Here is a 41,284-nt window from a genome sequence, read left to right on the forward strand (position 1 = left end):
TTCGCGATCTCCCACAGTCCGTCCGGAACAATCCAACTCCATGTGCCCCGCCCCATACCGACGTCAACGAGGCCTCACCACGTAGGACACGGTCTAAGACGTCGTCTCAGTTGGTGGTTCGGCGGTAGCAGATGAGGGTGCAGGCTATGCCGACGAAGGCAAGGAAGTAGTCGGCTGTGCGTTCGTAGCGGCGATGCAAGCGGCGACAGCCGTTGAGCCAGGACATAGTGCGTTCAATCACCCAGCGATGTCTGCCCAGGTGGCAGGACGGCTCAATGCTGCGGCGGGCGATGCGCGGGACGATCTGCCTGCGCCGCAACCCGTTACGCAGATGATCGAAGTCGTAGCCCTTGTCCGCATGGAGCTTCGCCGGCCGGCGCCGTCTGGGTCGGTAGCGTTAAGGGCCCCCTTTGACCGCACAGACACTAACCGAGTCGATCGCGCACCGTGACCAGTCCAACTCGCCGTTCGCGCCGAGCCGGTCGAGCACGACACGGTGCAGCTTTGCCCACACCCGAGCCTTGGACCAGTACGTGAAGCGGCGGTGGACCGTCTGCCAGGAGGCACCAAAGACCGGCGGCAGTTGCCGCCAGGGGGCAGCCTGAGGCTGCGACGAAGAGGATCGCGGCCAAGACGGCACGGTCGTCGGCCCGCCGACGGCCACCGCCCTGTGGTCGAACCGGCGCCTCGGGGCGACCAGTTGGAACAGACGCTACAAGTGATCAGGTACGAGTCCGTCGACTATCCCCATGCCTGTGCAACGAATGACTGGCCATCAGGCCACCGTGGGGCTGGTCCGTTCCTGGTTGAGGTAGCGCCGGAAGCCCTGCGCCAGGGGCTTGAAGCCGCAGGCCTCGTAAAAGGTGTGCACGTACTCGTCGTCGGCTGCCAGCAACTGAGCCTTATAGCAGTCAGCCACTTCGCCCAGCTGTACAGCGGCCTCCATCAGCCGATGCCCGATGCCTCGGCGCTGAACAGAGCTGGCAACCACGACGTTCTCCACGAACAGAATCGCCCGACCGCCTCGAGTGAGGTTTGGGAGAACCAAGCAATCCGCAGTACCGACAACAACGCTGTCGGCCTCGGCTACCAGCACCGTGCGGCCCTGCTGCCTGCATATACCCGCCCAGATCCCATCAGCGGACTGCTGGGGCAGGGGTGCGTCATCAGGGTTCAACTCGCCATATAGAGCCAACAGTGATGACAAGTCCGCTTCGATCGCCGAGCGCACGATGATGTTCATGCACCGGAGCCTAGAACGAGCAAAGCTGCTGAACTCAGGCAGGTAGGACACCAATCAAGACGATGTCTAGGCACTGTTTCTCGGATCTCCTGACGCCAACACTCCACCCGCGTCAGGAGATCCGAGAAACAGTGCCTAGGACTGCTCGGCGTCAGAACGAACGGCATGGGACCTCGGCGACGGCGCGACCCTCGACCTGGCCGAGCAGTCCGCCGGCGCCCAGCGCGTCGACGAACCCGGTGTGCCACCGGTCGCGCACCAGCTGCCACTTGCCCGTCTCCGGTTCTTGTGCCCACGTGGCGGACAGTGGGCCAGTCACCGTCGCTTCTATCCAGCTCTGGCTCCGGGCGTGATGGGCTACCCGACCCCCTCAGCTCCTCAGCAAGCCAGCATCTTCTGAATGGCCTGACGCGTCACGCCGAGCTCCCGGGCGATGTCGACTCGTGACACGCCTTGAAGGTGCGCGCAAGCGGGCCCGCCCCCTGCCCGGCGGGCCCGTTTGGCGTTTCATTGGCCGGTCCCTGAAGTTCAGCCCCTGCCGCAGGTCAAGAGGCTGTCGAGCAAGGCGGCTACACGCTCGACCTGTGGACCCACCCAATGGACGGCAAGCGTCGCGACTGCGCTTCGCCGTCGAGGACAGCGACGGCCGCCCCGTGACCGCCTTCAAGCGCGACCACGGCAAGGAGCTGCATCTGATCGTCGCCTCACGCGACCTCACCTTCCACCGCCACCTGCACCCGGTGCGCGACGCCGAGGGCACGTGGTCAACGCCCGTGGAACTGCCCGCGGGCGGTTACGGCGTCTTCGCCTACTTCACTCAGCCTGCGCGACGGCGACGTGGCCTACCTGCACGTCCACCCCGACGGCGAGCCCGGCGACGGGCACCACCGAGCCCGGCCCCGAGGTCTCCTTCACGGCGACGGCGCCCAACGCGGGGGCGCACCGTTTGTTCCTCGACTTCCGACACAACGGCAAGGTCCGCACCGCACAGTTCACGGTACACACCACAGGCGAGCGAGCCGACACGACGCCGGACGAACAGGGCAGCGACACTCACGCACACCCTGAACGCAGAGCGGCCCTGGGCCGGCCGAGCTGGACCAGGAGGTCTGTCCGCTACCACCCGCTTCCGCGTGCGGGAGGAGCAGCACACAAGAACAGAGTCCCCATCAGTGAACTGATGAGGAATCATGAACGGTGGAGATGGGTTCGGTTATGCCGTGAGAACGCCGCGGTTGTAGCGACAGGTCCACGCGACGACGGCCATGACGGCCGCTGTGATGACGGCCGTAACTGCGACCGAGTTGGTCCCGTCGAAGAGACCACCGAACCCGGCCACCCCCAGAGCCGCACCCACCGCGAGGCTGGTCTCCTGGAGAGCCGCGGCGCGTGCGACATCTTTGGATGCGACGCTCCCCAGCAGGTACACGTCTCCGGCCGCGAACGCGATCCCCACCCCCAGGCCGATCAAGAAGCCGGCCAGCCACAGGCCGGAAAAGGCAGCCGCCGCAAGGCCGAGAGCACACGCAGCCAAGCTGATATGAAATACGCGCACAGGGGAAAATCGAGTGTGCAATTTATTGAGAACGAATCCTCCGAGCGATACCCACAAGGCCAATACTGAAACCGGCAGGAGGGATGCAAGCGAATCGGCCTCTACGCTGAAGAGAAAGATTGATCCGGTGTAGCACCCCGAGGCGAAGGTGAACGCAAACGCACAGACACCCACGCGCGAGAAGCTGAGCATGCGCACATCGACGAGCGGGTCGCGGGAGCGGCGTTGACGCAGAAAAAATACCGCCAGGATGGCACATCCGGCAGCAGTCGCCAGGAATCGCACCAGCATCCCGCCATGGCTTTGCAGGCCTCCCACGAACAGCCCGAACCCAAGGAAGGCCAGGACCGAGGACACGACATCGATATTCGTCGACGAGGCCTGTCCCAGGTCGATACCGCGCAAAAGCAGCCACGCGAACGATCCGCACAACAGGGCTACTGCAGCCGGCAACCAGAACAGCAGGGCGTAGGCGCCGGCATCAACGAACGCTCGGCCGACCAGGGGGCCTGAGCCGGCCCCGATGCTGAACGAAAGAATCCACAGGGAGTAGCCCAGTGCGCGCTCCGCGGAGTGCGGCAGGCCGCCAACGGCCGAGGCAACGCTGGAAATGATCAACGCGTAGCCGAAGCCCTGCGCAAACCGAGCCGCTGTCCATGTCTCCGGCGAATCCAATAATGCAGGACTGGCACCTGCGGTTGCGAACACGAGAAGCCCGATCGCCAACGTCACGCCAGGGCCGATCCGTGCACCCAGACGAGACCCGAGGACAACACTCGCGGCGAGCGAGATCGAATATCCGTCAACAAACCACAAGCGCCATGAATCGGTCAGCACCGGCAGGTCATAGGCGTTGGAGTTGAACAGCGTCGAGTCCACGCCGCCGAGGAACACGGGAATGAAGAGGAGCGGGAAGAGAATCTTCTTGGGCACAGTGGACCGCGCTGGGGCAAGGACAGTCTCGGACATGGTGGACCTCGTCTCAGTTGGCGTTCCGCAGCGATTAACTGGAACCATCTAAGATGGTTCTAGCAGGCGTGCGCGCAAGGCGCAACCAGCTGAGGCGGTTCCGGCGATGCTGTGCGCCTCCCTTGGGGCACTTGCACCCCATGGGGTAACCATCTATGCTGGTTCCATGGCTGTCATGCATTTCCCTGAGTTCCGGCCCGGCAGGGTGCTGGCTACTAGCTTCACGGCGACCCTGACGGAGCGTTACGGCGAGGCGCTGGAGCGCATCCCCGTGCCATCCCGACTCATGGATTGGTTGGCGGGCAATGGGCTCGTGGTCGACTCCTGCACCGAGTACCAGCTCGACCGCGCTCGGGAACTGCGGGAATCAATTCACGCGGCTGCTACCGCCGTTGCGAACCAGGATTCACTTCCCCCTTTGGCCGTCCACATCATCAATGACTGCAGCGCGCACGGTATGGCCTCGCCGATCCTGACGTCCGAGGGCAGCCGCGAGTGGCGACTGCGTTCTGCTTCTGTCGAGGATGCGCTGAGCGTGATCGCCGCTGACGCGGTCAGCATCATCGCGGGAGAACGGGACGGGAGGATGGCCCTGTGTGCATCACCAACGTGCCGAGCCGCGTTCTTCGACACCAGCCGATCCCGCACACGCAGATGGTGCGACATGAACACGTGCGGGAATCGTGAGAAAAAGACTCGCTTCCTCGCCAACAAGCGCAAGAACTCAAGCCCTGCCAGCTGACCACCATCCCTGACACATCGACGCCCTGCGCCTCTCACCCACCGAGTCCGGCCGACTCGTGTTGAGGAAGAGCTGACGGGGGAGGGCGGGGTGCGGGCCGTGACAGCAGAGGGCCTTCAGGACGACGCGAGTACCCGACCGGAGTTCGCCGTATTGGGGTCTGGAAGTCCGCATCGGCGGCGAACTCCTGCCCCTCAACGGTGCGTTGCCGCAACGCGTCCTCGTGACGCTGCTCCTGGAAGCCGGGCGCGTCGTGCCCATCTCCCGCCTGGTGGCAGCCGCATGGCAGGAAGAACCGCCGGACAGCGCCGAGCACCAGGTGCGCAAGACGGTGGCCAAGCTGCGCAGCCGCTTTCCGCACGGCCACCGCATCATCGTCACCGACGGGTCAGGATACCGAGCAGTCGTCGGCTCCGAAGAACTCGATCTGCTGCGCTTCCAGAAACTGTTGAGCCAGGCGAGGGAGTCACTGGAGGCGAGAGAGAAGGAGCAGGCGGTCGCGCAGTTCCGGGAGGCGCTGGTGCTGTGGCGAGGGTCGGTGCTTGCCGGAGCCGGTGGCCGTGTGGTCGGCGCCGCTTCAACTGTGCTGGAGGAGCAGCGGCTTACCGCCGTGAGCATCTCTACGGTCTGCTCCTCGACGCGGGCGAGGCCGGCGGGACCACGGGCGAGCTGCGTGCCCTGGTCGCCGAGCATCCGCTGCGCGAGACGCTGCGTAGCCGGCGCATTCTCGCCCTCTATCACTCCGGCCAACAGGCCGCCGCGCTGGATGAGTTCATCTACAAACGACATCGCCGCTGGTCAGCCGATGGAACCTGGCAGATGCTGCTGTCCCGCATTCAGACAGCCGAGGATGCCGGGGGCGGCATCGACTGGGAGGTGTCGGTGGACTCGACAGCCGTGCGAGCCCACCAGCACGCCGCCGGCGCGAGGAAAACGCCCCCGGCCGCCGTTCCTCAAAGGGGGGCCGGGCGGGGGACGAACCGGGTCGACCGGTACTGCGGAGACTGGCCGACCGTCTGGAGGAGGTGGTCAGATCGGCGAGTGTCCGGGACGTTCCCGCGGCGAGTTCACCACCAAGATCCACCTTGTCGCCGACGGACGATGCCGACCCCTCGCCTTCGTCCTGACGCCTGGACACTACGGTGACGGGCCCCAGCCCCAGCGGGTGCTGGAGCAAGTCTCGGTGCCGCGAGCCAGGGTCGGCCGGCCTCGCACCCGGCCCGACCCTGTCCTTGCGGACAAGGCCTACACGTCTCGGATGAACCGCCGCTACCTGCGACGACGCGGAATCGGGCACACGATCCCCGAACGTTTCGACCAGCACGGACACCGCAAGGACCGAGGTTCCAGAGGCGGGCGACCCACCGGTTTCGACAGTGAGCGCTACAAGAAGCGCAACACCGTCGAACGCACCATCAACCGTCTCAAAGGCTTCCGCGCCGTCGCCACCCGCTACGAGAAACGCGCCTACATCTACCTCGGTACCGTCACACTCGCAGCCCTCGCCATCTGGCTCCGAACGTGATCCGAGAAACAGGGCCTAAGTGAGCCCGGTCTGTGCCTTGCTGAACAGCACACCCTCGGAATAGAAGAACACCGCGCTGCTGCTTCCGTCAGCGCCGTAGCACGTCCAGGTGAGGGGATAGCCCTCGGCGGGCCTTTCGCTGTCCCGCTGGCAGGTGCTGGCGTAGGTGAACAAGGTCTTCTCGCTGCTGCCGGCCTTGATCTTCTCGTATTCGGCGAGGGTCAGCGGGTCGGTGGTTGAGGTGCTGCCCTGGTAGGCGCCGGCGATCACGAGAAGGCCGAGTATGCAGCCGCCGGCTATCGCGCTCTTCTTCACGGGTGGGGTTGTCCTTTTGCGGGTGGGGCGGGAAAGCGGCGGGCCTGGGCTGGGGGGCTCCCTCAGAGGTGAGGGGCGGCGGGTACGACGTCGTCGGTGAAGGCGAGGGAGCGAGCGCAGCCGTGGGCGGGGGCGGACACGGTCACGGGCTGCTCGGGCACGGCGGCACCTTTCTGCGGGCGGGGGCGGCGGACGAGCCGGCAGGGGGAGTCTATGTGGCGTGTTCACGCGGATGCATGGGGACGCTCGCCCCTGAGCATCGAGGCCCCCCCAAACCCGTACGGAGAAGCGTCCGCCGGACGCCGGCTTCTTCGCGGTGCCGTCGGCCATGCCGAACTGGGCCTGGAAGCCGTTGCGTCGGAGGACGGCGCCGTCCGCGCCGCAATGACCGGTTCTCGCCTGTCCGGTAACGGCCTGCACTGCAAGGCTCATGGCTCGCAGTAGCACCCATACCGCATAAATGCCCTTTTATGGGAAGGAATCCTCATGCGTGCCAGACTCACCACGGCTGCCGTGGCGCTCGCGCTCGCCCTGGGTGGCATCACCCTTGCCCCTGCAGCCCAGGCAGCGACGGCACACCGGCCCTCCGTGGCACCGATTGCCAGGGCGGCAGCCGCCGACTTCAACGTGGGGGGGTTTCTGGACCATCTACCAGAGCAACTCGGCCAACGCGACGCTCTCTGTGACTCAGGACGCCTTGGGAAACCTCACCGGCACAGCCAGGACGGGAAGTTCGACGACGGGCACCATCGAGCAGGGGTTCGTGGACGGCAGCTCCATATATTTCGTCATCGCCTGGAGTGATGGTGCAAGGGGCCGCTACATCGGCTCCCGCGGCTCCGACGGCCGCCTCAGCGGAGTCAGCACCGACCTGGCGCATCCCACCAGTCAGGCGACGTGGTACACCACCTGGACGTTCTGACCTGACGTTCGCGGGAGCCTATACGCAGCAGGCCCCGGGACGTGGTTCCGGGGCCTGCTGCGAGAGGTAAGGCGTCAGGGGGACGGGGACGGGGACGGGGACGGGGGCGGGGAACGGGGACGGGAGACGGGAGACGGGAGACGGGAGACGGGAGACGGGAGACGGCTCGTTCGTTTCAGGTCGTCTGCGTGGCCAGCCTGCGCAGGGTCCGCGCGGCAGGCGATCCGGGGTCGGCCGTGATCAGGACGACCTCCTGGTCGTCCTCGGGCACGAGCAGGACGTCGCAGTTCAACCGCAGCGCACCGGCCTCCGGGTGGTCCAGGGTCTTGGTGCGGTGCCCGGGTGCGTGGACTGGACGCGCCTGCCAGATCTGCCGGAACTCCTCACTGCCGGCGTGCAGTTCGGCCAGTAGGGCGGCCAGCTGCGGGTCATGCGGGTAGCGGTCCGCGGCCCGGCGCAGCCGCGCCACCACGATGTGCCCGAATTCCTCGGCGCTGGAGCTCTCGGGCATCCGCTCCTGACCCAGGAAGCGGCGTCGGGCCAGGTTTGTCGTTCCGCCTCCGAGGTCGGCGTGGAGCAGCGCCCGGGCCAGCGGGTTGCAGGCGATGACGTCGTACGCCGCGTCAGTGACGAGGGCACCGGTCTCCGGCAGCCGCTCCAGCATCCGGGTCACGTGCGGGCGTACCTGCCGCACGGCGCTGATGCCGGGCGGCGCACCCGAACCCGCCAGGCGGAACAGGTGGCTGCGCTCGGCCGGTTTGAGCCGCAGTGCGCGGGCCAGCGCGTCCAGGATCCGGGCCGAGGGCCGCGGCCCCCGGGCCTGCTCCAGCCGCGTGTAGTAGTCGACTGACATGTGCGCGAGCTCCGCCACCTCTTCACGGCGCAGACCCGGTGTGCGGCGGGCGGTGCCGGTCTCCGCCAGGCCGATCTCGTGCGGACGCAGGGCGGCCCGGCGGTCCCGCAGGTAGTGGGCCAGCTCCTGCCGCGCCATGTCCCCTCCTCCCCCTGCCCGGTAGGTACAGGTCCTCCCTCTGCCTGGTACAGGCTGTCCCTGGCAGGGCATCCACGATCAGGGAAGCGTGGTGGCCATGAACGAACACACAGCTCTGGTCACCGGTGCCAACAAGGGCATCGGCAAGCATATCGCCCGGCTGCTCGCCGCCGAGGGCTTCACCGTGTACGTCGGCTCCCGCGACCCGGGGCGCGGCCAGCGGGCCGTCGAGGAGATCGGCGCCGGGGCCCGCCTGCTGGTCCTCGACGTGACAGACCCCGGCGGCATCGCACGGGTCGCGGCTCAGGTGGACCGCCTGGACGTGCTGGTCAACAACGCCGGCATCTCACCCTCACTCGCCCCGCCGGCCGATACCGGTATCGAGGAGTACCGGCGCACATACGAGACCAACGTGTTCGGGGTGGTGGCGGTGACCAATGCCTTCCTGCCCGCCCTGCGCCGGTCCCCGCGCCCGCGCATCGTCAACATCTCGAGTGGCACCGCGTCGCTGACCTGGAGCACCACCCCCAACCCCCAGTTCACCCCGGGAAGCGGCGCCGCCGCCTACCGCTCGTCCAAGGCCGCCCTCAACGCCCTTACCGTCCTCTACGCTCAGGCGCTGGCCGAGGACGGATTCAAGGTCAACGCGCTCGCCCCCGGCATACGGGCCACCGACCTCAACCCCCGGGCCGCAACTGCCGGAGGCGACCCGACCGAGGCCGCTCAGGGCGCCCTGGGCCTGGCCCTGCTGCCGGATGACGGCCCCACCGGTGGCTTCTTCTCCTGGGACGGAACGCCCGTGCCCTGGTGATCAGCCGTGGGCGGCGTCGGGGACGGGACAGGTGTCCCAGCGGTGAGTGGTCCGGGCTCCGCGGATCAACAACCAATCGTGATGATCGGGTCGGCTGGGTCGGCTGGGTCGGCGGGGTCGGTGAAGTCGATGAGGCGGCGAAGGCGTCGATGACGGTCGCGCGGCGTTCATGGCAGCGAGCGAGGCACTGGAAGGCGTCTGGACGGTGTTCTGCCACGTATGGGTGCGCCGGTGCGCGTCGACGCTGTGTGGCCGCACCGGGGCGTGCCCTCTCGCGAGCGATCTGGCCATGCAACCCGCCCCCCCGCAGCCGTGGCGACGAGTGGATCCACCTGACCATCTTCGCCAAGCTGAAGCGGATCGTGCTTGAGGCGGACGACCGGACCGTCGGCCTGCTCCCGGAGGAGAGCACCGTGGGCGGCGGGATCACCAGGCGGGAAGGCACGAGCCTTCGGCGATCGACCTTCGCGATCGACCTTCGCGATCAACCTTCGGTGATCAACCGTCTGCGGCAAGGCGGTTCAGCCACTCCCTCAACAGATGTTGCTCGGCGCTGCTGAGGTTCGTCTGTTCGGGCAGCGCCGATCGGTCAGAGCCGTGGCCGCCGCGGCGACCGTGGCGGCGACCTCGTGGTCGATCGTGCCGAACGCCGCGGTGGTCCAGCCGATGCGCAGTCGGCCCGCGATGCGGGTGCGCTGCTCGGTGGCGGGTGCCATGGCGGGAGGCGCCACGGTGTAGGGGTCGGCGCCGTCGGGTCCTTCCATGAGGGACAGCGCCAGGCGCAAGTCGCGTACGCTGCGGGCCATGGGGCCGGCGTGCCACCAGCGGCGCGGCACGGCAGGGAAGTGGCCGGTCATCGGCACCCTGCCGTGGGTGGGCTTGATCAAGGCGATCCCGGTGTCGGCGGCGGGCCCGCGCACGGAGATGGCGACGTCGCTCCCGATACCGAGCGGCGAGATGCCGCTTGCGATGGCCGCCGATTCACCTCCGCTGGAACCACCGGGGGTGCGTTGCGGGTCGTAGGGGTTCAGGGACCTGCCCGCAACATGGTTGTCCGTCTCGGTCCATTAGGACATCTCCGGCAGGTTCGTCTTGGCCGGCAGGATGCCGCCGGCGTGTCGGAGACGGGCCACCGGGGTGGCGTCGCTTCCGGGTACCCGGTCGGTGAAGAGCCTCGATCCCCGGCTGGTGCGGACCCCCGCCGTGTCGAAGGAGTCCTTGACCGTGAAGGGCACTCCGCCGAGCGGGCCGCTTGCCGGCCGCGCTGCGGCGTGCAGAGCCTGCTCACCGAGCACGGTCACGAAAGCGTTCACCCGGTCGTCGACCGCCTCGATCCGGTCGAGGTGGGCGGTCACCACCTCGACGGCGCTCACCGTGCCCTCGGATATCAGACGGGCGAGACTGATCGCGTCCTGTCATACGAGGTCGCCGGCTTCCATAGAACACTCCCTTTCCGCAACGGGCTTCCCAGCTTGTCATCGCTCGCCGCGGCTGGCGTCCCGAGACACGAGGATGTCTGTCGGCCGGCCTCCGGCCAGGCCCGGGCCCCGGGCGGCACGCCTGGGCTGCGGCCGCCTCAGAGCCGGACGCGGCCCGAGCAGCACCCCGCCCGGGCGCAAACCCCAGAGAAGTCCCAAAGATGCCGCCGCCCCCTTCTGGACCAGCGTTATGCCAGGTCAGGAAGGGGGTGGTGGCAACTGTCGATTACATGTAGGTGATGTCCCAGTGGCTGCTTTCGCGGGCGTAGATGTTGCCCGAGGAGGACTTGTACATGGGCGCTCCGTCCCCGCGCTTGCCGGCGTACCGGAACGTGTGCTTGATGTAGTTCGTGACGCAACCGGTTGGAGAAATATCCACCTTGTAGCCGTTCCAGTGGCTGTACCGGCCTGAGGCATGGCCGGTCTCGGTGCCGCCGGTGATGGTGATCGCGCATCGGCCGGCCCGTTTGAAGGTGATGATCCCCTTGACGGTGCCGGAGTTGATGCGGGTGAAGGACGTGCATCGCCGGTTGTTGCGGTTCGAGCAGTGGCCGCTCGAGGTCCAGGCGATGCCGGCCGCCCGCAGCCTGCTCGCGGCTTGAGCGTGCGTCAGCTTCGAACCGCTGGCGGCCGCGGTGTCTGCGGTGACGACGGGTGCGGCGATGGCAGCCGTGGCCAGAACGGCGACGAGGCCGCTGCGAGCGGACAGGTGGGTGGACATGGCCGGGTTCCCTTCGTGACGACAATGCGAGTCGAATTCACAGCGATTCAAGGCGAATTCGGGGCGAGGGTTCGAGGAGGAGATGAGCCTGACTCCCGGGGTGCGGCGGCGGTCCGTCGGTTGCACGGCAGCTACGGGCAGCACCAGATCCTCCCGTCTCGCCGCACCGATCATGTCCATCGGAATGCTGACGGCACACAGTCACCGGCCGGCTGGGGATCTCACGGGATGCTGTGGGCGCTGAGCTGCTGGGACACCAACAGCCATGAGGCGATCGTGGGATGCCGGATGCCGGATGCCGGATGCCGGATGCCGCGTGTCTTCAGGGCGGCGGTCTGTGCCGGGTGGCTCGTGGGGGTTTCGGCACCGTAAGGCCGGGTCGGGCATCGGAGGCGATGTCGGTGCTCTGCATATGGCCGGCGGCAGTGCTGCCGCACCGCAATGCGGCACACGGCACACGACACACGGCATGCGGCATGCGGCATGCGGTCATACGGCCCGGATTTCTGGGGCGCTTCCAGCCCATGTCGCCCGCCTCTGAAGCACATCGTCGGCGCAGGCTCGCGGCAGCCGCAAGGTGTACACCGCCAGTAACCCTTGCGGCGTCTGGATGCGTGTACGGGACGTCGCGTTTGTACTGGTGAGCGCGGGGGAGTGTGCGCCTGGCGTGGTGTGGTTGTGTATATGTCTGTGTTTTGTAACACCAAACCGGATTTCTTCCCTCAAGGTGTGACCAGCCGTCACTGTGTGGGAGCCCGGTCAAACCGGCCGGGTATCCGGTTTCCGGCACCTGGTTGTGGGTGCCGTATCCAGGGGGTTTTCGTGCTCCGTAAGACTTCGCGTATTGCCGCCACGGTCCTCGGCTCCGTGGCTCTGGCGGCCACCGCCGTTCTCCCGGCCGCCGCGGCCGGCCACGGCCATGCTCCGGCTCCGCATCACCGCTCGGCGGTGGTGCTCGGTGCCATCCAGTACGACAGCCCCGGGCGGGACGACCACTCCAACAGGAGCCTGAACGCCGAGTATGTGACGGTGAAGAACAACGGCCGTAGGGCGGTCAACCTGCGTGGCTGGACCCTCTCGGACCGCGCCGGCCACACCTACCGCTTCGGCAACGTCCGTCTGGGCGGCCACTCACAGGTCCGTGTCCACACGGGTATCGGCCGTGACAACCGCTGGGACCTCTTCCAGGACCGTCGTGACTATGTCTGGGACAACCACAGGGGCACCGCCGTCCTGAGCAACGATCACCGCCGGGTCGTTGACTCCGAAAGCTGGGGTCAGCACGGCCACGGTGGGCACCACGGTCACTGGGGCCACCCCGGCTGATCAGCCCGAACCGGCCGGTGAGAGGTGACGTCGCCTCTCACCGGCCACCCGGTGCGCCGCAGGTTCCTGCACCTGCGGCGCACCATGTTCGGTCCTGCCGTCTGGCCGTCTGGCCGTCTGGCCGTCTGGCTGTCTGGCTGTCTGGCCGTCTCGCCGTCTGGCCGTCCTGCCGTTTCACCGTCCTGCCCTGTCCCGATGGCCGCCTGCCCGGCCCCCGCCCGCGCGACCCGAGTCGGATGGCGGGAGGCGACGGCAGTGGCGTGTGTGCTCGGGTAGCCGGAAGCGATTGCTGGTCTCCGGCTACCCGAGCGCATCGCGAGCCTGATGTGGAATCCACGGCTCCCTCCGATCCGCCTTGTCGATCATGGTTGGTAGCCTGCCGGGATGACTGTGATCTTTGACGAAGCCGTCCGCGCACGGCTGCAAGCCCCCAACATCTGGTACGTCGGCACCGTGTTCGCCGACGGAGCGCCGCAGGTCAGCCCGATGTGGGTGGATCTGGAGGGGGAGGGTGAGCTGATGTTCAACACCTCGGTGGGCCGGGTGAAGGAGGAAAACCTGCGCCGCGACCCCCGCGTCTATCTCTCGCACGCGGACGCCGTCAATCCCTTCGACCGAGTGCAGATCAGTGGCGAGGTGGCACGCTTCATCGACGGCCAGGAGGCGCACGACCGTATGGACCGGCTGGCCCAGAAGTACCTGGGCAGTGAACGGTTCGAGTGGACCATGCCGGGGGAGCAGCGAATTGCGGTGATCGTGCGCCCGGTCAAGGTGCGGCACATCGTCGGGGTGGAGCGATTCCGGCCCGGGGGCCCCGTCCCCGCGTCGTGACTGGCCCCCAGGCGCCGTCCGCTCTCCCCGCAGGGTGACCTCCCGGCCGGTCGTGGCGATCCGTCGCCACCGACACGGTCCGCCGGCCGGGGGAGGGGCGGCAGCTGTCTTGCCGCCGACCGCAGTGCTCAGGCCCGTCAAACTCAGGTGCTGAGTCTCCGAGTTGCGTACTTCCACGCCGTCATGGTCTGTGCGCATGATGACGACTGCCGACCTGACCGCGCTCGCAAGGAACGCTGCCCGTCGTATTTCGAGTGCCCGCCCATGGGTTATCTGGGGAATCCGACTCTGCCGGCTACTTGCTCTCACGCGAGTTCTTCCCCCCCCCCTCGCTGACCAGTCCAACTCCACTGGGATGACCCTGCGGAGCACCGAGTTGCCAGGAAGTGAGCGCTGGATTCCCCAAGTAAAGCGCTCAGCGGGCCCGCCAGGGCGCGAATCGAGCCGTGATCAAGGAGTGGTTCGGGTGAGGTCCTTGGTCCAGATCGTTGAGGCTCGAAGGTGGAGGCCGGCGAGTGGCTGGCCGGGGTTCTGTTGAGCGAGTGGCGATGCCTCGCCATGCCTTCGGCTTTTTGATCAGTATTGCTCGACGGTGTTCCATTCCTTATAGGTGTCGGCACGTAGTTGACGAGTCGAACGCCCTTGCTGCCCTCCTTTTTGTGCTTGGCGACCTGTTTCATCTGGTGCAAGGTCCGCTCGACTGGTCCAGTGGGAGACTCGGCTGGGATGTGACGACCTAAGGAGTTCATGGCATGGCAACAGGTGCCCTCGACGGACCGGTTCCGGCAGCAGCCGTCCGTGGGCAGCAAGTCCTCGACCTCCTGGATAAGGCAATCGACATCCAGAGCCCTCTGGTGCGCAAGAACATCGCCCGGGCCCGCCAGCGGAACCCAGAGGCGACACCAGCGCAGGTAATCCGCAATCTGGAGCGGATGTACGTCAGTGCCTTGACGGGGACGGGCGCTGCAGTGGGAGGAGCTGCAGCAGCGCCCGGCGTCGGCACGGGAGTCGCTCTGGCACTGTCGGCAGGCGAGGCTCTCTCCTCTCTTGAGCTGAGCGCCCTCTTCGCGCTCTCGATCGCCGAAGTCCACGGAGTCCCCATCGGCGAGATCGAGCGTCGCCGAACCATCGTGATGGGAATCATGCTCGGCGGGACCGGCTCCGCCACCATTGGCAAGGTCGCCGAGCGTACGGGGCAGCACTGGGGACGTCAGGTTGTCGCCAAGGTGCCTGTCGAGACGTTGCGTCAGATCAACAGGATCTTGGGAAGGAACTTCGTCACGAAGTACGGGACCAAGCAGGGAATCATCGTTCTCGGTCGAGTGGCACCGTTCGGTATCGGCGCTGTGATTGGTGGCGGCGCCAACGCTGCCATCGGCACTCTCACCGTGAGGGCCGGCCGTCGTGCATTTGGCCCACCCCCGGCATCGTGGCCACGGCTGACGCCCAGCACACCGCCGACGTCCGAGAACTCGCACGGCTGAGTCGGGGTGCGCTGAAGGGCGTCTAGCACCCGCCTCCGCCAATCGGATGCGACTACGGCACCTACACTGCGCTACAAACACCTGACGGGGTGTCAACCAGGGAAGCTCGCACCTCGCGAGCATGCACCCCTGGGCGCGTATTGCGTCGTGATCAATCTGTGGGGCTTTTCGCTGCAGGGTGACGGGTTCTGCTAGATCGTCTTCTGTGGCCGCAGGGACAACTGACCAATGTATAGCGGGAGTTCATCGATCCGTATCCGCCGATTGGCAGGTACGGCCTCGTACCCCGAGCAGCTGCGGCAGCAGTTCGAGGGAGCGGTCTGGCGATGCAGGACGTCAGAAGTCCAGCTCGATGTAGTCGATGTCGGTGAACTTCACCAGGAGGCCGTCGGCGCGGCGGCCGTGATCCTTGAAGTAGATCTCCTGCAGGCCTTCGGCCGCGATGTTCTGCAACTGCTGCTCGGTGGCGCCCGACGCCTGGGCTTCGAAGAGACGGGCCGCGTAGGCGGGCGGGAGGTGTTGGGTGATGAGGCGGATCCGGCCGTCGTCGGTGGTGCCGGGGGCGGCGGCGAACCCGAACCGGGCCCGCGTCTCGATGACGATGCCGCCCCTGCGGGCCGCGTCCTTCTTCGCCTTCTCGCGCACCCGCGGCTGCCACCGTTTGCGTACCTCGCGCTCCATGCGGGCGGCGAGGTCCTTGCGGGGCCGTTTGATCTGTGCCTTGAGGTAGCGCTCGACCGTGCGCTGGGAGATGCGCAGCAGCTGTGCGACGGCCTTGGTGGAGCCCTTTTCCTGCTTGACCAGGAACCGTACCTGGGCGCCGGCCGATTTCGGGATCGGGCGGGTGGCGGTGTTCGCCGCGGCCTTGTCGAGACTGTCGCCGAGGATGCCCATCGTCGGCCCCTACTCTCCGGTGTCGGGGGCGTCGTCGCCCTTGATGTGGCGGGCCGGGTTGATCCGGTCGTCCTCGATGGTCTGGGCGAGCCACAGGAAGTCGCGAGTGCCTTCGTGCTTGACCATGCCGGGGCTGACGCCGAGGCGGAACCCTCCGGGCAGCGGCTTGCCCTCGGGGGTGCGGGGCATGAAGTCCAGCGGGCTGGGGCCGTGGGAGAGGTAGACGGCGCAGTCGGACAGGATCGCCACGGGGAAGAGCCCGGCCCTCGCCCATGCCATGAGTTTGCGGTGCTGGTTGGTGCGTACCTTGCCGATCAGCTCCGCCCTGGCGTGCGGGCTCCAGGTGGCGCGGGAGAGGGCCGGCCACGGCTCGCCGAATCTGTAGGCGATTCCCTGCGGGCGTTCCCGTAGCTTGCCGATGCCGCCCTTGACCGTCGACTTGATGGCCGACAGGACGGCCGCCTGCCTCGGATCGACGCTCTTGTGACGGTCCATCGCGGCGAGGAAGTCCTCGTCGGGCATACCGGTGGTGACGCCGAGGTCGGCCATGGTGGCGATGTAGGCGTCGCGCAGGTGGGTGTACCAGGCGTCGAAGTAGGCGGCGTGCTCGTGGCGGACGTACGCCTCGGCCGGTGCCACGTCGTAGCCGAGCTCCACCGCGTAGGCGACGGTCGATGTCGCGTACCAGGCAGGCCCGGCCGGCCGGGTCCCCTTGGGGGTGAAGGGGTTGGGCAGCCGGGGGTCGGTCTCGATGTGCGAGAGGTCGACCAGCCAGGAGCCGGGCAGCTTGGGCTCGAATGCCGGGTCTTTCACGTGGGTTGCCGGGCCGGTGCCGATGACGAGCCGGTTGGCGGCGGCGGCAAAGGCCATGTTGACGTCGATGCCCACCGCGTGTGTGTAGCCCTGGGTGCACTCCTCGTCGGTGAGGGGGCGGAACCAGTCGTACGCCTCCTCGTCGATGACCTGGTCCGGGGTGCGTACGTGGTGGCGGGGGTAGCGGGAGGCGACGAGGGGGTGCTCGGCAGGGGCCTCGGGTGGCGCGGGGTCGACCGGCCCGGTCAGCGAGCCCGGGTTCGGCCCGGACACCCAGGAGCCGGTGGCCGGGTCCTTGACCGCGCGGGTCGGCGGGCGCAGCGCGCTCATCAGCTCCAGGCCGCAGACGGCCGTGGAGCCGCGCGGGGTGAGGACCCGGGTGGCGTACGTGCCCAGGACGGCCGCGACGTCAGCAGCCGGCAGCCGGCCGGTGTCTCCCCAGGAGCGGGCGTCGAGGGCGCCCCACGGCAGGATCGCGAGCTGCACGCACTGCCGCTTGCCGTGCTCGGCGGGCCGGTAGATCCGGGCCCAGGGGCCGAACCCGCGCTTGGTCAGCTTCCACTTCGCCTTGGCCAGTTGCCGCAGGACCTTGTGGTCCTCCGGGAGCCGCAGCCCGCGCCGGTCCTCCAGGACGGCCGGGAGGCCGAGTCGTTCGGCGGCGGTGTCGGTGAGGACGATCAGGGGGTCGGCTTCCTTGCCGTGGCGGTGGAGCCTGGCAGCGCCCAGCTTCGCCTCGGCCAGGGCCCATTCGACCAGCGCGGGGAGGGTCTTGGCCGGGCAGTCCAGAACCAGGCCACCGACGCAGTACGCCGATCCGTCACCGTCCAGCACCGCGAGCGGGCCGTGCGCGAAGCGCGGGTCGTCGGCCTCGGCCCGGTTCGGCATCCTCGCCGCGGTCTGCCTCGCTCCGGTCTGCCTCGCCGCGGACCTCGTCGCTGCGGACCTCGTCGCCGCGGTCTGCTTCGCGGCCGGGCGCCGCGCTGTCGACGGCCCGTGAGCGGGCGCCGCCTCGGGTACGGGGACGGGAGGCGCGGGGGTGGGGGCGGGCGCGACCGGCTGTTCCGGCGCGGGCGCCGGCTGCTGAGCGGCCCAGCCGTCCAGCAGCCGCAGATACGCCTGCAGCCGGGGCGGCCGCGGCTCGCTACGGCCGTGCTCCCAGTTCTTCACCGTCTGCGGCGTCGTGCGCAGCACCTGGGCAAGACGGGCCTGCGTGACACCGGCCGCTTCCCGGAGCCGGGCCCGCTCGGCCGGCGACGGCAACTGCGGCTCGCCCTCCAGCAATGCGTCAACCGCCGCGAACAGCTCTTCCTCGCTGGGCATGCTCCACCTCCATTTCCGAGGCTAGCATCATTTACCCTTGAATTTAACCATCATTTTATCCCATGGGCGGGGTGTGCTCTGGGGTGCGCGTCCCACCGGTGCCGAGGTTTCGCCTTCCCGACCGTAGGGGGTGGTGGGGTGCGCCGCCTTGGCGGGCAAGGCGGTTGCCGGGTGGATCTGCCTGCCTGTCGATCTGTGAGATGGGCGCGCCGAACACGTCGAGGGGGCGCAACGTGCGGTGATGCGCGCCGGACGGAGTGGGCATCGCTCGGTTGGCTGTACGAGTTGTTGTGCCGGAGGCGATCGGGGTACCTGCTAATGACCGCGGGCTTGCGGCTGATGGCTGGTGGCTTGCGGGCCCGCGGGCATGCGGTCTCGCGCGCTCGCGAAACCGCGCGTCCGAGAAACTGGAACCCGAGGGAGCCGTTGTGAAGTTCGGTGTGTCGACGTTCATCACCGACCAGGGCATCGCGCCCGCCCCGCTCGGGCGCGCGGTCGAGCAACGGGGACTCGACTCCTTGCTCATCGCCGAGCACACCCACATCCCGGTGGACCGCCGCTCGCCCTACCCGGGCGGCGGTGAGCTGCCGGACATCTACTACCGCACCCTCGACCCGTTCGTCGCGCTCGCCGCGGCCGCCTCGGTGACCGAGCGGATCCTGCTGGGCACCGGCATCGCGCTGGTGGCACAGCGGGACCCGATCATCACGGCGAAGGAGGTGGCCTCCTTGGACCTCGTCTCCGGTGGGCGGGCCGTCTTCGGGATCGGTGTCGGCTGGAACAGGGAGGAGATGGAGAACCACGGGACGAACCCGCGCACCCGTGGCCGCCTCGTCGACGAGCGGCTGCGGGCCATGCGCGAGCTGTGGACGAAGGACAAGGCGGAGTTCCACGGGGAGTTCGTCGACTTCGCCCCCGTCCACTCCTGGCCGAAGCCGGTGCAGCGACCACACCCTCCCGTGTACGTCGGCGGTGGGGAGGCGGCCTTCGAGCGGGTGGCCGCCTTGGGTGACGCATGGCTGGCCAACAGCCTGCCGCCCCAGGAGCTCGGGCCGAAGATCGACCGTATGCGGAGCATCGCGGGGCGGGACGTGCCGGTGACCGTCTACGCGGTGGCGAAGGATCCGGAGATCATCGAGAAGTACCTCCAGCTCGATGTGGAGCGGCTGCTGTTCTACCTCCCCACAATGCCGGAGGCGGAGACGCTGGCCTGCCTGGACGAGCTCGCCGACGTCGCGCAGCGCTTCCGGTGAGCCCTGGGGCCCCGCAGTGCCGAGGATGACGAACGGCCAGGCCCGGGAGTACTTCACCCGGGCCCGGATCGGCCGGCTCGCGACCGTCGATGCCTCCGGCCGCCCGCACCTGGTCCCCGCGGTCTTCGCCCTCACCGGGGACACCGTCGTCTTCGCCGTGGACCACAAGCCGAAGCGGACGGTCCGGTTGAAGCGGCTGGCCCATATCCGTGCCCATCCTGAGGTGTGTCTCCTCGTCGACGGGTATGACGAGGACTGGGACCGTTTGTGGTGGGCGCGGGCGGACGGCACGGCCGTGGAGCTGCCACCGGCCGGGGAATCGGCGGTGTCGGCGCGATACGTAGAACTGCTGGTGCGCAAGTACCGGCAGCAGTACACCGACCGCCCGCCGGAAGGCCCCGTGGTGGAGATCGCGGTGGGCCGCTGGTCTGGGTGGCGCGCCACCTGACCGGCCTTTGCGGAACGGCTGGCGCGCCACCTGAGCGGGACTCGTGGAATGGCTGACGCCGCCACCTGACCGGGCCTGGCCGAACGGGTACGGATCCTGGCCTCCGGGGCCGACGCGCCCCCATGGGCCGTGCAGGCGCGTACATCGACCGGGCCGGCAGGTTTTGGCTGCGACGCGCGGGGCACCCGCCCTGTAGTCCCCGGCTGGCCTCCCCCGTCCAGCCGGGGACTTTTGCTTCCCTGCCGGAGGTACGAGCTGCCGTTCCTTCCGCAACGGCCTTGGGCGCCTCGGACCTCTGGACGGTTACCGGAGGGAAACCTCAGATCTCGCGCAAACCTTGCGGTGCGGCGTTGCTCCCGTGCCCGAGCAATGCCAGGGTTCGAGAATCCCTCTCAAGCATCACAGTGAAGTCGTGGAGGCCGTATGGCTGTCCGTCGTACCGCTGTCGCCGCCGCATCAGCAGCTGCGCTCAGTCTTTCCCTGCTGGCCACCGCGTGCCAGGTCAACGCCGCCCCGTCGGCCGCCGATGCCAAGGAGCGGCCGCCCGCGAAGAAGGCCGTGGCCACCGGCAGCGGTGGCGCCGTCTCCAGCGTCAACCCGTACGCCTCCCGGGCCGGGCTCGAGGTGTTGCGCAAGGGAGGCAACGCGGTGGACGCGGCGGTGGCCACCGCGTCCGCACTCGGCGTGGTCGAGCCCTACTCGGCAGGGGTGGGCGGGGGCGGCTACATGGTCTACTACGACGCCAAAACCAAGAAGGTGCACACCCTCGACGGCCGGGAGACCGCTCCGCGCCGCATGCGCGCGGACTCCTTCCTCGACCGTTCGACGGGCAAACCCCTTCCCACCGAGGACGCCATCAACTCGGGCCTGTCGGTCGGTGTCCCGGGCACGCCGGCGACGTGGCAGAAGGCGCTCAAGGACTGGGGCACGGTCTCCCTGGCGAAGGCCCTGCGTCCGGCCACCCGGATCGCTGACGACGGCTTCGTGGTCAACGACGAGTTCCGGGCCCAGACGGAAATGAACGAGAAGCGGTTCCGCGACATCAAGTCCACCGCCGACCTTTTCCTGCCCGAGGGCAAACTCCCGGTGGTCGGCTCACGCTTCCGCAATCCCGACCTCGCCCGCACCTATCGACTGCTCGCCCGTAAGGGCGTCGACGCGCTCTACCACGGAGAGGTGGGGCGCGATGTGGTGCGGACCGTCCAGAAGCCGCCGATGGCGCCCGGCGCCCGGCACAAGGCCCGTCCCGGTCTGATGCGGACGGCGGACCTCGCCGACTACACCGCCAAACGCAGGGAACCGACCCGGACCGGCTACCACGGTCTGGACGTCTACTCCATGGGACCGTCCTCGGCCGGCGGCACCACGGTGGGGGAGGCGCTGAACATCCTGGGCAACTTCCACCTCTCCAAGGCCGACAAGGTCCAGGCCCTTCACCACTACCTGGAAGCCAGCCGGATCTCCTTCGCCGATCGCAACCGCTGGGTGGGCGACCCCGCGTTCTCCAACGTGCCGACCAAGCAACTGCTCTCCAAGGAGTTCGGCAAGGCCCGGGCCTGCCAGATCCGTTCCGACAAGGCGCTGACCAGCCCGCTGGCTCCCGCCGACCCGCGCCACCCGGATGCGGGCTGCGACCTGAAGACCGGCAACAAACAACCGCACGAAGGGCCTTCGACCACGCATCTGGTCGCCTCGGACCGCTGGGGCAACGTCGTCTCCTACACCCTGACGATCGAGCAGACCGGTGGCTCGGCCATCACCGTGCCGGGACGCGGATTCCTCCTCAACAATGAGCTGACCGACTTTGACTTCGCTCCGCTCACCAAGGGGACGCCGGACCCGAACCTGCCGGGCCCCGGCAAGCGGCCGCGCAGCAGCATGTCGCCGACGATCGTCATGCGGGACGGCAAGCCGATGATCGCTGTCGGTTCACCGGGCGGCGCCACGATCATCACCACGGTGCTGCAGACGCTGGTCAACCGTCTGGATCTGGGTATGTCACTGCCGGCGGCGGTCGCCGCACCGCGGATGTCGCAGCGGAACCAGACGGCGACAGAAGCCGAACCGGCCTTCCTCGCCTCGCCTGAACGCAAGAAGCTGGAAGCCATGGGCCACCATTTCGTCCTTGCTCCGAAGGCCTTCACTCCGTCACCGGAGATCGGGGCGGTGGCCGCCCTGGAATTCCTGCCGCAGGGCAAGGTCACGGCGGTGGCCGAACCCAAGCGCCGTGGCGGCGGTTCGGCCATGGTGCTCAACGAGTCCCGCTGAAGGGTGCTCAACGAGTCCCGCTGAAGGTGCTCAACGAGTCCCGCTGACGCCCGTCCCCTCCGGGGCATGCCCCGGAGGGGACGGGCGTCGTATGCGGGGTGGGCCGCCGGCGTACAACGCTCCCGGAACTGCTGCGGGCGCGGCCCGGCCTCCGTCCCTTGTCCTTCCGCACGTGGCGCAGAAGCCCCCCTCAGTGATCACAATCGCTGGCGGGCCGTACGGTTCACCTCCTACGATTGCCTTACCCGGGGGAGGAGTTGGACCACGTGGCGCGCAGAACCACACCTACAGGACAGGTGCCAGGACGGTCTTCAGCCAATCGGATCGAGGCCGCAGTGGCCTGGGTCATCAGGCACTTCGACGGGGTCGTGGCGATTTCCGGCGCCATGGTCGTCGGCCTGATGGACATCTTCAGCGACGCGGTCTCGGACAACGTCACCTCCGGTGCGACCCTGCTGGTGCTGGCCGCGCTGGTCTTCGGGTCGCTCACCGAGCGGCGGCGCCGGGTCGCCGACATCCGGGAGGCGACGACCGGAACGCGGAAGGCGCTGGAAGACCTCGCCATGGTGCGGTCGTTGTCCGGAACCGAGGTCCGGCGCGCTCTGGACGAGGCCCGTCAGAACACCGACCGCTGGGTGTTCAAGGGCGGCACCGGCACGTATCTGCGTGCCGTCACGCTCCCCGAGTGCGTACGGAAGGCGCAGGAGCAGCGCCGCTCCCTCACGATGAAGATCGACATCGTCAACCCCTCGGACGCCCAGGCCTGTGAGGCGTATGCCCGCTTCCGGCGCACGTTCGACGGTGGGCAGGCGGACACGGGACAGCGGCGGACCTGGAGCGCCGAGCGCACCCGCCAGGAGTCCTACGCCACCGTTCTGGCCGCCTGCTGGCACAAGCAGCGGCTGGACGTCCTGGAGATCGACGTCCATCTGTCCTCCGTGGTACCGACCCTCCGCTTCGACCTGACCGACTCGTGCCTGATCATCACCCAGGACGACCTGCGCCGGGTCAACCTCCTGGTGGACCGGGGGCGTCCGCTGTACGACTACTACCTCACCGAGCTGCACCAGGCCCGGGAACAGGCGGTCGCCCTCGACCTGCACCGCGCGGCGCCGCTCAGCGACGAACCCACGGTGGACGAGGCCCGCCAGCTCTTCGAGCGGCTGGACCTCGCGCTCCCCTCCACCGTCACCGACACGGAGGTCGGCGAGATCATCGAGAAGGCGCTGCACGCGGAGAACCCGTATCGGAGCTGACCTCTTTCAGGAACTCCTGCCTCATGGCCGACCGCGGAAGGGAGGGCCCTTGCCGGCCGACACCCGCTCCACAGGAGCGTCCCCGGGGCTCTCCCCGCTCTTACCGGTCCAGGAGGTGCCCACAGGCCGGGAAGACCGTCGAGGGGCGCCGGTCCGCGCTGCGCAGCACCGGGCTGCCCGTACCAGGGGGCGCACTCCCCGACCGCCCGCAGACCGCAGCATCCTCCGGGAGGCCAGGTGAGCCGCCGAAGCCGACGCCCCATGGACTACCCCATGCTCGAACGGACCATGGGGCGGGACGGAGAGACCGACACACTCTACGGCGCGGCCGCCGCCGCGCTGGAGGAGGTCACCTCCGGGCGGTGTGAACTGCGCGCCGTGCACCACCCGCTCGGCTTCTTCTGCCTGCCGGTGCTGCGCGACGGGGACCAGGGCATCTGTGTGCACGTCTTCGAGCCGGGCGCGAGCGAACCTGCCCAGCTCACCACCTCTCCCGTGCACTGCCACAGCTGGGAGTTGACCAGCTTCGTGCTCTACGGCGAGGTCGGAAACCTGCGGACCCGGGTGCTCCAGGAGCCCGAGCGGCCCACCCACCGCGTCTTCCAGGTGCACAGCAGCCCGTCCGGGGTGGACGAGATCCGGCCGACTTCGCGTCTGGTCCGCTGCGAGCCCGGCCCCGAGCAGACCAGCGCCCGCGGGCAGGTCTACCGGCTGCCGGCCGGGGCGTTCCACAGCACCGTCGTCCCGAGCGGGAGCGCCGCGGCCACCCTCGTTCTCGGCCGCTGGCTTCCCCGGCAGAGTGACCTGTCCCTGGGACCGGTGGAGGCCACGGCACACCGGGTGGTACGACAGACATGCGACGCCGCGCAGACCGCCCGGACGGCGCGGTCCGCCCTCAGGAGGATCCATGGGCATCACCCGCAATGACCCCGACGGCCCGCAGGACGCTCCAGAACCGCTCAACGCAGGGCCCTGGGTACCGGAGGCCTTCGCGACGGCGCGGTTCGCGGCCGAGCAGCAACTGGCGGTGGCGACCGTGCGGGAGGCCGGCGCGCTGGTGCGCTCGCACTTCCAGGACGACTACGGCATCCAGCCGAAGGGCGAGCGGGGCGATGTGGTCACCGACCTGGATCTGCTGGCCGAACGGCTCGTCGTGCAGCGCATCCGCGAGCGCTTCCCGCACGACCGGATCCTGGCCGAGGAGTCGGGAATCCTGGACGGAGACGGCGGGGAGCCCGTGCCGGGTCCGCGCCGGATGTGGCTGGTCGATCCGCTCGACGGGAGCAACAACGTCGTCATCGGCCTGCCCGCCTACGTCGTCGGCATCGCGCTGTGCGTGGACGACCAGCCGGTGGTCGGCGCCATCCACGACCCGGTCACCGACCGGACCTGGTCGGCCCTGACCGGCTGCGGGGCGTACGGCCCGCACGGGCGGATGACCGGCCCCACCGGCCCGCTCGCAGCCTCCGGGCCGCTGCTCGCCTGGACCCAGGGGCACGCCGTCGCCCGCGACGATCCGGCCGCGCGCTCCCTCAAGTCGGGGCTGGAGGTGCGCTCCCGGCGCCTGCTGCAGCTGTGGGCGCCGCTGCTGACCTGGTCGATGCTGGCCCGTGGCGACATCGACGGATTCATCGGTTACCGGGCCGAGGCCATCGACTTCCCCGCCGGTGCGCTGCTCGCGACCGAGGCGGGACTGGAGATCCGTTCCCTGGACGGCGGCGCGTTCCGGGGAACCGTGGCCGGGCCCGACACCGACCGCAGTTTCGTCGCCGGACGGCCGGAGGACATCCCGTACCTGCTCGACCTCGTCAGCCGCAGCGAGGCAGTCGACCGCGTGCGCCAAGGGGCCTGACACCTCCGGACCGGACCGGCCCGGTTCAGCCCGGTCCGTCGCGTCCGCTCACCTCATCGCCACGAGGGCCGCCGTGGACGCCAGCACCGCACCCGCCGCCAGAGCCGCGCCCGTTGCCATGAAGCTCCGCAGCGGCACCCGTACGCCCTGTGCCCGGCAGCGTTCGAACCACAGCAGGGTGGCCAGCGACGCCCACGGAGTCACCACCGGGCCCACGTTGGTGCCGATGAGCAGCGCCAGCAGCTGCTGGTGGTTGGCGAGGGGCACGGCCGACTCGCCCGCCAGGTAGACGGGCAGGTTGTTGAGGACGTTCGAGAGGCCGGCGCCGACCGCCGAGGCACGGAACATACCAAGGGCGCCCCCGTCCGCTCCCACCGCCGATGTCAGGAAGTCGTGCAGCCCGTTGACGTTGACCGTCTCCACCACCAGAAAGAGCCCCGGCACCATGACGAGCAGCCGCCACGGCACCAGCGACAGCCGCAGGCGGGCCGGGCGGCGGACGGCGAACGCCACCACCACGACCACCGCCGCCACCGCGGACGCCGACCACAGCGGCACGTCCGCGACCAGCATGGCCAGCAGGAACCCCGCACAGGCCACGGCACACACCCGGAACAGCACCGGATCCCCGGGGCGGTGCGGGGCCGGGGGAGTGTAAACCTCCGCCCCGCGCCGCCCGCGGCGCCAGAAGAACAGCCACAGACAGCCCATCGTCACGGCGATGGCGGCCAGTTGGGGCGCCCACATCGTGGCGGCCATCTCCGTGGGGCGCAGCGCCACACGGTTCGCGGCCAGCAGGTTCGTCAGGTTGGACACCGGCAGCAGCAGACTGGCGGTGTTGGCCAGCCACACCGTCGTCATCGCCAGCGGCACCGTGGCAATTCCCACCCGGGAGGCGAGTGCCAGCATCACCGGGGTCAGCAGAACGGCGGTGGTGTCGAGGTTGAGGGTCATCGTGGTGACCGAGGCGAAGGCCACGCACAGCACGAACAGCCGTCCGTAGCCGCCCCGCCCGGCACGGGCCACGCCCGAGGCGACGACGTCGAAGACCTCCGCCTCGCTGGTGAGTTCGGCGAGCACGATGACCGTGCCGAGGAACGCGAGGAGGGGGCCGATCCGGATCATCGCGTGGCCGGCTGACTCCGTGGGAAGCAGGCCCGTCGCCGTGAACAGCAGACCGCAGGCGAGCAGCCCCCCGGCCAACCAGTCCAGTGGATGCAGGCGTTGTATGGCGCGCACACGGAAAAGAGTAAACGCTGTACAGCCGGTTGACGATGGATCATAGGATGGCGGGCATGGTGGCTCGTCAGGAATTCGGTGAACCCGAAACCCGCCCGGAAACCGGCCCGTTGGACTTCTTCATCAGCTACTCACCGGCCGACGAGCGATGGGCCTCGTGGATCGCCTGGACGTTGGAGGAGGCGGGCTACCGGACGGTCGTCCAAGCCTGGGACTTCGTCCCCGGCACCAACTTCGTGGACTTCATGGACCGCGGCGTCAGCGAATCCGCCGCCGTCATCGCGGTGCTCTCCAGCAATTACGAACGCTCCCGCTACGGGCGCATGGAGTGGCAGGCCGCACTGCGCGCCGACCCCGACGCGCCGGAACGGCGACTGCTGACCGTCCGGGTCGAGGACATCCCCGTCGAGGGCCTGCTCGCCACCATCACCTACGTCGACCTGGTCGGCGTCACCGACACCGCCGCGGCCCGCGGGATGCTGCTCACCCGCGTGGGCCAGGCCCTCGACGGACGGGCCCGGCCCACCAGCAGGCCCGGCTACCCCGGCGGGCCGGCCACCGGGCCCGCCACCCGGGCCGGGATCCCGCGACCGCAGTCCGGGGACGGCAGGCCGCTCGGCCGCCCCGGCTGGGCCGGGCGCCGCCGCCCGGCCGTCCCGCCGCAGTACCCCCAGGAGCCCGGAGCGCAGCACGCCCGGGAGGCCGTCACCGTGCTGCACCTGGCAGGGCCCGCCTTCGGCCGCGGCCAGGACCCGGCCGAACTCCAGGCCGCCATCTGGGGCGACCTCGTCGAGCTCACCGACGCCGGCGCGCCCGCCCCCGACCTCCTGGTCGTCACCGGCGACCTCACCGCCTCGGGCAGCCCCCGCGAGACCGACCAGGCCCTCAGCTTCCTCACCGGCCTGCGTTCCCTGCTCGGCCTCGAACCCCACCGCCTCGCCGTGGTGCCCGGCGGCCAGGACGTCAGCCAGGCCGCCTGCCGCGCCTACTTCCACACCTGCGAAGCCGACGAGATGCAGCCCAGGCCGCCCTACTGGCCCAAGTGGCGGCACTACGCCCGGCTCTTCCACGAGCTCTACCAGGGCCTCGACGTCGTCTTCGACAGCGACCAGCCCTGGAGCCTCTTCCCCGTCCCGGAACTGCGCACGGTCATCGCGGGTCTCAACTCCTCCATGGCGTACAGCCACCGGCCCGACGACCAGTACGGCTGGCTCGGCCCCGAGCAGGCCGCCTGGTTCGCCCAGGCCCTGCGCCCGTACGAGCAGGAGGGCTGGCTGCGCCTCGGTGCCCTGCGCCACCCGGTCACCGAGGCCGCCGGCCGCCCCGGATCCGCGCCCGGCCCCGGCCCGCTCCGGGACACCGCCGACCTCGCCCGCCTCACCGCGCCCCGGCTGCACCTCCTGCTGCACGGCCCCACCGGAGACCGCCGCTCCGCCTCCGCCGCGCCCACCGCCACACCGTCCCTGCACCTCACCACGGGTGAACTGCCCGTCTACGGCGCCACCGCTCCCGCCCGGCACCAACTGCTGCGGATCACCCGCGACGGTCTCACCCGCTGGCGGGAGCGCCCCGACGCGGAGCCCGAGCACTTCGCGACCGGCTGGCGACGGGCCCAGCGCGTCTTCGGACCGCCGCGCCCGCAGCCCGACGCCGAGAGCGGCCCGCCCGGAGACGGCCCGCCGGAGACCGCCGGGCCCGGCGTGCCCGGCGTGCCCGAACACGAACCCGGGCTGGAAGCCCGCACCCTCGACGACCCGCTCGACGAACTCGTGGCCCGGGTCGCCGAGGTCTGCCGCACCCGCCACGACGGTGCCCAGCTGCGCCGCATCGCCGGCAGCCCGCCGCAACTCCTGGTCACCTGGAACGAGTCCGGCTTCGTGCGGCAGCAGCGGGTGGGGGTCTGCCACGGCACCCCCTCCACCGAGGACACCGACGCGTTCCTCGACCACGTTCACGCCTCCGACACCGAACCCGACGCCGAACTCGTCCACGACGGGCCCGCCCCGGCCCGCGAACTACGGGAGCGGGCCCGCCGCCGCGGCGTCCGCATCCGCAGCTTCACCGAGTTCCAGGGCCTGCTGGACCTGCGCGACTACGTCACCGCCCAGACCGAACGACTGCGCACCGACCACCGCTACCGGCCCGACCTCTACCTCCCGCAGCGCTACCGGGAGGTAGAACGCCCCGGCGGCGAGGAGCGCGACGGACTCGTCGACGACATGCTGCGTCTGCTGGAGGCCGACCACGGCCGGTTCCTGCTGCTCCTGGGGGACTTCGGACACGGCAAGACCTTCGCGCTGCGCGAGCTCGCCCGCCGTATCCCCGAGGAGATGCCCCACCTCGTCCCGCTCTTCATCGAGCTGAACACCCTCGACCGGGCGTATTCGCTGGACGGCCTGGTCGCCGCCCACTTGGCGAACCACGGCGTCGACTCCGTCAACCTCCGCGCCTTCCGCTACATGTTCCAGCAGGGCCGGATCGTCCTGCTCTTCGACGGCTTCGACGAACTGGCGAACCGGGTCAGCTACGAGCGGGCCACCGACCGGCTGCAAGTCCTGCTCGACGCCGTAGTGGACCACGCCAAGGTCGTCGTCAGCAGCCGTAACCAGCACTTCAAGTCCCAGTCACAGGTGCTCACCGCTCTCGGCGAGCGCGTCGGACTGCTCCCGCAGCGCCGCGTCCTCGCCCTCCAGGAGTTCACGCCCCAGCAGATCCGCACCTACCTGGCCAACCGCTACGGCGACGAACAGGCCGCCGAGCGCCGGGTGCGGCTCCTCGAAGGCATCCCCGACCTGCTGGCGCTGTGCCGCAACCCGCGGCTGCTCAGCTTTGTCGCCGACCTCGACCACGACCGGCTGCGCGCCGTCGCCGGGGCCGGGCGCGCCCTCAGCGCCGCCGGGCTCTACGAAGAAGTGCTCACCTCCTGGCTGCAGTTCGAGGAGCGGCGCGGCCAGGGCGGCGTCGGGGCGGCCCCGGGGATGAACCTCGACCAGCGGTGGGACGCGGTGACCACCCTCGCGCTGCGGCTGTGGTCCAGCGGCCAGAGCACCCTGAGTCTCGACGAACTCACCGATGTGGCCGGGACGTTGACGGGCCTGGCGGACATCAGGCTCTCCGCGCGGGAGGCCGCCCACGCGATCGGCTCCGGCAGCCTGCTGGTGCGCAGCGACGAGGGGCTGTTCCAGTTCATCCACAGCTCCATCGTGGAGTGGCTGGTGGCCCGCGAGGCCGCGACCCGGCTCGTCCGCGGTGAGTACGAGCTGCTGGCGCGCCGGCCGCTGAGCCAGCTCACCGTCGAATTCCTCTGCGACCTCGCCGACCACCGCACCTGCCAGGAGTGGGCCGAGCGGGTCCTGGACGGTCCGGACGAGGACGGCGAAGGGGAGGGGCGGCGGCGCGGGCAGGCCGATGAGGTCGCCCGCGCCAACGCGGTCAAGGTCCTCGCCCGGCTCCGGGTGCCCGCCCACACCGACCTGCGCGGCGCCGCCCTCGCCGGCGAGGACCTTTCCCACCGGGACTTCTCCGGCGTCGACCTCACCCGCGCCGACCTCACCGACGCCCAGCTGGTCGGCGCCAACCTCTCCGGAGCGGTACTGCGCGACGCCCGCCTGGTCGGCGCCCGGCTGGACGACGCCGACCTCTCCGGTGCCGACCTGCGCGGTGCCGACCTGCGCCGGGCCCGGCTGATCCGCGCCGACCTGCGCGGCGTCCGGACCGCGGGCAGCCACTGGAACCGGGCCGCGCTGATCGACGCGACCACCGACGACGAAACCCTGCGCCGCCCCGAGCTGCGCACCGCCGCCCTGGCCCCCGGCATGCCCGTCGACGCGGGCTTCCGGCCCTCCGCGGTCGGCGTTCCCTACGGCTTCGGCATGCGGTCCGTCCGGCTGCCCGAGCCGGTCTCGTACAGCACCGACGGCGAACTGCTCGCCGTGGGCAGCGAGGACGGCGGCGTCCTGGTGTGCGACGCCGCCACCGGCACGGCGCTGCGCACCCTTCAGGGCCACGTCGGCCGCGTCTATGCCGTGAAGTTCCGCCAGGACCTTCTCGCCACGGGCGGCGCGGACGGCACCGTACGGCTGTGGGACGCGGTCTCCGGGGCCTGTCTGCACCGGCTGGACATCCACCCGAGCGGGGTGTGGCCGGTCTCCCTCGACCCGGAAGGCACGCTGCTCGCCACCGGTGACGCGGAAGGCACCGTCACCCTGTGGGACGTGGCCACCGGCACCCGGCGGCACGAACTGCTCGGGCATGCGGCCCCCGTCTTCACCGCGGTGTTCAGCCCCGACGGACGGACCCTGGCCACCGGTGACGCGGCCGCGGGCGTACGGTTGTGGGACACCCGCACCGGCCGCCTGTGCGCCGAACTGCCCGGACACGAAGGCGTCTGCAACCGGACGCAGTTCAGCCCGGACGGGTCCCTGCTGGCGACGGGGGACAGGGGCGGTGACCAGGGCGGCACCGTACGGGTGTGGGACGTGGCCTCGGGACGGCTGCGGCACACTTTCGCCGGCCACACCGGACGCGTCTACACCCTGGACTTCCACCCGAGCGGCACGCTGCTGGCCAGCGGCGACACCGATGGACAGGTACGGCTGTGGGATCCGGTCACCGGGGCCCCGGCCGGACAGCCCGGGCGGGGCAGCGGCGCCGTCTACCAGGTGGTGTTCGACACCGACGGCACGCTGCTGGCGGCGGGGGACAGCGACGGCGCCGTCCGGCTGTGGCGGGTCCAGGCGGCCGGAGGAACCGCGACCGACGGCCCGGGCCGTCCCGGCGACACCCCCGGCTGGTCCGTGTCCCCCCTGCGCCAGCAGCCCCCCGACCACCGTGGATCTGTCTGGACCTGCCGGTTCCGGCCGCGCGGCGGTATCGGCGGCGGTGAGTCCGGCCCGCTGCTGGTGACGGCCGGGAACGACGGGGTGGTCCGGCTGTGGGACACCGCCAGTGGCCAGGGCCGGCGCATCCTGCGCGGCCACGGCCGCCGGATCGGCACCCTGGCCTTCAGCGCCGACGGCTCCTACCTGGCGGCCAGCAGCAACGACGGCGTCGTACGGCTGTGGGAGCCCGCGACCGGCCGCCGCCTGAGGGAACTCAGCGGCCACAGCGGCCGGCTGGTGTCGGCCGTCTTCAGTCCCACCGGGGCCGGCGGAGCCCTTCTCGGCACCTCCAGCAACGACGGCGACGTGTACCTGTGGAATGCCGCCACGGGTGAGTACCAGCGGGAGATCGACGCCGAGACCGACCATGTGTGGGCCGAGGCGTTCAGCGGCGACGGCGAGCTGCTTGCCACCGCGAACGACGACGACACGGTGCGCCTGTGGTACCGCAGCACGGGCACCCATGTGACGACACTCGCCCAGCACCGGGGCCGGGTGCGGTCGATCGCATTCAGCGCCGGCGGCACGCTGCTGGCGACCGGCTGCGACGACCGCTCCGTACGCATCTGGGACATCCAGGACAGCCGCCTCACCGCCGAACTCGACGCGCACCGGGACCGGGTGTACACGGTGGCATTTGGCCCCGACGACTCCTGGCTGGTCAGCGCATCCTGGGACGGTGACGCCATCATCTGGGCCGACGGCCGGCCGCAGCACCGGCTCCGCGGGCACTCCGGCCGGCTGTGGGCCGCCGCCGTGCACCCCACCCGCCCGTTGCTGGCCACGGCAGGCGACGACCGGATCGTCCGGCTGTGGGATCCGCGCGACGGACAGGAGACCGGCCAACTGATCGCGCACACGGGGCGGATCCTCTCGACCGCCTTCAGCCCGGACGGCTCGCTGCTCGCCAGTGGCGGCGAGGACGGCACGGTCCGGCTGTGGACCGTGCCCGATCAGGGCGAACCGTCCCTGCAGGCCACGTTGATCGGGGTGCCGGGAGGCTGGGCCGCGCTCTCCCCCTCGGGCGGCTACAAGTACGAGGGGGACATCGCGGGCGAGTTCTGGCACGCGGTGGGCATGTGCCGTTTCGAGCCGGGCGAACTCGACGGCCATCTTCCCGGAGTGCGCCGGCTGTCGCTCACCGCGCCTCTCGGCGGCGCCGCACCGGACGGGAGCTGAGCCGGGGGAGGGCCGCACGACAGCGGCCCCCGGCCGGCACCCTGCTCTCAGGGGGGCGGCACAACTCCGGCCGTCACCCCTTTCCTTTGGGGTGACGGCCGGAGCGCGCGGAAGGAGTCAGACCTTGGTGAAGCACAGCGTGTAGGAAGAGCTGTGACGGATCGAGACGTGCATGCCGTAGTCGAATTGCGATCCGCACCGCGCGCCGGCGCCGATCAGCCTGTCGCCGGTCTTGTACTCGGCCTCGGCCGAACCGCAGTCGACGATCTCCGCCAGCGGCTCCCCCTTGGGGTCGTGGATCTTGACGCAGTCCCCGACCTGCGGGTCGTACTTCTTGTTCTCCTCGGCCCGCGCGGACGCCGAGGCCTCCGCCTTGGCCTTGCCGCCGTGGGGATCGGTGTTGTAGTTCCACACGTACCAGGCACCGCCGCCGAAGACCGCCAGGACGATGACGGCGGTGATCAGCCCCCGCAGCGGGCTGCTCTGCTGCCGCGGCCGCTGAGGTCCCTGCGGCCCTTGCGGCGCCTGCGGTTGCTGCTGATACCCGTACGGCTGCTGTTGCCCGTAGGGTTGCTGTTGCCCGTACGGCTGCTGCGGCGGATGGCCGTACGGCTGCTGCGGTGGCTGGTTCTGATAGGGCGGCGGCGCGGACATGCCTGAAATCCCCCGTGGTTGACTACAGAAATGTAGGAAAGTTCGATGTGGACCGCAGCAGGCTACCTTCCGGCCCCTGCCCACTGACCAGCAGCCCCCGCGCGCCGGGCCGGCCTCCCACCGGACCCTGGCACAGCCCTTACCGGACCGAGCGGTTCCGGCCAATCGCGTCTACTGGAACGTCGATCCGCTGATCCCCGTCATCCGGGCCCGCTCCCGGTCCGCGCGTCCAACGGAACCTCCGGCACCCAACGCGGTGCGCAGTACCCATGGTTGAGGTTCCCTCCGGCTACGCCGTCCCGGATGCCGTCCCGTTGTCGCGCATCCGCCGGCGCACCCGGGCGAGCAGAGCGGCCGGATCCGGGTCGGCCTGCAGACCGCGAAGCAGCAGATGCCACAGGTCGTCCAGGTGCTCCTCGATGTGCCGGCGGCCGTCCAATGCGTCGGAGACGGTGTGCAGACCGAAGAAGGCACAGACGATGCCGTGGGCGGTGGTTGCAGGTGGCACGTCGGCAGCGAGTTCCCCGTTACGGGCGGCCTCTTCGAGCAGCTGGGTGACCGCTCCGATCCAGCCGAGGAACGGTGCGGGAAGCTGTGTGTCGATGGCTTTGCGTTCGGCCCACAGGCGGGCACCGGCCCGGACGACGATGTCGTCACGAAAGGCCCGGGCCACCTCGAAGCTCAGCCCGACGAGTTTTTCCAGGGCCGGCAGGCCGGGCTGCCGGTGCCGGCTGATCAAATGCGGCCAGGTGGCGAAATGCTCCTCGACGATGGCAAGGGCCAGCTTCTCCTTGCTGGCGTAGTGGAAATAAATGGCACCGCTGGTGCGACCGGAATGCGCACTGATGTCACTGATGCTGGTACCGGCATAACCTCGCTCATCGAACAGGGTTGCTGCCGCCTCAAGAAGGGACCTGCGCGTCGTCTTCGCCCGGATCTGCACATACACCTCAGACATCGTTCTGGTTCGGCCGGCAGGCAACGTACCGCTCCGCCCGACCCGGAATTCAAGGGTGCGCATGTTCGAAATTCGGTATTCCCTGGTCGTATGAGCACGCCAACGGGCAGCATCGCCGGAAAGAGTGAGCCGCTCAGCTGGTCCCGTACGGTCGAGCGGGAGCTGGTGCACCGGACCTCGGTGGCGGAGGTCCTTCTTACGGATGTGCGGCCGGCCGATACCGCGCACGTCTTCCGTGCCGCGGCGTCATGGCCGCGCGCTCATGCGACCTTCCCCCGTGACGGATCGCAGCGGCACAGCCCGCTGATTCTGGTGGAAACGCTGCGCCAGCTCGGCCTGTGCATTCCCCTGCGGTTCTACGCCGTTCCTCAGGCGTGCCACGCGGTCATCACCGACCTGTACTTCCACCTCAGGCCCGCCGACGAGTCACCGGCCCGCGCCGGGGCGACCGAGATCACCTGCCGCGCCCGGGTGAGCGCCGTACGGCACGCGCCGGACAAGGCCGTCGTCGGCCTGCGACTGAACGTCACCTTCGCCGCCTGCGGGGTGACCTTCGGCTGCGGTGGCGGGGGCGTGCGATTCCTGGACGGCGCGCGCTTCACCGCGCTGCGCGCCGGAAGGGCGGCTCGTTCCCTCCCGGCCCGCCCTGCGGAGCGGCACATCCGCCCGCCGGTCGCCCGGCTGACGGTGAACCATCCGCACGACGCGGTCCTCGCTCTCGACGAGGAGGGGCTGTTGGTGTCGCCGGCCGACCCGCTGCATCCGTTCTTCTTCGACCACGCCACCGATCACGTGCCCGGCATGGTGCTGCTGGAGGCCGCCCGGCAGGCAGCCTCGTACCACAGCCGGGGCAGGCTGAGCCGGCCCCGCTTCGGGTGGCTGAAGGCCGCACGCTTCACCGAACTGGCCCCACCCGCACGTGTGCTGTGCACCCGGCACCGCTCGACGTACGCATTCCGCATCCTCCAGAGCGGCACCGCGACGGCCTACGGCACTCTCGGTTATCAGTAGAGCCTAAAATATGGACATTTATGAATCGGTTGACCACTCTGTGTTGCCGTCCGTAACGTAACGATCGCAATGTTCCGGCATGGAGCGGGAAGAACTGCTGTCCATGAGGACTGCCCTCCGCCGGAAATCCCCTCGGCCCGGTGCCGGGCGTCCGTGAAACCGATGCTGCCCTGCCTTCCTCGCGACCGGTCACAGCGGCGCCCCCGGGCCTCTCGGAACGGAAACGCGGATGAGCGCAGACAGCATCTTTTCCTGGACCCCGGCTGCCGTCGTCTTCGACTGTGACGGCACGCTGATGGACACCGAACGCCACTGGCAGGACGCCCGCGACAGGGTGCTGCACAGCTATGGATTCACCCCCTCGGCCGCATTCGCGGAAAAGGCCCGGGGACTGCACTACACCGAATGCGGACGCCTGATGGCCGATGCCGCAGGCCACCCGGAACTGACCGGGGAAATGACGGAATCACTGCTTGAGCATTTCCGTGACCTCGTCGCCGCGGAGCCCACCACCATGCCCGGGGCGTCCGAACTGGTCTACTCAACCGTGCAGTTCGCCCCGCTGGCAGTGGCCAGCAACTGCCCGCTGGAGGTCGTCGAGTCCTGCCTCGACATGGCCGGACTCCGCGACTGCTTCCGCCATATCGTGGTGCCGGATGCCACGACGAGACCCAAACCCCATCCCGATGTGTATCTCACCGCCGCCGAGCTCTGCGGCGTGGAACCCGGGGACACGCTGGCCGTCGAGGACTCTCACTGCGGCATCCAGGCCGCCGCAGGCGCGGGCATGCGGGTGCTGGGAGTCGGCCCCCGGCCCACCGACGAGGAGACGGCGCTGGCCGACTGGTGGGTCCACTCGCTGGCAGAGCCGGCGGTGCAGGGGTGGGCCGGCGCCCGCATCCCTGCCCAGGGCGGCGCCGGTCCCGCCGCGCCCGAGACCAGGGCACCGTGACGCCGTGACGCCGTGACGCCGTGACGCTGTGACGCCGTGACGCTGTGACGCTGTGACGCCGTGACGCTGTGACGCTGTGACGCCGTGACGCTGTGACGCTGTGACGCCGTGACGCTGTGACGCCGTGATGCCGTGGCGCCATGGGCATGACGACGGCGGCCCGGTTTGCTGGGGCACCTGCCGGGCACCGGTGGTGCCCCCGCCCCGGCAGCGAGCCGTCGCCCTTGCCGCGGTGGGGGCGCCACCGAGCCCGGTCCGCCGGATCCAGTACCCTCGACGGATGATGATGTGACGTATCCGAAGCCGCCGGACGGGCTGCCCGCCCACCCGGCCGCCCGCCCCGAACGCCTCGTTCACCTGCTGCCCGAAGCCCGCTCCGCCCCGCCCCTGACGTACCCCCCCACTGGTGTCGCTTCCCGGCGGCAGGTCCGCACACAACTGCCCACCCCCCACCGATGGAGGCAGCCCGACGATGACGAACGACGCAGAAGCGCCCGCTCCTCGGAGGAGTCACGAGGTGAGGCCGACCGTAACTGCGGTAGGGGCAGCGGTGGTTGCGGCCCTGCTGCTCGCCGGCTGTGGGGCCGGGGAGCAGGAGAAGCCCAAGCGCCCCGGCCCGGTGGCACCCTCGCCGCGGGAGAGCAGCTCCGCCCCCGCCAAGGAATCCAGCGCTTTCGCGCCGTACGTGGACACCTCGCTCAAGCCCGCCTACAACCTTCTCCAGGGCTCCGAGGAGACCGGCGTGAAGGATTACACCCTGGCCTTCGTGTCCCCGGGAGGCGGCTGCGTACCCAAGTGGGGCGGCAGGCAGGCACTCCGCGACAACCCGGTGGCGCGGCAGGCGGACGCGCTGCGCGCCAAGGGCGGCGACGTGCGGATCTCCTTCGGCGGACAGAGCGGCAACGAACTGGCCAGGGTCTGCGGCTCGGTGGACAAGCTGGTGGAGGCGTACAGCAAGGTCATTGATGCCTACGGCCTGACGAAGGCCGACTTCGACATCGAGGGCCCCGCCCTGACGGACACCAAGGCCAACACCCTCCGCGCCCAGGCGATCGCCCGGCTCCAGCAGCGCAAGAAGCTGGACGTCTCCTTTACTCTCCCCGTGCTCCCCTCGGGCTTGAACCGGCACGCCGTCGCGGTGCTGGAGAACGCCAGGAAGAACGGCGCCCGGATCTCCACGGTGAACATCATGGCCATGGACTACGGCACCTACTACGACGGCGACATGGGCACCTACGCCATCTCCGCCGCCACCGCCACCCACAAGCAGGTCAAGGCGGCGCTGGGCATCCGGGACGAGGCCGCGGCATGGAAGGCCGTCGCGGTCACGCCGATGATCGGTGTCAACGACGTCAAGGGCGAGGTCTTCAAGCCCGAGGACGCGGCCGAACTCAAGAAGTTCGCCAAGGAGAAGGGGCTCGGCCGGCTGTCCATGTGGTCGCTGACCCGGGACAAGGCCTGCCCGGGAGGCCCGAACTTGCAGGCGGCAGCGACCTGTTCCAGCATCGGCAAGGCGGAGAACGAATTCACGAGAGCGTTCACCGGCTGACCGGCTGACCGGCTGACCGGCTGACCGGCTGAGCGGCCGAGCGGCTGCTCGGTCCGCGGGGCTGCGTCGTTGCCTTTCGTGTGTGTCGTGGACCATGCTCCGCGCTCCGGGCCCAGGGTCCCACGCCCCGGGCTCCGGGTGTCACACGTCAGCGGAACTGCGGATGCCACACGTCGCAGGTTCCTCCCTCCTCGTTGACGACGGTGATGTCGGGCCACCGGTCGAACGCCGAGCACGGGTGGGAGATGCCGAGGTCGACCTCGTCGCCCACCTGAAGGCCTTGAGCAGGCGTGAGGACCAGATGGTGGTCGTAGATCCGCGACGCCGTGGCCCGCACCTCGCGGTGCGTTCCGGCGGCCGAACGTGCCCCGAGGACGACGGGCAGGCCGGCGTCATAGGGAAGCTCGCGTTTGCCCGCCCCCACCACCGCGGTGCCGTTCTCGGGCGTGGAGAGCACCGTCGCGCGGACGGTCAGCGCCGGACGCAGTCCGGGGAGCGGCGTGACCTGGGCGTAGGTGCCGTGATCGTGGGTGACGTAGCAGCCTGACCGGAGCACGGGCACCAGCGGCAGGTCGCCGCACCGGTTCAGCAGCTCCGCCACGGCGTGGACGACGCGGTCGGGAAACGCGGAGCCGCCCATGCTGAAGACCGGGCGTGCGGTCTCGTACAGCGGAGCCAACGACTCGAAGATCTCGGCTGTCATGCGGCAGTGGTCGTCGACGGCGGCGAGCGTCGCGGCGTCCCGGGTGTTGGGGCGCACTCCCTCGTACCCGGCGACGCCGGCCAGGAGGAGCCCGGGCGATGCCTTGACGGCGGCCGCGGCGAGCTCGTAGGCCTCCGCGGCGTTACGCACCCCGGTCCGACCGCCCGGCACGCCGACGTCGAGGAGCACTCGCAGCGGGTTGTGCGTGTCGTGCAGGGCCGCCGCGGCGAGGTCCACACCTGCCGAGGAGTCGATGAGGCAGAAGAGCTCAAGGTCCGGCGTTTCGTCGAGCAGGTGGCGCAGGAGGGCGAGGTCGGCGGAGTGGATCACTTCGTTGGCGACCAGGATCCGGCGCACTCCCCACCCGCACGCCACGTCGGCCTGCCGGGCAGTGGCCACCGTGACGCCCCACGCACCGGCTCCCAGCTGCTGCTCGACGATGGGGCGGACCATGGTGGTCTTGATGTGGGGGCAGAGCTCGACACGGTGCTCGCGGCACCACTCCGTCATGAGCCGCACATTGTGCGCCAACGCGCCGCGTTCAAGACGGAGTTCGGGCAGCGCACGGATCTCACGCTCGGGGGAGGAGGATGAGGTGTCGGGGTGCATGGGACGGTACCTCCGGGTGCACGGGGGTGCGGACAGGGGGCAGGGGCAGCGAACGGCGGGCGCGTGACGCAAGGGCACGGGCACGTGCATCGTCTATAGGCGATGGAGTGCACGATATATGCGACATCCGGATAACGGCTATAGTAGACGCAGTGTGCTCTTTACTGGAATGGGGTGGGTGCAGTGGCGGCTGAGAGCGACCCGGCCGTAGCGGGAGGCGCGGCGAGCGACGGGATCGGTCGGCATCTTCGCCGGGAACGCCTGGAGCGAGGGCTCACCCTGGAACAGCTCGCGGACCGGACCGGACTCTCCCGCAGCTACCTCAGCAACGTCGAGCGCGATGTGAACAGCCCGACGATCAACACCCTGCGTACGATCGTCGATGCCCTCGGTACGACACTCAGTCGCCTGTTCCACGCCGTCGAGAGTGAACAGCGCGTCCTGACCCGTCCCGATCAGCGCATCGAACTCACCCGGGCAGGGGTGGAGGGGGTCACCTACACCCTCCTCAATCCTGAGCACGGCGGCCGGCTGGAGATGATGCTTCTGGAGGTGGCCCCGGGGGCCGGCTCCGGTGACCGGCCGCACACCCATGCCGGCGAGGAAGTCGGGGTCCTGTTGAGCGGGGAACTGGACTACTGGGTCGACGGTGTCCACCACCGCCTGCAGCCCGGTGACTGTGTCAGCTTCCCGTCCTCCACCCCGCACCGCTACAGCAATCCCGGCGAGGTGCCGGCGGTCTGCGTCTGGGCCGAGACCCCGCCGAGCTTCTGAAAGGTTGCCGCGGCTCCCGGCACCGCGCGAAGGCCGTGCGCGGCTTCGTCCGGCCTCGGCGGTGTATTGCCGCGGTTGAGGCGAGAGAGTCACGAAAGGGAACCAATCCCTCTTTTTCGGCCTCTTGATCATCGAAGTGCACGTCATGACCGCAGGTGACCGCAGAGAACGTGACCGCAGAGAACGTGACCGCAGAGAACGTGACCGCAGAGAACGTGACCGCAGAGAACGTGACGGCCGGGAAGGTGACGGCCGGGAACGTGACTGCCCAGGTCGTGACGGTAAAAGACGTGCCTGTAGAAAAGTGACCGTAGAAGACGTGATCGTAGAAATGGGGAGGCCCGACCTTGGAGACCACAGGATCCCACCGCTCCCGCCGCGCGGTACTGGCCCTCGGCGCAGGGACCGTGCTCGCGGCAGCGGTGCCGACCGCGGCATCGGCCTCAACTCCTGGCCGGGACGGGCTCGCCGCCCAGTTGCGGGACCTTGAGCAGCAGTACTCCGCGCGCCTGGGTGTCTTCGCGCGCGACGTGGCCACGGGCCGGACCGTGAAGTATCGCTCGGACGAGCGCTTTCCGATGTGTTCGGTGTTCAAGTCGCTGGCCGCTGCGGCCGTCTTGCGTGACCGCGACGATGATTTCCTCGGCCACCGGATCCGGTACACCGAAAAGTACGTCACGGATTCGGGCTATGCCCCGATCACGGGCAAGCCCGAAAATCTCGCCAACGGTATGACCGTCGGCGAACTGTGTGCCGCCGCCGTGTCCTACAGCGACAACGGGGCGGGCAACCTTCTCCTCGGTGAGCTGGGCGGACCGGCCGCGGTCACCAGGTTCTGCCGCTCGATCGGGGACGGGACGACTCGCCTCGACCGGTGGGAGCCCGAGCTGAACTCGGCGGAACCCTGGCGGAAGACCGATATCACCAGCCCCCGTGCCATCGGTCAGACCTATGCGAGGCTCGTCCTGGGAAGCACACTCACCACGGCGGGCCGGGCACGACTGACGAGGTGGCTGGTCGCCAACACGACCAACGGCGAGCGTTTCCGCGCCGGCCTTCCCGCGGACTGGACGCTGGCGGACAAGACCGGTGGCGGGAAGCAGTACGGTGTCGCCAACGATGTGGGCGTCGTCTGGCCTCCCGGCCGGCCGCCGCTCGTACTCGCTGTCCTCTCCACCAAATTCGACCCCGAGGGTCCGACGGACAACCCGCTGGTGGCCAAGGCCGCAGGGCTGGTGGCAGCAGCTCTCACCTGACCCGCTCACGGCCGCGAGGGCGGGTCAGGCCGCGCTGCCCGCCTTCCAGTCGGACCAGGACAGGTTCCAGCCGTTGAGGCCGTTGTCGGGCTTGATGGTCTTCTCGTGCGAGTTCTTCACGATGACGACGTCGCCGACCAGCGACTCGTTGAAGAACCACTTGCCCGGGGTGTCGCCACCGCCGCCCTGGGTGTCCCGCAGGCCGACGCAGCCGTGGCTGGTGCCGGAGTTGCCGAACACGGAGGATGGGCCCCAGTAGTTGCCGTGGATGAAGGTGCCGGACGACGACAGACGCATGGCGTGCGGTACATCGGCTATCACATACGTTTCGCCCTTTTTCGTGAAGCCGACGGTCGAGCCGTCCATCCGGGTCTGCTCGAACTTCTCCGAGATCACCATCTGGCCGTGGTAGGTGGGGTGGTCGGCGCTGCCGCCGGAGATCGGGATGGACTTGTAGGTCTTGCCGTCCCGCTTGACCGTCATGGTCTGGGTGTTCATGTCGA

The 41,284-nt window shown here is 69.4% G+C and carries 32 protein-coding genes and 7 pseudogenes; 23 read left to right on the top strand and 16 right to left on the bottom strand.

Features of this window, described 5'->3' with window-relative positions; all coding sequences use genetic code 11:
- Positions 1–106: 106 nt before the first annotated feature.
- The 3 genes and pseudogenes from ACGFR7_RS35710 to ACGFR7_RS35720 form a co-directional block, all read right to left on the bottom strand.
- Positions 107–751 (bottom strand): annotated as a pseudogene (locus ACGFR7_RS35710) (transposase).
- Between the two features lie 24 nt (positions 752–775).
- Complete coding sequence (locus ACGFR7_RS35715; RefSeq protein ID WP_393327722.1) at positions 776–1,243, bottom strand: GNAT family N-acetyltransferase; 468 nt, start codon at positions 1,241–1,243, stop codon at positions 776–778.
- A 151-nt stretch (positions 1,244–1,394) separates the two neighbouring features.
- The gene (locus ACGFR7_RS35720) at positions 1,395–1,562 is read right to left on the bottom strand and encodes a hypothetical protein (protein WP_393327725.1); all 168 of its coding nucleotides are present in this window, start codon (positions 1,560–1,562) and stop codon (positions 1,395–1,397) included.
- A gap of 212 nt (positions 1,563–1,774) precedes the next feature.
- On the opposite strand from ACGFR7_RS35720, the pseudogene ACGFR7_RS35725 reads away from it, so the two are divergent.
- Positions 1,775–2,306: pseudogene (locus tag ACGFR7_RS35725) on the top strand (hypothetical protein); the annotation flags it as partial.
- 150 nt (positions 2,307–2,456) lie between these two features.
- Here the strand turns inward: ACGFR7_RS35725 and ACGFR7_RS35730 are convergent.
- Positions 2,457–3,767, bottom strand: a complete 1,311-nt coding sequence (locus tag ACGFR7_RS35730; RefSeq protein ID WP_393327728.1) for an MFS transporter — start codon at positions 3,765–3,767, stop codon at positions 2,457–2,459.
- Between the two features lie 166 nt (positions 3,768–3,933).
- On the opposite strand from ACGFR7_RS35730, the gene ACGFR7_RS35735 reads away from it, so the two are divergent.
- The 4 genes and pseudogenes from ACGFR7_RS35735 to ACGFR7_RS35750 all read left to right on the top strand — a co-directional run.
- Positions 3,934–4,509 (top strand): CGNR zinc finger domain-containing protein, encoded by a 576-nt coding sequence (locus ACGFR7_RS35735; protein ID WP_393327730.1) that lies wholly within the window; start codon positions 3,934–3,936, stop codon positions 4,507–4,509.
- 331 nt (positions 4,510–4,840) lie between these two features.
- Positions 4,841–5,241, top strand: a pseudogene (locus tag ACGFR7_RS35740) (BTAD domain-containing putative transcriptional regulator); the annotation flags it as partial.
- Positions 5,242–5,283: 42 nt separating this feature from the next.
- Positions 5,284–5,441: pseudogene (locus ACGFR7_RS35745) on the top strand (IS5/IS1182 family transposase); the annotation flags it as partial.
- 107 nt (positions 5,442–5,548) lie between these two features.
- A pseudogene (locus ACGFR7_RS35750) lies at positions 5,549–6,034 on the top strand (IS5 family transposase); the annotation flags it as partial.
- A gap of 15 nt (positions 6,035–6,049) precedes the next feature.
- Here the strand turns inward: ACGFR7_RS35750 and ACGFR7_RS35755 are convergent.
- Positions 6,050–6,349: a hypothetical protein gene (locus tag ACGFR7_RS35755; protein WP_393327733.1), complete on the bottom strand. Its 300-nt coding sequence runs from the start codon at positions 6,347–6,349 to the stop codon at positions 6,050–6,052.
- Between the two features lie 682 nt (positions 6,350–7,031).
- Here ACGFR7_RS35755 and ACGFR7_RS35760 point away from each other — a divergent pair.
- Positions 7,032–7,271 carry a hypothetical protein gene (locus ACGFR7_RS35760; protein ID WP_393327736.1) on the top strand — a complete coding sequence of 80 codons (240 nt, stop codon included), beginning with the start codon at positions 7,032–7,034 and terminating at the stop codon, positions 7,269–7,271.
- 175 nt (positions 7,272–7,446) lie between these two features.
- On the opposite strand, the gene ACGFR7_RS35765 is transcribed toward ACGFR7_RS35760, so the two are convergent.
- Complete coding sequence (locus ACGFR7_RS35765; RefSeq protein ID WP_393327738.1) at positions 7,447–8,262, bottom strand: helix-turn-helix transcriptional regulator; 816 nt, start codon at positions 8,260–8,262, stop codon at positions 7,447–7,449.
- A gap of 97 nt (positions 8,263–8,359) precedes the next feature.
- Between ACGFR7_RS35765 and ACGFR7_RS35770 the strand changes: the two genes are divergently transcribed.
- Complete coding sequence (locus tag ACGFR7_RS35770) at positions 8,360–9,073, top strand: SDR family oxidoreductase (protein WP_393327741.1); 714 nt, start codon at positions 8,360–8,362, stop codon at positions 9,071–9,073.
- 498 nt (positions 9,074–9,571) lie between these two features.
- On the opposite strand, the pseudogene ACGFR7_RS35775 reads toward ACGFR7_RS35770, so the two are convergent.
- The 3 genes and pseudogenes from ACGFR7_RS35775 to ACGFR7_RS35785 form a co-directional block, all read right to left on the bottom strand.
- Positions 9,572–9,661, bottom strand: a pseudogene (locus tag ACGFR7_RS35775) (TetR family transcriptional regulator); the annotation flags it as partial.
- A gap of 56 nt (positions 9,662–9,717) precedes the next feature.
- Positions 9,718–10,446 (bottom strand): annotated as a pseudogene (locus tag ACGFR7_RS35780) (amidase); the annotation flags it as partial.
- A gap of 331 nt (positions 10,447–10,777) precedes the next feature.
- A complete protein-coding gene (locus tag ACGFR7_RS35785) occupies positions 10,778–11,272 on the bottom strand; it encodes a hypothetical protein (protein ID WP_393327744.1) in 495 nt (164 codons plus the stop codon).
- Positions 11,273–12,094: 822 nt separating this feature from the next.
- Here ACGFR7_RS35785 and ACGFR7_RS35790 point away from each other — a divergent pair.
- From ACGFR7_RS35790 to ACGFR7_RS35800, 3 genes are all read left to right on the top strand, one after another.
- Positions 12,095–12,598 carry a lamin tail domain-containing protein gene (locus ACGFR7_RS35790; RefSeq protein ID WP_393327747.1) on the top strand — a complete coding sequence of 168 codons (504 nt, stop codon included), beginning with the start codon at positions 12,095–12,097 and terminating at the stop codon, positions 12,596–12,598.
- 384 nt (positions 12,599–12,982) lie between these two features.
- Complete coding sequence (locus ACGFR7_RS35795; RefSeq protein ID WP_393327750.1) at positions 12,983–13,429, top strand: TIGR03618 family F420-dependent PPOX class oxidoreductase; 447 nt, start codon at positions 12,983–12,985, stop codon at positions 13,427–13,429.
- Between the two features lie 752 nt (positions 13,430–14,181).
- Complete coding sequence (locus tag ACGFR7_RS35800; protein WP_393327753.1) at positions 14,182–14,913, top strand: hypothetical protein; 732 nt, start codon at positions 14,182–14,184, stop codon at positions 14,911–14,913.
- 336 nt (positions 14,914–15,249) lie between these two features.
- On the opposite strand, the gene tpg is transcribed toward ACGFR7_RS35800, so the two are convergent.
- Together tpg and tap are read right to left on the bottom strand one after the other, a co-directional pair.
- The gene (gene tpg, locus ACGFR7_RS35805) at positions 15,250–15,807 is read right to left on the bottom strand and encodes a telomere-protecting terminal protein Tpg (RefSeq protein ID WP_393327755.1); all 558 of its coding nucleotides are present in this window, start codon (positions 15,805–15,807) and stop codon (positions 15,250–15,252) included.
- Between the two features lie 9 nt (positions 15,808–15,816).
- Positions 15,817–17,940 carry a telomere-associated protein Tap gene (tap, locus tag ACGFR7_RS35810; RefSeq protein ID WP_393327758.1) on the bottom strand — a complete coding sequence of 708 codons (2,124 nt, stop codon included), beginning with the start codon at positions 17,938–17,940 and terminating at the stop codon, positions 15,817–15,819.
- Between the two features lie 428 nt (positions 17,941–18,368).
- On the opposite strand from tap, the gene ACGFR7_RS35815 reads away from it, so the two are divergent.
- The 6 genes from ACGFR7_RS35815 to ACGFR7_RS35840 all read left to right on the top strand — a co-directional run bounded on the left by ACGFR7_RS35815 (position 18,369) and on the right by ACGFR7_RS35840 (position 25,017).
- Positions 18,369–19,193 carry an LLM class F420-dependent oxidoreductase gene (locus tag ACGFR7_RS35815; RefSeq protein WP_393327761.1) on the top strand — a complete coding sequence of 275 codons (825 nt, stop codon included), beginning with the start codon at positions 18,369–18,371 and terminating at the stop codon, positions 19,191–19,193.
- Between the two features lie 16 nt (positions 19,194–19,209).
- Positions 19,210–19,641: a TIGR03668 family PPOX class F420-dependent oxidoreductase gene (locus tag ACGFR7_RS35820; protein ID WP_393327763.1), complete on the top strand. Its 432-nt coding sequence runs from the start codon at positions 19,210–19,212 to the stop codon at positions 19,639–19,641.
- Between the two features lie 423 nt (positions 19,642–20,064).
- A complete protein-coding gene (ggt, locus tag ACGFR7_RS35825) occupies positions 20,065–21,909 on the top strand; it encodes a gamma-glutamyltransferase (protein WP_393327766.1) in 1,845 nt (614 codons plus the stop codon).
- A gap of 335 nt (positions 21,910–22,244) precedes the next feature.
- Positions 22,245–23,165 carry a hypothetical protein gene (locus ACGFR7_RS35830; protein WP_393327769.1) on the top strand — a complete coding sequence of 307 codons (921 nt, stop codon included), beginning with the start codon at positions 22,245–22,247 and terminating at the stop codon, positions 23,163–23,165.
- 261 nt (positions 23,166–23,426) lie between these two features.
- Positions 23,427–24,092 carry a hypothetical protein gene (locus ACGFR7_RS35835; RefSeq protein ID WP_393327772.1) on the top strand — a complete coding sequence of 222 codons (666 nt, stop codon included), beginning with the start codon at positions 23,427–23,429 and terminating at the stop codon, positions 24,090–24,092.
- A complete protein-coding gene (locus tag ACGFR7_RS35840; protein WP_393327775.1) occupies positions 24,073–25,017 on the top strand; it encodes an inositol monophosphatase family protein in 945 nt (314 codons plus the stop codon). Before ACGFR7_RS35835 ends, ACGFR7_RS35840 begins: the two co-directional genes overlap by 20 nt.
- 48 nt (positions 25,018–25,065) lie before the next feature.
- Here the strand turns inward: ACGFR7_RS35840 and ACGFR7_RS35845 are convergent, their stop codons facing one another.
- Positions 25,066–26,256, bottom strand: coding sequence for an SLC13 family permease (locus ACGFR7_RS35845; RefSeq protein ID WP_393327777.1), 1,191 nt, complete (start codon positions 26,254–26,256; stop codon positions 25,066–25,068).
- 56 nt (positions 26,257–26,312) lie between these two features.
- Here ACGFR7_RS35845 and ACGFR7_RS35850 point away from each other — a divergent pair, with 56 nt between their 5' ends.
- Positions 26,313–32,315 carry a TIR domain-containing protein gene (locus ACGFR7_RS35850; protein ID WP_393327780.1) on the top strand — a complete coding sequence of 2,001 codons (6,003 nt, stop codon included), beginning with the start codon at positions 26,313–26,315 and terminating at the stop codon, positions 32,313–32,315.
- A 117-nt stretch (positions 32,316–32,432) separates the two neighbouring features.
- Here the strand turns inward: ACGFR7_RS35850 and ACGFR7_RS35855 are convergent, their stop codons facing one another.
- The gene (locus ACGFR7_RS35855) at positions 32,433–32,969 is read right to left on the bottom strand and encodes a hypothetical protein (RefSeq protein WP_393327783.1); all 537 of its coding nucleotides are present in this window, start codon (positions 32,967–32,969) and stop codon (positions 32,433–32,435) included.
- Positions 32,970–33,258: 289 nt separating this feature from the next.
- Positions 33,259–33,912 carry a ScbR family autoregulator-binding transcription factor gene (locus ACGFR7_RS35860; RefSeq protein ID WP_393327809.1) on the bottom strand — a complete coding sequence of 218 codons (654 nt, stop codon included), beginning with the start codon at positions 33,910–33,912 and terminating at the stop codon, positions 33,259–33,261.
- A 105-nt stretch (positions 33,913–34,017) separates the two neighbouring features.
- Between ACGFR7_RS35860 and ACGFR7_RS35865 the strand changes: the two genes are divergently transcribed.
- The 3 genes from ACGFR7_RS35865 to ACGFR7_RS35875 all read left to right on the top strand — a co-directional run bounded on the left by ACGFR7_RS35865 (position 34,018) and on the right by ACGFR7_RS35875 (position 37,439).
- Positions 34,018–34,938, top strand: coding sequence for a ScbA/BarX family gamma-butyrolactone biosynthesis protein (locus ACGFR7_RS35865; protein WP_393327786.1), 921 nt, complete (start codon positions 34,018–34,020; stop codon positions 34,936–34,938).
- Between the two features lie 229 nt (positions 34,939–35,167).
- Complete coding sequence (locus ACGFR7_RS35870) at positions 35,168–35,890, top strand: HAD family hydrolase (protein ID WP_393327789.1); 723 nt, start codon at positions 35,168–35,170, stop codon at positions 35,888–35,890.
- Positions 35,891–36,407: 517 nt separating this feature from the next.
- On the top strand, positions 36,408–37,439 hold the full coding sequence (locus ACGFR7_RS35875) for a chitinase (RefSeq protein WP_393327792.1): 1,032 nt from the start codon (positions 36,408–36,410) through the stop codon (positions 37,437–37,439).
- Between the two features lie 148 nt (positions 37,440–37,587).
- On the opposite strand, the gene ACGFR7_RS35880 is transcribed toward ACGFR7_RS35875, so the two are convergent.
- Entirely contained in the window at positions 37,588–38,751 is a 1,164-nt protein-coding gene (locus tag ACGFR7_RS35880; protein WP_393327795.1) for an alanine racemase, read from the bottom strand.
- 183 nt (positions 38,752–38,934) lie between these two features.
- Between ACGFR7_RS35880 and ACGFR7_RS35885 the strand changes: the two genes are divergently transcribed.
- The 3 genes from ACGFR7_RS35885 to bla all read left to right on the top strand — a co-directional run bounded on the left by ACGFR7_RS35885 (position 38,935) and on the right by bla (position 40,781).
- Complete coding sequence (locus tag ACGFR7_RS35885) at positions 38,935–39,525, top strand: helix-turn-helix domain-containing protein (RefSeq protein ID WP_393327798.1); 591 nt, start codon at positions 38,935–38,937, stop codon at positions 39,523–39,525.
- Positions 39,526–39,680: 155 nt separating this feature from the next.
- Positions 39,681–39,833: a hypothetical protein gene (locus ACGFR7_RS35890; protein WP_393327801.1), complete on the top strand. Its 153-nt coding sequence runs from the start codon at positions 39,681–39,683 to the stop codon at positions 39,831–39,833.
- 39 nt (positions 39,834–39,872) lie between these two features.
- Complete coding sequence (bla, locus tag ACGFR7_RS35895; RefSeq protein ID WP_393327804.1) at positions 39,873–40,781, top strand: class A beta-lactamase; 909 nt, start codon at positions 39,873–39,875, stop codon at positions 40,779–40,781.
- Between the two features lie 24 nt (positions 40,782–40,805).
- On the opposite strand, the gene ACGFR7_RS35900 is transcribed toward bla, so the two are convergent.
- Positions 40,806–41,284: L,D-transpeptidase (locus ACGFR7_RS35900; protein WP_393327806.1), on the bottom strand; the 479-nt coding region annotated here is incomplete at its 5' end.

Source organism: Streptomyces sp. NPDC048516 (genome assembly GCF_043199875.1).
Classification (GTDB): Bacteria; Actinomycetota; Actinomycetes; order Streptomycetales; family Streptomycetaceae; genus Streptomyces.

What these genes read in the sequence shown, in the direction of transcription:
- ACGFR7_RS35865 (WP_393327786.1), top strand. Translation starts at nt 34,018, where the DNA reads ATGAGCACGCCAACGGGCAGCATCGCCGGAAAGAGTGAGCCGCTCAGC.
- ACGFR7_RS35795 (WP_393327750.1), top strand. Translation starts at nt 12,983, where the DNA reads ATGACTGTGATCTTTGACGAAGCCGTCCGCGCACGGCTGCAAGCCCCC.
- tap (WP_393327758.1), bottom strand. Translation starts at nt 17,940, where the DNA reads ATGCCCAGCGAGGAAGAGCTGTTCGCGGCGGTTGACGCATTGCTGGAG.
- ACGFR7_RS35715 (WP_393327722.1), bottom strand. Translation starts at nt 1,243, where the DNA reads ATGAACATCATCGTGCGCTCGGCGATCGAAGCGGACTTGTCATCACTG.
- ggt (WP_393327766.1), top strand. Translation starts at nt 20,065, where the DNA reads ATGGCTGTCCGTCGTACCGCTGTCGCCGCCGCATCAGCAGCTGCGCTC.
- ACGFR7_RS35770 (WP_393327741.1), top strand. Translation starts at nt 8,360, where the DNA reads ATGAACGAACACACAGCTCTGGTCACCGGTGCCAACAAGGGCATCGGC.
- tpg (WP_393327755.1), bottom strand. Translation starts at nt 15,807, where the DNA reads ATGGGCATCCTCGGCGACAGTCTCGACAAGGCCGCGGCGAACACCGCC.
- ACGFR7_RS35855 (WP_393327783.1), bottom strand. Translation starts at nt 32,969, where the DNA reads ATGTCCGCGCCGCCGCCCTATCAGAACCAGCCACCGCAGCAGCCGTAC.
- ACGFR7_RS35835 (WP_393327772.1), top strand. Translation starts at nt 23,427, where the DNA reads ATGGACTACCCCATGCTCGAACGGACCATGGGGCGGGACGGAGAGACC.
- ACGFR7_RS35800 (WP_393327753.1), top strand. Translation starts at nt 14,182, where the DNA reads ATGGCAACAGGTGCCCTCGACGGACCGGTTCCGGCAGCAGCCGTCCGT.
- ACGFR7_RS35880 (WP_393327795.1), bottom strand. Translation starts at nt 38,751, where the DNA reads ATGCACCCCGACACCTCATCCTCCTCCCCCGAGCGTGAGATCCGTGCG.
- ACGFR7_RS35870 (WP_393327789.1), top strand. Translation starts at nt 35,168, where the DNA reads ATGAGCGCAGACAGCATCTTTTCCTGGACCCCGGCTGCCGTCGTCTTC.
- ACGFR7_RS35730 (WP_393327728.1), bottom strand. Translation starts at nt 3,767, where the DNA reads ATGTCCGAGACTGTCCTTGCCCCAGCGCGGTCCACTGTGCCCAAGAAG.
- ACGFR7_RS35785 (WP_393327744.1), bottom strand. Translation starts at nt 11,272, where the DNA reads ATGTCCACCCACCTGTCCGCTCGCAGCGGCCTCGTCGCCGTTCTGGCC.
- ACGFR7_RS35840 (WP_393327775.1), top strand. Translation starts at nt 24,073, where the DNA reads ATGGGCATCACCCGCAATGACCCCGACGGCCCGCAGGACGCTCCAGAA.
- ACGFR7_RS35850 (WP_393327780.1), top strand. Translation starts at nt 26,313, where the DNA reads ATGGTGGCTCGTCAGGAATTCGGTGAACCCGAAACCCGCCCGGAAACC.
- ACGFR7_RS35735 (WP_393327730.1), top strand. Translation starts at nt 3,934, where the DNA reads ATGGCTGTCATGCATTTCCCTGAGTTCCGGCCCGGCAGGGTGCTGGCT.
- ACGFR7_RS35765 (WP_393327738.1), bottom strand. Translation starts at nt 8,262, where the DNA reads ATGGCGCGGCAGGAGCTGGCCCACTACCTGCGGGACCGCCGGGCCGCC.